The following is a 57,671-nucleotide window of genomic DNA, read 5'->3' as shown; positions in this document are numbered from 1 at the left end:
CGCAGAGGGTTTGAAAGCCGTGTGCGAAGCCTTTTGGAATGTAGAGCTGGCGGCCGTTCGCAGACGAGAGCTCAAATTTCTGCCAGCGACAAAAGGTCGATGAACCCCGTCTGACGTCGACTATGACGTCGAGAATGGCACCCTTCGTACAGCGCACGAGTTTTGCTTCACGATGAGGATCGCGCTGGTAGTGCATTCCACGCAGCGTTCCCTTGCGCGCTGAGTACGAAATACTGTGCTGCGGATAGCCGATTTCAAGTCCGTGGGCTGCAAACGCCTCGACACAGAACGTGCGAGCAAAGAACCCACGTTGGTCATGCACCGGCTCGAGTTGAACTAGGTAGGCGCCCGCAAGATTTGTGGAACGAAATTCCATCGTCTAGTTCCGGGAATTCTCGGAGCTCTCGGTTCGCGTTTGTTCGGGCATTCCGCCTATTCCGATAAAGTCGTCCTAGTACGATTTTAAATGCGGACGAATTTCTATATTTGTGACCTCTGCCGTGCGCGGCAGGAGCAACGAGTTTAGTACGACCTCAGCTATATCCTCTGCTTGAAGTAGAAGCTCCGGCTGATAGCGCCGGTCTTCATTTTTGTAGAGCGCCTTCATTCTTGGGGTCGCGGTGCGCCCCGGATAGATGCTGAGCACTCGGATCCCGTCGACATTGATCTCCTGGCGCAGACTATCAGTGATCGCCTTCAACGCGTGCTGAGTTGCCGCGAACGCTCCGCTATTGGCCTTGGGGTGAAGTCCCTGGGATGAATTAACAAACACAATCTGGCCTTGTCGAGCTTTGAGAAGCGGTAGTAGCTCCTGTGTAAGCAGGAATGGCATTCGGACATTCGTCCGATAGAGCAAGTCGAGTTGTTGCACCGGTGTTCTCTCAACGCTTCCGGTCGCGAGGGCTCCAGCGCAGTGGACCAAGACGTCGAGTGCCCCAAATTCGTTCCTGAGGTGTTGACCCAGTTCCTTGACGGCGCCATCGGCACTCAGATCTGCCTCATGCACCAACACCGTCGGAGCGGTCGCACGGGCAACATCGGCAACAGCCTCTAACCGCGCCAGATCTCGACCAATCAGACATACAGAGCTGCCTTGAGAAGCGATCGCGGTGGCTATCGCCCTGCCGATTCCGGAACTGGCGCCGGTGATCGCTGCTTTCCATTCGCTACTCATCGTCGGATCGTCCGGCCGTTGGGAAACTCAAACAAGCCAAACAGGGCAAGCTTCGGCTGGAGGGCCGATCGCAAGGGCGCTCGGCTTCGGCTGGCAGAGTGGAATATCCATGACCTGCTGTCGCTACGAAGCCTGTGCACTCTCTTCGCGCGTGGGCTTGGGCACATAGAGCAGCTCTCCGCCGCTCTCGGTGCCATCGTCATAGAGCGAAATGACCTCCTCGGGTATTCCCGAGAGGTCCGAGCAACGGAGATAGTCGCGCATGACGGTGCCGCTGCAACCCGAATCGATGTTCGGCGCGCCGTGCTTTGCGGCAGCGTCGTCGAGATGAACGGTCCGGAAGTCGATACTGAAGCGAGTGACGCCCGACGTGTTGGGCACGCTTGAGTGCATTTGCGCAGCGGAGAACTGTATCAGGCCGCCTACAGGGCAAATGAGTCGCAGCTGCGGATCCAGCTCGAGCGGTTCAGTAGCGCGCGGCAGCGGGCGTGGGTCACTCTTGATCAGCTTTGCGACGCTTTCTCCGCGATGCAGTTTGTTCCACACATAGTAATTGTATTCGGAGGAGCTGTTTTTCACCGGCTGGCTCCAATAGCGCGGGTGGAAGGCCATCGCGTTGTCCGATTCGATCTCATAGATCGGCAGCCACCAATTGATCTGGGAGGCTGGGGCTGAGTACCAAGTATCGCGGTGGGGGTGCCAAGCGAATGCGATACCCGTGGTGAGATAGTTATCGCTCGTCGAACTGCGCATTCTGGGCACATCGAAAAAGGTCTTCTCTGGATCGCACCCAAAGTCCTCCAAGATCCGTCTCAGGTAACGCTTCGATTCAGGATGATGAATGAACTCTGGCTTCAACTTGCCCAGAAGGTCGGCGTAACGTTCGACCTCCATGGCCTTCTGCGCCGTCCTGGGGTCAACGCCGCCGAACGCATCTTCGACCATCGACCTCGCGAAGTTGACGAGATCTAGAACGGTTTGCCGTGTCGAGTAGACAAACAGCTGTCCATCGTACAGTCGTTGACGGCGGATATCGTCCGAAACGTTCAGGTCATAGAAGACTGTGTTGTTCATGAGAGTCACTCGGTCGTAGTTGCGGCGGAGTTAATTTATTTAATGGTAGGACGATCGCAAATATAGATCCAGTTAAAAAGTAATGTTTCGATAATAGTGAGCGGCTGGCGTTGGCGGTGGTGGAGTTCCCGGAATTTCTTTAATTTTATCACGGGATCGATGCGATTTCAATCAATTTGGCGAAGCTAAAAATATTTGTTTGATTTAAATTTGTATTGATCCTAAATAGAGACTGCCGCGATTACCAGGATCTAATGCGGGGTGAGCGGCTCAACGACGTGATTCTCACCGCGAACCGGACAGAGCTATGCACGCCAAACTGAAGGAAGGCGAAATCGGGGGCAATGGAGCGCCCAGGTTTGGTTGTTGCCGGCTATGCGGCGCACCGCTTGCAACGACTTTCGTGGACCTCGGCATGTCGCCGCTCTGCGAAAGCTTCTTGCCGGTCGGCGCGATCGACAAGATGGAGCCTTACTTTCCGCTCCACGCGCTGGCTTGCGGGGAATGCTTTCTCGTGCAGCTCCGGGAGTATGTGCAGCCGGAGCACATCTTCAGCGAGTACGCATATTTCTCGTCATATTCCACGTCATGGGTCGAGCACGCGCGCCGCTACTGCGAAGCGGTCACGGCGCGGTTCGGGCTCGGACCCGGCAGCCAGGTATTCGAGCTTGCGAGCAACGACGGATATCTTCTTCAGCATTTCCTGCCGCTCGGCGTGCCCGTTGTTGGAATCGAGCCAGCGGCCAATGTTGCTGAGGCAGCTCGCCGCAAGAGCATTCCGACCCTTATCGAATTTTTCGGATCGACGTTGGCTGATCGCCTCGTCTCGCAAGGCTGCCGCGCCGATCTCATCATCGGAAACAACGTCCTGGCGCAGGTCCCGGATCTCAACGATTTTGCGGCTGGAACGGCCCGTCTGCTTGCCCCGGAAGGGGTCATCACACTGGAGTTTCCGCACCTTGAACGGCTCATTGCGGAGAACCAGTTCGATACGATCTATCATGAGCATTTCTCGTATTTCTCATTGCTCACGATTGACTACCTCGCGCGACGGCACCAGCTGAAGCTATTTGACGTTGAGCAACTCGCCACGCATGGCGGATCGCTGCGCGTATATCTGTGCCATGCCGATGCCAGCCACAAGCCGTCTGTACGTGTGGACGCGCTTCTGGCTCATGAACGCGAGCTTGGATTTGAGAAGATCGAGAGCTACTCGCGGTTCGCTGAAAAGGTTCATCGCACCAAGCGCCAGCTCTTGTCATTCCTGATTGAGTGCAAACAGAACGGCGCTAAAATATGCGGCTATGGCGCACCCGGCAAAGGTAATACTCTGCTCAACTACTGCGCCATTGGCACAGACTTTCTCGATTTCACCGTTGATCGCAATCCATACAAGCACGGGCGGTATACGCCCGGGATGCACATCCCCATTCATCCGGTATCCGCGATCGACGAATTTCGACCGGATTTTCTGTTAATTTTGCCGTGGAATTTGAAGCGAGAGATCGTCGAACAAATGCACCATGTCGGCTCGTGGGGATGCAAGATGGTTGTGCCCATACCCGACGTGGAGGTGATTGACCCCAGGGACTTCGCACCATGAAAGTCGTTCTGTTCTGCGGCGGGCTTGGCACGCGCATTCGCGAATACTCAGACAGCATTCCGAAGCCAATGGTGCCGATCGGTCAGCAGCCGATCCTGTGGCACGTCATGCAATACTATAGCCAGTATGGGCATCAGGACTTTATTCTTTGCCTTGGATACAAAGCGAACGTAGTCAAGGATTATTTCCTCAACTACAAGCAGACCGCGAACAGTGACTGTATGGTCTCGAATTTCGGCAAGAAGATTGAGATACTGGGAGAGCGACCGCCCGATTGGCGCGTCTCGCTTATGGACACCGGAATGTGGCGCAACATCGGGCAGCGCTTGATGGCGGTCCGTCACTTGGTCGAGGACGAGGAGATGTTCCTGGCCAACTACAGCGACGGTCTGACAGACGCGTACTTGCCCGATATGATCGATCGCTTCAGGAAGAGCGGCAAGATCGCGTCCTTCATTGCGATCCATCCGCCTATTAGCTTCCATCTTGCTGAATTTGACGAACAAGGCGGCGTACGGCGGATGCGGGCCAGTCAGGAATCCGACATATGGATTAACGGTGGATATTTTATCTTTCGCAACGAGATATTCGACTACATTCGGGATGGCGAGGAGCTCGTGGTTGAACCTTTCAAACGCTTGATCGAAAGCGGGCAATTGATGGCCGTCAAGCATGAAGGATTCTGGCGTGCGATGGATACGCTGAGAGACAGGCAGGTGTTGGAGGAAATGGTCGAACGCGGTCACATGCCGTGGCGGCTTGACGTCGGCGCTCGGGTCGCAGCAGTACCATGATCGGATCTCGGCTCGTTGCACCGGGGGATCATTTGTCGGTGCTTTGCCTGGGCGCCCATTCGGATGACATCGAAATTGGCGCGGGAGCGACACTGTTGAGCTTACTGGAACGCGGCGTTCGCCTCGATGTGCACTGGTGTGTTCTTAGCGCAGTAGGCGAGCGTGAGCGCGAAGCGAGGGAATCTGCCGCAGACTTCCTGTCCGAAGCGGCCAGCGCTAAAATCGAAATGATGAAGTTTCGAGATGGCTTCTTTCCGGAGCAGGGCGAGCAGATCAAATGCTGGTTCGAGACATTAAGAGAGCGTGTTGGGCCAGACCTTATCCTCACGCATCGACGGGAGGATGCTCATCAGGATCACCGACAGGTATCTCGCCTGACGTGGAATACCTTCCGAGATCACCTCATCCTTGAATACGAAATACCGAAGTGGGACGGAGATGTTGGACAGCCGAATTGCTACGCGCCAGTCTCGGCCCGAGCATTGCAACGGAAGATCGATCTCATGGTTTCACACTTTGGAAGTCAACGGTCCAAACAATGGTTCGATCCGGAAGTCTTTCGTGGGTTGGCGCGGCTCCGGGGAATGGAATGTCGGGCGCCGGAGAAGTATGCGGAGGCATTTGTTGCCCGGAAGCTCACTATGGTCTGATCAGGGGACCATCTTTACCGAGGTATACGGACGGAATTTACGTCGCAGGTGTCCTCTCTGATTCGCGGAGGAGCACATTTTGATGAGCCATATTCGCAAGTAAGTAGAGCGCGCGTCTTCCCAATTCAACGTGCTGAGTAACCGCAATGAAGGACTTGAAGGAGCGGGCAGTTCGCGGAGGCTTCGCAAAGCTTTGTGGGCAGGCTGCCAATTTCGCTCTTCGTCTTGCGTCAATTGCCATTCTGAGCCGCCTGCTCAATCCCGAAGACTTCGGTTTGCTCGCGATGGCTACTGTTGTCACCGGCGTGTATGGATTGTTCACCTCTGCCGGCCTTTCGTCAGCTACGGTTCAGAGGGACACCATCACCAACGCGCAAGTTTCGACCTTGTTCTGGATCAACATAGCCGTTGGGGCAGTACTTGCACTCGCGTGCGTCGTGACTGCCCCGGTTCTTGTCGCGTTTTTTCATGAGCCTCGGCTCTTTTGGGTGACTGTCGCAATATCGGCTGGATTTATCTTGAACGCGGCGGGCGTGCAGCACTTTGCACTGCTTCAGCGGCAACTGCGGTACATCGCTCTCGCAGTTATCGAAACGGTAGCCCAGGTGGCTAGCAGCGCGGTTGCGATCGCAATGGCGCTCGCCGGCTTCGGTTACTGGGCACTCGTGGCCATGGCTATTGTTTCGCCCGCTGTTACGACGGCGTGCATGTGGTTGACGACATCGTGGATCCCGGGGCTACCCCGCTTAAAGGTAGGGACCGGCGCCATGCTGCGCTTCGGTGGAACCCTGACCTTGAATGGCCTGGTCATCTATGTCGCCTATAATCTCGAAAAGGTTTTGCTCGGGCGCTTCTGGGGCGCAGACGCCCTCGGGCTATATGGAAGGGCGTACCAACTCGTTACTATTCCCACTGAGAATCTTAACTGGGCGATTGGCGGAGTTGCGTTTTCAGCGCTCTCGCGTCTCCAGCACGACCCCGTTCGTTTGAAGAACTATTTTCTGAAGGGCTATTCTCTGGTCGTCTCCGCGACCATTCCAACCACCATCTTCTGCGCTCTATTTAGTGATGATATTGTGCTAGTGGTGCTTGGACCCAAGTGGGTAGAGGCAGCGGTTATCTTTCGACTGCTGTCCCCGACAGTTCTGATATTTGGGATGATCAATCCTCTTTCGTGGCTGCTTCTGTCCAGCGGACTGCAGGGCCGTAGCTTGGCGGTCGCTCTGGTCATTGCTCCACTGGTCATTTCCGCTTACCTGATTGGATTGCCCTACGGCCCGAACGGAGTGGCTCTGGCGTATTCGACGGCAATGACGCTGTGGCTTGTTCCTCATGTTCTGTGGTGTCTTCACGGTACGCCGGTATCTCCGTGGGATTTGTTTCTAGCAGTAAGGCGTTCGTTTCTCTCAGGCATCGTGGCTGCGGCTGCGGCATTCATTGTCCTCTTGTATTTTGGACAACAAGGGCATTCACTCTTGAGGCTTACGTTGGGCGGTTGTGTCATGGCCGGCGTATATTGCTATATGATTTTGCATGTCATGGGACAGAGAGCGTTTTACCTAGATCTACTTGCGGTCATGAGAAACCCGTCCCTTGATCGAAAGGCTGAGTATTAAGGTAGGCCGTGGCGGGGTCCACCTTGCTTGATCAGACTTCGCTTGACGCGGCGAAGCCAGGTGATGATTGATTTTGGAAAGACAATGATTGCCATCGGCCAGGCCAATCTGAAGACATCCACTATTGCGATATGGCTAAAGCCGCGGCGAAAACGCCAAATCGTTCGAAGCACTTCGGCCAACGTGCCGCCGTTGTCTCGGAAACGCGACAAGATTAAAGCATTGCGACGGGCGAAACAGCGTCTGGCATGTTGTTGTAGCCGACGGCGCTCCAGCAGCTCAGGAACGGAATGGTTGGCGTAATTGGAGATCAAATCGGCCGCGTTCCAACCGTCCCGCATCAGCTGCTCGATACCCAGCCTGGAGCTGTCACTGTCGCTGTGAAAGCTGAACGTGGCGCAGGATTCGTTGACCAATCCAGCCTTGCCCATCAACAAAAGGGGAGCCCATGCTGCCACATCGCCGGCATGGGGCAAGTCGATCCGAAAGCCTCCGATTGCGCGGAGATGAGCAGTTTGGAGCATGATGCTGGACATTGCGATGTCTATCTGATCCTTCAAATACTCCATTAGAATATCCGAGCCATTCCAGATCCCTGTTCCAAGCCGTAAGCTGGTTTGTCCAGGCCGTGTCCGAGCGAGTACCGCGGAGCGCACATCGCTCAATGCGATAACGACTGAAATTTGCGGATGCCTTAAGATTAGGGCAACACAACGTTCCAGCATCCAGGGCGCCAGTCTGTCGTCATCAGAAACAAAGACTATATAGTCGCCTTTTGCCTCGGCTAAACAGGCGTTCCAATTTGGAAGAAGACCGATATTAGTCTTTTGCCTGACCACACGCATTCTAGGATCGTTGAATTGGTTCAGCACCTCCGGTGTGTTGTCAGTTGACGCGTTGTCCGATATGACCACTTCGAAGTGTGAATACGTTTGCGATAATGCCGAAACAACGCAATCTCCAAGCCACCAAGCCCTGTTAAATGTTGGAATCGCTATTGTAACCAGCGGACCTCTTTCGAACTCTGGCACGGTATTTGAGAATGCCATTTCGACACCATGCTCCACTTATCCTGCGCGGTAGGCTGTCGGTTGGATTTGTCCGTTCTGCCGGGATGAGCGATCGGGGCGGCAATACATCGTTGAAGGATTACGGCTCAAGCCCGCCGTGATCCACCGACGTCATCGTTGGCGTCGTCAGTCGCTCCTTCGCCTCGTCTACCTTGGCATCGCGTTTCATATCAACCGAGGGAGGGTCGGAAACTCTCTCCAACCAAGCTTCGCGCCACCAGGAATAAATGCTTCTCGGGCAAAACATTCGGCAATTGCTGTAATGCGAGCGACAATAGACTCCCTCCAAGATGACGGCAGGGAACTTCATTGTTGACATCGTTCCCGTCGTCTCATTTATAAATTTCGTCACCCGGGTGCGGACCCGATAAACTTTTCCGCAATACGGAACCATTTCAGCGTCGAAGTACATCCCGCGATTCTTGTATCCATTGAGAGTTGCGAGAATCTCCCAGTACGGTTTAATTCGAACCAATTCGCCGGGCTGCAGATTTAGATCCGCGAGCGGAGTAGGCTGACCGGGTGCAAGGGTTCCTCTATGTCGCGGGTAGGGTACGCCGCCCACGAAGGCCTGAAACTTGTCATAAAGCCAACGCGCAGGAATACCCAGCCGCCCCCTCTTCGCGAGCGTTAGATGGTAGTAGCTGAGATACCCGAAACCGCGGCATATCTCGCCCAAGCTCGCGTTCCCCGAAGTGTAGTCTTCGATGTATTGCCTGATGTCCCACCATGAAAGAGGGGTCGTGAACAGGGGCATTTGCGTCGCCTGGCACATGTACCTTGTATCAGCGTCTTGTTGGCCGCGGACGTACGTGGCCCGCCGGATATCATCCTCCGAGCAGCCGTTCCCGTTCGTCTGTGCTTGACGCTCAAGCCTTTTTCCATCGGTCGGCACCTCAATGGAAGTGGCTCTTTCCTCCACAGGCCTGAGCCAAGCCTCCTTCCAGAAGATCAGACACGCGGCCTGACAATCGCCGTATGCCTTGCCATTGCAACGCGTTTCGAGGTGCACCGCGTTGGCAAGCCGCCGACTTGCGATTTCAACATTAACCGTGTCGCAAGCCTTGTGCGCGCGCTTGTAGACTTTGAAGCGACGTCCGCAATAGTCAAACATCTGCGGCATGAAGGGGAGGCCTTCCAAGCGGCCGTCCTGGTCAAGCGACCGAAGAATCTCCTCCTTACTTCGGACCTCGACCCAATCCCCTACTTGCACTGTTCACACCTCTCGCGGTCCAGCGTTGCGCCATGACATTGGGTCCAATGGTCCGCCAAGGCAGCTCGCGCCCTGCGAATACTCGAAAGCTCAATCGCTGGACCTTCAAATTCAACAAAAGTCTTTTTAATCTGATGCCCTAAATTAATATCAAAATAATGATTTTTCAACAGTTAAATCAAATAATGGCGTGCCCCAGGGCATATTTGTTTTTCCTGCCAGTGCGGCGGCCTTTGTAGCTTGTGTGCCGGCCAAAATCTCCTCGACTCGGCTCGCCCGAACCAAATTCCTGGCAGTCCTTTATTATGCTTTGAGAATTCTGGGACATCACCAGCCTGTGCGGCCGATACCGCAATACTCCTTGCGTACGCACGCCGACGCCTCTCCTTGGCCGGGTCGATCCAAAACTGGCGTTCCTGATGGAGTGGCTGGATCAACTCCCGCGTGGGCGAGCCAGCGTCCTCCGATCCTCAACTTGTCTTTCGGTGCGGCGATCGCAAGGGGGCGCCGGCGACCGTCCGGCTTGGGAACATACACCCGCCGGGATAACAATGCCCGATATGCTCCCCGGTTTGCCATCTTGACTCATGCCTCCATCAATTCGGCATCCCTAGAGCAAGCCGCTGAGGGGTGCTCACCGGCAGCATACGATGCGCCGTATGCATTGCTGGACCACATCCCCTGCTGCTTCCCAAGATGCCGAGGACACGCTGGCGGAGGCGGAAACCGCCAGCGCCGCAAAATCCTTGGTGGCAACCACGTCGTCGAGAGCAGCGGCCAGAGCGTGGGGAGTCGGGGGGGCGTACCGCACAAAGGGATTATCGAGAACGGCTCGGTTATGCTCGGCATCATTGACTACGGGGATGCAACCCGCTGCCAACATTTCATGGGGAACAAGGGATACATTCGTCATCGACAGGCTCAATCCGGCAAAGCAGCGATTGTAGATGCGGTTCAGATCCTTGGGTGACATCAGGCCGTGGTCGACGTAGCTGAACGGCAGCTTACCAATCCGTTTACCGTAAAAATGTATTGTGAGCTCAGGATGACGCTCAGCGAAGAGCTTGAGCGCTATTATTCCAAGCTCGAAAGCCCGTCGCGGCGTTTCCGGCCTCGCGTAGAAAACTATCCCGTCTCGAGGACGCTCTTTTTCTAAAAGATGGTAGTGCTCAGTGTCGCAGCCGAAATCGAACGACTCCACAGCCATCCCGTACTCGTTGCTCAGTTTCTTTGCGAGAAAGCGACCCGCAGTGATCGCGTGGAAGTTCATGCGATAAGTGTTTTCCGCGAGCACGCTACACCCCCCAACAGGGTAAAACCACGGCTCAAAATCCTGTATGAGATAGAATCGGATACCCCGACACACATCGCTGTACACGCAATACGCGGTTTCCCAGGCAGTAGCAACGACCGCATGGGCGTCAGCCATGCCCTCTCTAACGTCGTGCACCTCGCCTGCGAATCCAGGAAAGACCTCCCGAACTCTGGAGGCATAATAGGTGGCGTCACCGCCGTAAACGTCGTAGAGATAAATGCGACAAATGTGTCCAGACCGCTCCAAGTGCTCTATAAGGCGAAACATCGTTGTGTGGCCACCAGAACCCGCCGCAGGAGGTACGATGACCCAGTTGACGATGAGGCGCTCGTCTCTTTCCATGCGGAGCGGCACCCACGTCCGTGGCACGGTTAGGTCACAAGCGAGTACGTCGGACGGCCGCACGGGAAGAGGCGTCACTGGCGGCGCGAGCCGGTTCGCCAGGGCGCGCCGCAACCGATCCAGAATCGGTTGAGCGCCATCCTCGCGCCAGATCCGGTGAACTTGGCGATAGCGGCGACCAATCTCCATACGGGCACGCCTAAGTGTCGCAGGAGTAAGTTTAGCGTCCGTTGCTGCGTGCGGCATCTCGACCGCTCCTTCCTTCTGTCATATCCGATCTCCGGCCCGGTGCGATCTTGCGAGAATACGTTTCGTCCCCACGGTGCGAAGACAGACGATCGAGGGCGTAACCATCGGCGAGCAAACGTAGGAATGCACACTTCGGTCGGCCGCTTGCACCGACAGCTCGCCCGACAGATCTCGGTAGGCCTCCTCGACCGAGCTGGCATCGCAGATAGCGCTCAACAATGTCATCTTAAGGTTGGCCACGAAGGTTCGGCATCCTCAGCCGCATGACTGTCTCGGCTACGGCTCGCGATCGTAGTGCCCCAATCCACGCGTAGCCAATTGAAGTCTGGTGCTCGCGGGTTTCGAACTGGGAAGCACATCTTTCCTGTCGCGACCTTGATCGCGGGCGTGCCAATGCAAGCCGTACTCCAGTCGAGAGCAGTCAAGGACGGACGCGAAGAGCTGGCATAATGGCTCACTGAATGTATCCTGGCCGTTTCATGGGAAACATTTGCCTAGGTTGCCGATCACCGCGCGACGAGGGGGCACCGCAATCCGTATCCGCAGTTGCGCAAAGCAAAAGGGCCATCATCTGGATACGGGATGGGGTCTTTTCCGTTATCCCATGCGATATTGTTGCGGATGGCCGCGGGCGCCATATTCTGCTGCAAGATATATCCGTATTCCCCTTTCTCAAGGTAGTTGTTCTCGACCACGACGTTGGTGATAGTGCCGGGTAGGTTGGCCTTTTGGACCAATTGGATTGTGTACGCCGGGTCACCATACAGCAGGTTGTCTCTGATGATGACATCGTTGACGGAACCAAAGTCGTTATCGAGAAAGACCTCTGCCGTGCCGCCGTAACCGGAGGGTATGGAAATCGTATTGTGCTCGATTACCACATGGTCTTGGCCACCTAGGGCGGTGATGCCGTCATAGTGCGGCTGGATAGAGTCGTAAAATAAGTCGTGGATATAGTTGCCACTGACGGTGCTCGCGCCGTCCGTTAATTGGATGCCAATACAGGTATGCGAAATGTCGTTGCCGGAGAACGTTCCGTTGCCGAGAATGCCCGAGTTGGTTTGGTCGCCTCCGATGATTTTGCAGTTTTGAACCGTAAGGTTGGGCGATTGTTCGCCATGGACACCAAACCAATCATTAGTCTGGATGACGCAGTTACGGACCGTTACGTTCGCAGCATCGACGGTGAGTTGGCCGTTAATGATCACGTTCTCGATCACTGCGCCCGGCGTCGTGATGGTCATTGGACCGTTGTAGTTCGTCAGGGTAGCGCCAGCCGGGACACCCGCCGTATCCGCGGTAGGCAGGCCGAAGCGAGTTGGATCGACGTCGATCGGGGTAGTCATTGGCAGGTTGGGCGGCACGATCGGCCCGCGGAGATTTCGTGGAGGATGGTCGCCGATGCCCGAATTCCCAACAGAAACGGTAAGGCGAATGGTTGAACTTCCTTTTACTCTGTTGATTGTGCCCGAGAGCGCGATAGTGAAAGAATCCTCTCCTTCATAGCCCGACTTGGCCGTGTAGGTGAAACCCGGACCCTCTATTGTAACTTGTCCGGTCCGAGGCAGAGAGACCAACTCCAGACTTTCAATTATGACATTGTTGTACCGGAGACCACGAATGCAACTCTGACCAGTGCCAATCTTCATTGACCAGTTCACGATCTCCGCTGTCAGGCCGTAGCGCGGTCCATTAACAACGCACCCAATGGCGTGTGCTGCTGGTGTGCTCATCAACAAGAGCGCAATCAAAACTAACGCTGTCGTCATGGCGGATGTCCGCTGCTTAGAAATCCTTGAGTCATGCAGCCTCACTTGTTCCTCGAAGGTGCGCAGTGCACGATAAACTGACGTGCGGCCATGTTGATGTTAAATCTTCGTCGCACGAGGAGCGCTGAAGCGAAAGGACGCCAAACCGGCATCGGCCCGGTCGAGGTGGCGCGGGCGAGGGTCCGCGAGCGCGGGGCGTCCAGCGGGGGCAGCGGATCTCGGCGATCCTGCCGTTATGGGCACGGCCGACCTGAACGTGTACGCGTGGGCCGATGGCGTCTTCCTGCAGGCTCGCATGGAAGACCAGGGCGAGTGCATGCTGGTGCTGATCGGCGCGACGCCGGAAGGCACGAAGGAACTGATCGGCTTTCAAGTCGGCGTGAGTGAGAGCGCGCAGAGCTGGCGCGAACTCTTGATCGACGTCAAGCAGCGCGGGTTGCAGATCGTGTCGGAAATTGCCGACGGCGACGGCGCGCTCGGCTTCTGGAAGGCGCTCGACGAGGTCTTTCCCGGCACACGGCACCAGCGATGCTCGGTGCACAAGAAAGTGAGCGTCCTGGACAAGGTGCGGACCAGCATGAAGAAGGATCTGCGCGAGGTCTATTGGGCGCCGAACCGGGCGTCCGCCGAAGCGGAGATCGACGTCTTTGCCGAAAAATACCGCGCCAAATACGGTCAGGCGGACGCATGTCTGGTCAGGGATCGCGACGCGCTGATGGTCTTCTACGACTTTCCTGCCGAGCATTGGGATCACCTGCGCACCACCAATCCCATCGAGAGTGTGTTCGCCACCATGCGAAATCGGACGACGCGCACCAAGGGTTGGTTGTCGCCGACCGCCGCCAAGCTGATGGTGTTCAGTCTGGTCATCGCTGCATCAAAGACCTGGCGGCGGCTCTGCCGAATCGCAGATGTCATTCAACGACGGCATCGAGGTCATCCAGGTGCCGGCAAACCACGCCGTCTGATCACCTTGTCACCAAAATCCAGCATAGCTCATAACCAATCTTGCAGGAAGGTGTCGATTGCTCATTAAATTTAGAGCACTGCCGGCTCTTAATTTATATAGTGACATGCTCGGTGGGTGATAATGTGGCCACAGCCGGTATTGAGCGAAGTTTACCCCAAAAATCTTTTTCCGGGCGACCTAGGCAGGAACGGAGTAGTAGATGGGCATTGAAGTGGGGGTCTACGCCAGGTCACGGCGTTACCGAGATCTGGAGGGAACGATTCCCGGTGCTCCGCGGCGGCAAGCCATCAGTGCGGATCGGCCCGGCAAGAAGACGTTGCCGTGGCCCGTTCGTCTTTTCTTGGCCTCCTTGGTCGTCCCCTGGGTTGGGACAATCGGTTCTGTCTCGCTGTACACCTCCCGGGTGATCCTACTCGCGATGGTCCTTCCCTGCCTGGCCAAGTGGATGCGCGGCGCGTCAGGACGGATACGGACCTCCGACATAGCCCTGCTGCTGTTCTGCCTCTGGAGCGTAGTGAGCCTGGTCGTGGTCCATGGCCCGGAATTTGCCGTGAAGCCGGCCGGCATCCTGTTTGTTGAAACGATGGGCGCCTATCTTGTAGCCAGATGCTACATCAGGGACGCCGACGACTTCTTCAATATGGCACGCATGCTGTTCAGGGTCGTGGCGTTTCTCTTTCCGTTCGCGCTCTTAGAGGCACTGACCGGGCGCAATGTTCTCCTGGAGCTTTTCGCCGCCATTCTTCCGTCCTTTCCGAATGCCGGCAACGATATGCGTGCAGGTCTTTGGCGAGCCCAGGTTGTTTTCGAGCATTCGATCCTGTTCGGCATCTGCGCCGCTAGCGCCCTCGCCGTGACCCATCTGGTCCTCGGCCACCGCATTCCGCTGTTTCAGCGGTGGCTGAAGACTGGGCTCGTTGGAGGAACGGCATTGCTGTCATTGTCGTCGGCCCCAATCGCGGCCATCGCCGTGCAGGCGGCGTTGATGATGTGGAGCGCACTCTTTAGGAAGAACCGGTACTGCTGGAAAATTCTCTGGTGCGTGGCCTTGGCAGCTTATCTCGCCGTCCTATTCGGCTCCAATCAGAGCCCGATCCAGTTCTACATTTCAAAGTTTACCTTCGAGCCGGCTACAGGCTGGCATCGCCTACTGATTTGGGAGTACGGCTCTGCTTCGGTCCTGAATCAACCGCTTTTTGGCATCGGATTTGAAGACTGGGCGCGATCTAGCTGGATGCCGCCAAGTGTCGACATGTTTTGGCTCCTAACTACTATGAGGTTCGGCATCCCGGGTGGCCTTCTGATGGTATTGTCCTTCTTCGCGGTGTTTCTCGGCGTGAGCTTCAGGAAGGGACTGGATGAGCGGCTGGTCGCCTATCGAACTGCTTATCTGATTATGATGATTGCATTCTTCCTAGTGGGCTGGACAGTCCACTATTATGGAACGGCTTATCTCTGGTTCATATTTCTTCTTGGCAGCGGGGTATGGCTGCTGGATGTGGGGATCGACGATGGTGGGAAGCGTCAAGGAAACCATGGCGCGGTTGATTGAGATCTGAGAGTCTCCGGCTGAAGTGGACCCCGAAAATCGGACCGGTTGACTAATGGATTTTGCGCCGTTCCCCTCGCAACAGGCGGAGCGGAGAATGACGCAGAGGACGAGACGGAAGATTGGCCCGGCGCTGAAGGCGAAGATCGCGCTTGAGGCGTTGGCGAGCATAAGCGGGACCACGCGGGCGAGATTGAAAAGCTGCACGCCAAGATCGGCCAGTTGATCGTGGAGCGGGGTTTCTAGCGAAGAGGTCCGGACGATGAGGCTCCCCGGACCGCCGTGCGCTCGTTGACCGCGGCCAGAGTGAACTGTCGGTTCGCCGGCAGTGTCAGTTGCTCGGAATTGCCCGCTCCGGCATCTATCGGCTGCGACCTGCTGCGAATGGCGATGACGATCCGGCGTTGTTGCGGCGGATCAACGAGTGCTGCGGGCCGAGGGGCACGCGGTCAACCGCAAGCGCGATTGCGGCGCTCGGGCCGAAACCGCGCACCACGAAGCCGGCGCCGGGGCACAAGGTTTTCCCTTGTCTGTTGCGCGGTCTTGCGATCGAGCGGCCGAACCAGGTCTGGTGCGCTGACCACCTATATCCCGATGGGCCGCGGCTTCCTCTATCTCGTGGTGATCATGGACTTGGCGAGCCGGGCGGTACTGGGGTTGCGGCTGTCGGCTGTCGAACATCATGGACGTCACGTTCTGCCTTGACGCGCTCGAGGGGGCGCTGCCCGCTTCGGCACCCGCAGATCTACAGATCTTCAACATCGACCGGGGTAGCCAGTGGCCTTCACCGGCATCCTGGCGGACGATGGCATTCGCATCTCGATGGACGGTCGTGGCCGTTGGATGGACAATGCGCTCATCAGGTCATCAGTAAGCGCTTAGCCATGACCCTATTGAAGCTGGCTTGACGTTTTGCGGAATCGCCACGGCATGAGGTCATCGATCCTGCTGTGGGGATGGCCGTCGATGATCGCCTCGAGTGTTTCAGCGATGTAGGCAACCGGGTTGACGCTGTTGAGCTTGCAGGTGGCGACGATCGACGCCAGCATGGCCCAGTTTTCGGCCCCGATTTCATGGCCCGCGAAGAGCGCATTTTTTCTGGTTAGGCAGACCGGCCGGATGGCGTTCTCGACCGGGTTGGTGTCGAGTTCGAGACGCCCGTCTTCGAGGAAGCGGGTCAGCCCCTGCCAGTGATTGAGCGCATAGCGGATGTCCTCGGCGAGCGTTGAGCCGCTGGAGATCATAGAAAGCTGCTTCTCAAACCACGGTTTTAAAGCCGCGATGAGGGGCAGCGAGTGCTCCTTGCGCGTGGCCAACCGGACGTCCGGCGACGAGCCGCGCACCATGGCTTCGATGGCGTAAAGCTGCGCGATGTGTCGAACGGCGGCCTCGGCGATCGGAGACTTGCTGTTGCGCACCAATTTGACGAAGCGCCGGCGCAAATGGCTCCAGCAATGCACGAGCGTCCACGGCCCTTGCGGTCGAACGACCTCGGTCAGCCGGTCATAACCGTCATAGGCATCGCATTGCAGGTAGCGTCCGCCAAAACCGTCGAGGAACTGCTCAGCAAAGGCACCGCTGCGACCAGGGGCATATCGGAACAGCACGATCGGCGGACTTGGCCCGCTGTGGCCGCGGTCGTCTGAGGCGATCGCCCAGAAGTAGCCTTTCTTCGTTTGGCCGCGCCCCGGATCGAGTACCGGCGCCCTGGTCTCATCCATGAACAGCCGATCCGCCATAGCCAGGTGGTGGCGCATGTGGTCCGCGATGGGCTGAAGATGGAAGCAGGCGCGGCCAGACCAGTTGCCCAGTGTCGCCCGATCAAGCCGGATCCCCTGGCGCGCATAGATCTCGGCCTGACGGTAAAATGGCGTGTGGTCGCCAAATTTGGAGACGATCACGTGCGCGATGGCCGCTTCGGTCGGCAGCCCGCCGGGCACGACGTGCTCCGGTGCGTGCGCCTGCACGACGGGGCCCGAGCAGCGGCGACAGATATATTTCGGGCGGCGCGTGACCAACACCCTCCATTGCGCCGGGATCACGTCCAGGCGTTTGCTGACGTCCTCGCCGATCTTCGCCATGGCGCCGCAACCGCACGGACAGAGCGTGCTTGCGGGCTCGATGATCCGTTCCACCTGCGGCAAATGGGCAGGCAAGCAGCCGCGATTGCGATGAGGACCTTGATCCGGCACGTTCCGCGATCGGCCGTTGATCACAGCCTCGGCTCTCTCCTGCGCCGCGTCCAAGATGCCTTGCGCGATCTCCACGTCTTCCAGCGGTAAGTGATACTGATCTGGCCGCAGCTTCTCGGACTTCGAGCCGAACTTCTCGCGGCGCAATTCGCCGAGAATGATCTCTAGCCGACGCCGCGCTTCCTCCGACGCCGCCAGCGCCCCCTGATGCTCGCTCAAGGCCGCCTGCGTTTGCGCCAAAAGCGCCTTGAGGCGTTCGTTTTCGTCGCGCAGCGCCGCGATGCTCATGTGCTATTTCGAGCACATCGGCGCCACACGTGCCACGCTCAAAATAGCGGCCGAGTCATTCTGCCGCAGTTATCCAGCGACCTGCGGCCGCCGCGCTTCTTCCGGGCGGACCAACCTCCAATCCAGCCCCTCGAACAAGGCCGCGAACATCGCCGGCGACATCCGCATCACGCCGTCCGCGATCGTTGGCCAAACGAACTTGCAACCTTCGAGGCGCTTGTGAACCAACACCAGGCCCGTTCGGTCCCACACCAAAATCTTGATTCGGTCCGCTCGTTTCGATCGGAACACGAAGGCTGCGCCGCTGAACGGGTCAAGACGAAGCATCTCCTGCACCTTCACCGCAAGCCCATCGTGGCCACAGCGGAAGTCGATCGGCCGCGTTGCAACGTAAATCTTCAGATCAGCACCGGCCGCAATCATCGTGATGCTCGCAGCACGCGGATCACCCGGGACAGCTGCTCGGCATCAATGGCCGTATCCGTCCGCAGCACGATATCACCAATCGCGATCTCAAGCTTGATGGCCGGAGCCTGACGCTCTTCCAACGCACCTCCCACCACCAGCGGCGCGAATGTCGGCTGGGACGCTTCGCACGCCGGCAGCAGGCCTCGCTGTCGAAAGCGCCGTCGCCAATCGTAGATCTGCCAGCGCGTCGCTCCGTGCTTGCGCGCCACCTCGGCCACCTGGGCACCGGGCAACAGACTCTCGGCGACGATCCGAGCTCTCTCAGCTTCCGAGCGCACGCGCCGCCCCGACGGTCCTTCCAGAACTTCCAACCGGCTCAGCGACCCTGGGCCGTCTAAATGGACGTCCTTTTTGCTGTCCAATCCCATCTCAAACCTCCGTCCAACCCGGAGGCTTCTTCGCACAGCTATTCCGATCCCGAAGCAAGGGTTCCGGCTAAGCGCTTACGGTCATCAAGCGACTATGGCGCTCGTTCAAGCATGAGAATATCTACCTTAAAGGCTCCGCCGAGGGCCGCGACGCCCATGCCGGCGCCGCTTCGTGGCTCGCGTTTTTACAACGCCGTGCGTCCCCACCAAGCCCTGGCCAATCGCACGGCGATGGAGGTGTGGCACGAAGGCATGGCCGCTACTCTGGCGGTGGACATGACGCTGCGCTTGGACAACGCTGCCGCGTTGACCACATGCCCACAGCCGCAACAGCTACAGCAGACAGTACCCTTCGCGGCGTGATATCAGGAGATCAGGGCGGCCGACAATCCACCTAAAGAGATTGGACCCCGTGGCTCACGGATGGGGTCCACTTCACCATTCTTTGCGCAACATAGGGGCGCGCCACATCGACGCTTCAGCTGAAGAATTACTTTCACTCATAATAATCCGTCCCGTCTCGATAAATGTTCGAATGGTGACGATTAGGTGTGGCGATGCTTCTGCACTTAACCGTTCGGTTTTGTTCAACATCTCAAGATGATCAAGCTTGTCAAATAGCTCCTGTTCATTGAAAGCAGCCAGAATACGGCCTTGCTCAGCGAAGCGCTTTGCGGTTGCGACCTGATGGTCATTCCGGTGCTCGCCTAAATTCTTTAGGCGAGGCATGACAATAATCTGCTTTCCCAGCTCGAGCGCAGTAATGATTGAACCCATGCCGGCATGAGCTATCACAAAACTTGCTAACTCTACGCGCTTCCTGAACTCGGTAGGACTCATAAACGGTTCGGCGCGAAGGTGTGTGGGGCAGTAACTTGACAGGCCAGTCTGCGCGAACACATCCGTTTTTCCGCGTAGGCCTGCCCACTCGTCAACCGTCCGGATCAAACGGTCAAATCGTCCTTGCGTGCCGACTGTAACAAAAATCATAGCACGGAGCCAACGTAGTGGGGACCTTTCGGGCGTGCCAAGTGGGGCCACTGAGTCAGCCAAAGGTCGGCGTAACGACTAATTTTAGACCCGGAAATTGAAAGCTTCTCGACGTTCGCGATGCTGTCCAGCCATATCGTGCGTGCCCCAATCAGTCGCGCAAGTCGTAATGCAAAGTAGCCCGGAGCGGCGCCTGTTGAGATGACAACGTCAGGCATCTCGGCCCAGATGATCCGAGTCAACTGCGCGGCGGTTTTCGCTAGACCGAGTTTGCTAGAAAGGTTGGAATCATTGACCGTCCAAAATCTACAATCCTTAACTTGCGATCGGTATGATTCATGCGTTGTGACGAATGTCACTTCGCAGGTGTCAAATGCGGCGCTGACGCGGAGCAATTGGATCCAATGGCCTCCGCCCGAAGAAACTGCCAGGAGCTTATGACGCTTTCCGCGCGGAGCGATGTTTCGGAGTAAAGCGCTTGAAGCGGCGAATTCGCGCATTTTCCTAACCGCCGTATAATGGCTAGGCTGATTATGTTTAAATATTAAAAATAAATCAATCTAATATTTTATTAAATGGTGATCATGGAACGTGAGCCAGCCTGGATTTGGCATTTTTTAGGCTGGAACGGTGCGCCGGCGCCCCACTATTTTAGGTGCGTCTCGAACGGCCGGGATGGCTTACTCAAAGCGATCCATATCCGTCGCATTTGGCTTCTGTACGCCTACGGACAATTGTAGCATTGCCACGTAGAAACCTAAAAGCGAGTTTTGAGTACGATTGCGTCTGCGCCGCAGGGGCGGCGCGGCTGCGTTTATCAAGACACCAGCTGATAGACGAGCTCGGCCATGCCGCGGTGCAGATTGCCGCAACCGCAGAAGGCAAGCCAGGAAAGGATCAGAACGCGGACGTATTTAGCTTCATGGCCGCGGGCCCTGCGCGTGGCAGGTGGCAATTGTCCGATCTTAAGCCAGTATCCGTCTTCTATTTCCGATTCCACGCTGCCGAGAGCTTTAAACCGTCGGCCCGGAGTAGCACTCCGATCATGCGGCCACTGCGATAGAGCCTGATCGCGGTCAGACAGAGAAATGCCAAGATGCGCTCCCGGGGACCTGAGACACGGGGCGAGAAGAGCAGTGTCCGAAATTCAACAACTGGAGATCCGGCAACTGCGATCGCCCTGCCGAACCAACGGAGCGCACCAAGGCGTCGGGACCGGATGCGCTCATAGTCATGAGCGATGTGCCTGTCCCATTTCCTTGTCAGCTCGGCGAAGGTCTTCCGAGCGGGATGAAACACGATCATCTCCGGTACATACCGTATCGCATAGCCTGCCGCGCAGGCGCGCAGCCCCCAATCGCGGTCCTCGGCAATCTCGATCCCCGCAAAGGATCCGATCTCGGTGACGACCGCCGGTAACATTGCGAGATTGGCAGTTACCGAAAACCCTTCTGCGATGTGTTCGCTGTTGCGGTAGGAATAGATGCTTTCATATGGTTCGAGAAATGTAGGCCGCGACGGATTTTCATAACTGACCTGAACATCGCCACCGATGATCCGAGTACGTCGGTCGGCGAAGGCGGCCTCGATCGCAGCGAGCCAACCCGGATCGGCCCGGCAATCAGCATCGGTAAATGCTAGGATGTCACCGCGCGCCTCCCGGATCCCGCGGTTGCGAGCCGGCCCCGGGCCCGGAATGGATTCTGAGACGATTCGGACATCAGGCCAAGCAGAACAAACCGTGCTGGGCAACCTCGCCGACCCGTTATCGACGACGATGACCTCGACCTTGCTAGTGATGGCATGCTGGGCGTGCAGGGCTTCCAAACAAAGCGTGAGGTAGGCTTCCTGGTTGAGATGCGGAATGATGACTGAAATCAGCATTGGCGGTCCAATCAAAAGAACTCGCGCAGGAACGTTTCCAGCGCGAACAGAGCCCAGAGCGTCTTGTCGTGATTCTGCTGTCCTTTTGCATGCTCGTCCAGATAGAGCCTGACCGTCCCGCGATCGAGATAGTGACCGCTAATGCTATCCGACCCGAGCAGGAGTTCGCGCGCCGGATCGCGCAACGGGCCGCGAAACCATTCCGTCACCGGCATTCTGAAACCGTTCTTTCGCCGGGTTAAAACCGATTTCGACAGGCGCGGGCCCAAAGCCTCGCGTACAATCCGTTTAGTAACACCCCACTTGATGCGTTGGCTGTCCGGCAAGGTGCTGGCGAACTCCGCGAGCCGAACGTCCATGAACGGTGCGCGCGCCTCGATTGAGGCAGCCATTGTCATCATGTCCATCCGCTCGAGCAGGTTGTCAGGCAGCCAGGACGTCTGATCGAAATGCAGGACACGGCGCAAGGGTGTACTTCCCGCCGCCGCACTGAAGGGGCGCGCATCGGGCTGGCGGAAGACCGCGGGACCGGTCCACAGAGTCTTGCGTTCTGCCGCGGTGAGCGCGCCGAACCAGGAGATCATTCGCTCATCGAACCGGGGGGTGCTCATTGCTCGTGCGGCAATTCTCAATCTCCGGCCCACCGCAGGAGCCGGAGATGTCGCTGCGAGTAGAGCATGCCCCGCGAGCGACAGCAGTCCCGGTCCGGCAAGGCGGCCAAGATGCCCCTCCACAAGGTGCTTCGGATAGCCACCGAACATCTCGTCAGAACCCTCACCCGACAGGATGACCTTCACGTGTTTCGCAGCCTCCACCGACATCATGTAGATCGGCAGATCGGCGGTCTCCGCGATTGGCGCGGCACGATGACGGCTGAGCACCGGTAGCAGCGCGGTCAGGTCATTCGGCACGAGTTCCAGCGATGTATGGGTCGTGCCGATCCGACGCGCGGTTTCGGTGGCGGAACTCAGTTCAGAAGCTGGATCATCCCGGAAACCGACCGAAAAGGTTCTTATTTCGGGGGCGCCGAGATGGGCCAGCGTCGCTACGATCGCCGTAGAGTCGAGCCCGCCCGACAGGAACGCCCCGAGCGGCACATCGGCTCTCAGGCGCAGCTTCACCGCCTCATCGAAAACGGCAAGGAACCCGGCGACCGGGTCATCGGGTGCTGTATGGTGTAGCGCTGTCTCTTCCGGAGCGGTCCAGTAGCGCCGCGTTGTCATCTCTCCGTTCCGCCATACAAGATAGCTTCCCGGTGGCAGCTTGCGGATATTACGAAAGAAAGTAAATGGGCCCGGGGCGTAACGCCAGCAGAGGTATTGGTAAAGCGTGTCGATGTCGAGTTCGGCACGCACTTCCGGATGGGTAAGCAAGGCAGCTATTTCGGAGCCGAACACCAGCACCCGTCCGGAAACCGTCTGCCGCTCGGCGAGGAACAGCGGCTTTTTGCCGAACTGATCCCGGGCCAGCACAACGGTCCGCGTGACGTCGTCATGCAGCACAAACGCGAACATGCCCCTGAACCGGGGCAGACACTCGGCGCCCCATGTGCGCCAGGCTTCGAGGATAACCTCGGTATCCGAGCAGGAGGTGAATCGCGCGCCCCGCTCCAGAAGCTCCTCTCGGATCTCGATGTAGTTGTATATTTCGCCATTGAACACGACGGTGAAGCGCCCATCGTGGCTGGTCATTGGCTGGCTACCACCTGAAATATCGATGATCGCAAGGCGACGGTGACCCATAGCGGCCACTGCTCCTCCGGAAAGGGGGAGCGTCACCTGCCCTTCACCATCCGGCCCGCGATGCCGAATGGCGTTCGTCATGATTCGAAGGCATCCAGGGTCTGCTGGCGGTCCTATCCATCCCGCAATGCCACACAAAAGCTGCTCCTCGGATTACCTTGCAACAAATGGCGCGACGCCGACACATAATTCGTTGAATAAATGGCTTTAAATATTTTGTTCGGAATTAATAATGATCAGGATATTAGGACAGTCAAGATATGTAGTATATATAATTCTCATCGATTCCGAGTGGTGTTGCTCTCGGTGGCCGCCGGTCGGCAGAGCAGGGATGGTTGTGCATGGTAGACGCGGCTGGCAAATTTGAGATGCGGGATGCAATTTATCGAGGCGCTGAGCCGGACATTTCGATTGTCATCGTGAGCTACAACACACGCGTCATGACGCTAGAATGTATTCGTTCTGTTTTAGCGCAAACAACGACAGTACTCTACGAAATCATCGTTTTCGATAACGCTTCAACAGATGGATCTCCAGAAGCAATTCGCGCAAACTTCCCTCAAGTCGAGCTCATTGCCTCGCAAGAAAATCTTGGGTTTGCGGGCGCGAACAACATGGCCGCGATGCGGGCGCGCGGTCGCCGGTTTCTCCTGCTCAACCCGGACACCCTGATCTTGAATCACGCAATCGATCGTCTGAACGAGTTCGCCGATGCGAATCCGCGCTTCGGGATCTGGGGCGGGCGCACCGTGCTGTCTGACGGCAGCTTGAACCCTGGCTCGTGTTGGGGAGATGCTACATTATGGAGCATCTTCTGTTTGGCTACTGGTCTGACCAACTTGAAGCGCAACAGCGCAGTTTTCAACCCCGAAGGATACGGTGGTTGGAAGCGTGACAGCATTCGCGCCGTCGATATTGTCACGGGCTGCTTTCTTCTCATAGACCGCGAACTTTGGGAGCAACTTGACGGCTTTGATCCTGATTTTTTTATGTACGGCGAAGAAGCGGACTTGTGCCGCCGGGCGCGCAAGCTTGGTGCATGCCCGACCATCACGCCTGCAGCTACCATCATTCACTACGGCGGGTCTTCTGAGCCCGATCAAGCAGAATATCGCATCAAGGTCTTTGCTGGCCGGATCACGCTGCTGCGGCGTCACCATTCTGCTGCAACGATTCTCGCAGGCAAGATCCTGTACATGATGCTTCCCGTCCTGCGTTTGCTTGCGTACGGAACGGCCGGCGTGGTCTCGGGCAGAAATGATTTCCGCGAAAAGGCGCGAATTTGGCGCCATTTCTGGCAACATCGTCAACGCTGGGTGAACGGGTGGAGCGACGTCGGCGTGAGGAGCGCACGCGGCAATCTGCGCAACAACGTGTCAAATGAGACAGGTGCTGCTGAACATCCGTCAGAGGACGCGCTATCCCGCTCGCGCCACCAGGGGTAGCTACTGATGCGGCGGGAAGTTACTATTGTGGTCTATCATCACATCGCGGAGCACGAACCGCCCCCGAGTCCGGGACCACCCTCGCTGCTAAGAAGCCGATTTGTTGCCCGGTCGCGTCGTTCGGCTCGGGACGAAACAATTGCCGCCATCGCAGCAGCAATGAGCGCGAAATGCCATATGGCCGCGCCGTCGCCGCGACCTGGCGCGGCGCTTGTAAGCTCTCTAAAGCGGGATGGGGTTTGGTTGAATCGATTTGGGATTCCCAAATCAGTGTGTTTCTGATTCACCATGCTGGCTGGATAGGAGGCCAGCATGGATGGGCAAACCTTATTCTCTGGATCTCCGCAAGCGTGTTGTGGCCGCGATCGAGGGCGGGATGTCGCGCAATCGGGCCGCCAAGCAGTTTGGGGTGGCGATCAGCACTGCCATCGGCTGGATGCAACGGGTCGAGGAGACCGGCAGCGTTGAGCCTGGCCAGATGGGTGGTCACAAGCCGAAGGCGGTTTCGGGAGACCACGCAGTCTGACTGTCGCAGCGGATCAAGGACGGCGATTTCACTATACGTGGCCTCGTTGCCGAGCTTGCCGGTCGCGGCCTGAAGGTCGACTACCACTCGGTGTGGGACTTCGTGCATGCCGAGAAGCTCAGCTTCAAAAAAAGCGTGGCGGCTGGCGAACGCGATCGTCCCGAGGTCGCGCGGCGGCGAGCCCAGTGGACAAAGTATCAAGGTCGCGTCGAGGCTGAGCGGCTGGTCTTCATCGACGCGACCTGGACCAGAACCGATATGGCCCCCTTGCGGGGATGGGCGCCGCGGGGGTGCAGACTTCCCGCCAAGGTTCCTCACAGCCGCTGGAAGACCATGACCTTCCTGGCGGCCCTCCGCCATGACCGGATCGATGCGCCATGGTTCATCGAGGGACCAATCGATGGCGTGAGCTTTCGCACCTATGTCGAGAAGGTTCTTCTGCCCGTCCTTCGACCCGGCGACATCGTCGTCTTGGATAACCTCGGCAGCCATAGGAGCAAAGCAGTGCGCCAGCTCATCCGTTCGGTCGGTGCCAAACAATTCTTCCTGCCAAAATACTCGGCCCGACCTGAACCCGATCGAACAGGTCTTTGCCAAGCTCAAACATCTGCTCCGAAAAGCTGCCTCACGAACCGTCGACGCGGTCTGCGCCGCAATCGGCCAGGCACTTGACGCCTTCACTCCCGAGGAATGCGCCAACTACCTCAAAAACTCAGGCTATCAAACCTAATGCCATCACGCTTTAGGACGATGTTAAGCTTCTCATCCTCAGCTTAACGTCGCCGGTACGCATACGACGAAGACCGCCTGATTGACGCATGCGCGCGGGCACAGTGAGCTCTATGATCGGTTGGGTGATGGTCAGGCGGCCTGCTGACCGGCGGGCTTATCGGCCTGGCGCAGGAGCTTCCATTCCCAGGGCAGCTCGTGCATGCGCGACGCGGGAAGATCGGCGATCCGGGCGAGGACCTCGGCGAGCCAGGCCTTGGGATCGACGTCGTTGAGGCGACAGGTCGTGATCATCGTCAGCATGATGGCGGCACGCTCGGCGCCACGCTGGCTACCAGCGAAGGTCCAGTTGCGCCTTCCCAAGGCGATGCCTCTCAATGCGCGCTCAGCGCAATTGTTGGTCAAGCAGATCCTGCCATCATCGAGGAAGCGGCCGAAGTCGTCCCAGCGCCTGACGTCCGTTTTTGTGAAATTAACGCGCTCAAAACGCCGGATCGAGTTCAACCGGCGTGGTCAAATATGCCTGACGCAGCACCGGGTTGTTATTGTCCACAACGTATCGGCGCGAAGCGCTTGGCCACGCAAGCAACAGTATTCTTCAATACAATCTGTTGTTGGCACCACTGGCGCTAGAGCCGCCCCAATTTCGCCTGCCGATTTTGATCGGAGATCTTCAACTGAGTAGTTCAGGATCGACTGGCAATAAATCTGCGGGGACCGGCACGTTCAAAATGGTTGCGCAACACTCATCGCATTAACGCTTTGGCGCTGCGGCTGCAGTAGTCAGAAGGCCGCATAATCCGGCCCCCGTCTTACGGTGGTCGTACTTCTGGCGCTTGCGTTCTCGCCACGTCATTAGGCCCGAAACAAGGCCAGCCACGAGTAGCAAGGTAAAGCCGATCACCGTAACTAACGTTCCTTCATGCAGCCCTCGCTACTAGTTCCAATGCGTTCGGGTACTCGACATTGGTATTCTTCGGGTTGACAGGCGATCCCGCCAGATCCTCGAACTTATATCCCATGCCTGTTAGATCGGCGTAAAGTCGATCGAGTTCACCGTTCTTGTAGAAATAGGGTGCGACCTCGAACAGCAGGATCGGCTTGTCTCGCTTTAGGATTTCCATTGCGCCAGTAAACACGGTAGGCTCGAAACCGTCCGTATCGCTTTTGATGAAATCAACCCTCGGCAAATGCTTCAGAGCGGTATCGAGCCGGACCATAGGCACCTTCTGCACTGCCGCGGTCGGCGCGCCATCAAGGCGGTAGCCGCGCGGGAACTGTATTTCCACCTCAGCGATATCAGTGGCTCCCGCTGCTGCTCGCATCGTCTCTACCCAAGGGAAATCATTGAGTCTAAGATTCCGCTGGAGCCTGTCATAGGTCCAGTCTGACCCCTCCAGGGCAACAACCTTGCCGTCCCTGCCTACGCGGGCGGCCAGATGCAAGGCTTGCCAGCCGATATTTGCCCCAACATCGACAGCAATCATTCCGGGCTTGACTAGCCGCTTGATGGCCGCGATCGTCTTCGGTTCATGTCCGACGCCGCACAAAATCTTAAAATCGATGCTGTGAGAGGTAAGCAATCCTATCCGAAAGTCCGGAAATGTCTTGATGGTTTCAAATTCGGGGAGGTTAGCAGCAATCTTGCGCGCAACGGATCTAACAAAACTCATGGAGGACTCCTATTTGGTTACAACCTTTGGGCGGTCAACGTAGGCGGCGCTCACCAAGGCCACTCCCCGTGCCTCCGTCATTACGAGCCGACGGGTCAGCGCATACTCCGTCCCATCACAGGCTCCATAAAACATTCCAAAACTGAAGTCGGGCAGCTTCGGATTGCTTCATTTCTTCGCTCCTCACAACAACTAAGAGAGTCGTGTGCTTGGATTCGCTCAGATAGGCGCGATAAGCCGATCGAATACCGTCCGCGAGCGAGGTCCGCGCACGCCAGCCCAGACTGGCCAGCCGGCTGACATCGAGCAGTTTAAGCGGCGTGCCGTCGGACCGCGAGCGATCGAAACTGATCTCGCCGTTGTATCCGACGGTTGCGGCAACTACGCGCGCGAACTCGGCAATGGTGCTATCCTCCCCGGTGCCAATATTGACCAGCTCATCACTGGAATAGGTCTTCATCAGGTGGACGCAGGCGTCGGCGAGATCGTCGACATAAAGGAATTCCCGCCGGGGCGTACCAGTACCCCACACCGCAACGTTCCTTGCGCCCGAAACCTTCGCTTCCAGGAAGCGGCGGATCAGCGCGGCGACGACGTGGCTATATTCGGGGTGATAGTTGTCGCCAGGTCCATAGAGATTGGTCGGCATCACATTTATGAAATCGGAGCCATACTGGTTGCGATAGGCTTCAATCATCTTGATGCCGGCGATCTTCGCAATCACATAGGGCTCGTTGGTGGGCTCCAGCGGCCCCGTCAAGATGGAATCCTCGCGCAACGGTTGCGACGCCAGCTTGGGATAGATGCAAGAGGAACCAAGAAACATCAGTTTCTCGGTGTTATTGACGTGGGCTGAGTGAGTGACATTCGCCGCAATCACTAGATTTTCGTACACTTTAGCGCGCAGCGTGTTGCTGGCGATGATGCCGCCGACCTTTGCCGCGGCCAGAAGTACGACTTGCGGGCATTTGGCGGCGAACCACTTGTTCACCGCGGCCTGATCGCGCAGATCGACCTCGCTGCGCGTCACTGTGAGCAGTTCGACGAGCCTGCGCACCAACGCGCCGCCCACCATCCCGCGATGCCCAGCAACGAAGACCGACTTGCCTTTCACTTCAAACGGGGCGCTTGCCATTGGCAATCTCCCGCCGGGCTATCGCAAGATCACCGGCGACCATCTCCTTAATGAGTTGCGCGAAGGTTGTCTTTGGCTTCCAGCCGAGCTTTTCGCGCGCCTTGCTCGCGTCGCCGACCAGGAGATCCACTTCGGTGGGTCGAAAATACGTGGAATCGATGCGAACGACGGTCTTGCCGGATTTCGAATCGACACCGGTTTCATTAAGGCCCTTGCCGCGCCATTCGATCTTGCGGCCGACTTCCGCGAATGCAAGTTCGACGAATTCGCGCACCGAGCGGGTCTCGCCTGTCGCCAATACGAAATCGTCCGGCGCATCCACCTGCAAGATCCGGTACATGCCCTCGACATAATCCCGGGCGTGACCCCAGTCGCGTTTCGCCGCAAGGTTTCCGAGATAGAGGATTTCTTCCAGACCGGTCTCGATGCGAGCGACGCCGCGGGTAATCTTGCGCGTCACGAAGGTCTCACCGCGGACCGGGCTTTCATGATTGAACAGGATGCCGTTGGAGGCGAACATGCCGTACGCTTCGCGGTAGTTGACCGTGATCCAATAGCCGTAGAGCTTGGCGACCCCATACGGCGAGCGCGGATAAAATGGCGTCGTCTCCTTTTGCGGGACCTCTTGAACCAAACCGTACAGCTCCGAAGTGGACGCTTGATAGAATCGGGTTTCCTTTTCCGTGCCGAGAATTCGGATCGCTTCCAAAAGCCGCAACACACCGATGGCATCGGCATTCGCGGTGTATTCCGGGCTCTCAAAACTGACGCCGACGTGGCTTTGGGCTGCGAGATTGTAAACCTCGGTCGGTTGAATTTGCTGCATCAGCCGGATCAGGTTAGTCGAGTCCGTCATATCGCCGTAGTGCAGCCGGAACCGCACATTGCCGGCGTGCGGGTCTTCATATAGATGATCGACGCGCGCGGTGTTGAACGAGGACGACCGCCGCTTGATGCCGTGCACGCTATAACCGAGGCCGAGCAGATATTCAGCGAGATAGGCACCGTCCTGACCGGTGGCGCCGGTAATCAGCGCAACGCGCCGTTTCGAGTCGTGTAGCGACATGTCCTCTCCAACGCCCCGTCAGTCGCCATCCTTGCCTTCGCCCGGACTAATCGAGTGCGCAAGAGGCCTTCCGCTTGCAGCGCAGGTATAGCATCCGATTTCAGCGAAGTCTAACGCCAACCGTTTGGAAATCAGGCCTTTAGGCCTCCGGGTTGAAGCCCAGCGGAATCGATTTCGGATGACGCTGGAGTTCGGATGGACAAAATTGCTTTTGGTCTGAGCCTCCTGCTCCAGCGATGGGGTCCCGATGCGAACTGAAGCGATCGCCGCGGGGGCGCCGTAAGCCATCGACAGTGACATCGGCGCCAGCGCGTTATGTGGCCCGCTGCGGAGTGTGTAATACCTCAGGCGTAACGCTGGAACAGAAGCTTGGCGCGAATCTTCGGATTGTACCGGTCGACGTCGATCTGGCGGCACTCGGGAATGCCACCCATCAGCGCGCCAGTTCTCGAAAAGGTAGAGCGGGCGGCGTGGACCAGCCGGTCGCATTGCGCGAGAGTCCACATGTCCGTGAGAGCATTCTTCGCTTCCTCAATAACGCCTGATGAATGGAGGAACAGTGCCTCGCCCGATTCCGGCAGCAGCTTGGGGTGCAACACGATGCGCGAAAACTCTTTGCGCAACTGGCGCTCGACATGCAGATTGTCGGTGGCGAGAAAGATGGAAGCCTCGGGCACTGACCGAAGCTGCCTCCGAATAGCGTTACGGATAGGATCGAGCGGCGTCTTGAGATCGGTGTAACGGACATGGACGCCGATGATCGGCCGCGGAAGGCCCGCGAGAAGAGCCTCAGCGCGAATCTTCACATCCGCGACCGGCTGGAAATAGGTGCGCAGATAACGGCTCAACGTTTCGCTTTGTGTCTCTCGGGCGAAGCGGCTGTCCCGCGCCAGGTGACGTCTCAAACGCGCAAGCTTGGGCAGATAGGACCAGAAGACGGCGACCGGAGTGTCAAAGTCCAGCTTCCCGAGGCTCGCAGCGGTCCTGCGATAGATGAACGGATCCGAGTGGTGCCCGGGAAAAAATACCTCGACGAAGTGGTTGGGGTGCAGCCTGACCTTGCCGCTCCAGACGGCTGGGTGGACGTCCTCCGCCATATCGTAGGCGGAACAATCGGTGGCCAGACGGGATTCGAAAAGCAGCGGATAGGAATTCACTCCCTCAGGGGCATATGTGCCGTCCCGCCAATCGATGAAGGGCGTGCGATGCGTCAGGTCGGCGAGCACGAGCCCGGTCACAGCCGAGAGGATACGGTTGCCGAGCCCGGCCTTAGCCTTGATAATCAGCACGCGGTCTGTAACCTTCTGATGCACAGCTCGTGTACTCCTCTTTAGGCTGCTGGCGTTGCTCTTTGATGCTGCCAGATTAAACATTTAGTCACATCGTATTTTGGCTACCAAATCCGCCGAGCGTTCGAGGTCTGATCTCCCCGAGCCTCCTCACGTCTCATTTTCAGATCAGCGTCGCACTCTCAAGTACGGGCTCGCGTTTCAGCCTATCGGCCACACCAATCGGCCACGCCACACACATACGACTGGGCCACTCGCTCCGGGCAGATCGCAACGAGGACCGGAGCTACAACCAAGATCAGTGGGCTATCTAGTGTTTAGGCTTTCGAAAGAGTCGTGGGATCTGCCAGACGATTGGCGGAAGAAAAGGCTTGAGGTTGTCGAGGAGTTTGCGCCTTCTGATTTCGTTGGGACGCATCCTGAATATTGTCGTGTGTCTTTCAGATCTCTCCTCTTCCGGACGGCCGTTTGTATAATAGTACATTGCAATGGATTTTCGATACCGTCCCTTGGGGCTCGTCAACGGGTCCGGATGCCCATGATACGCACTGTCGGTCGTTGTGAACACGACGACACGATTTGCAATAGGCAGGTATTCCTTCACTTTCACCTTGACGTCCCTATCCCACAATTCGAGCGCGCCGCCCCATTCTTTCTTCCAGTCGTAGTTAAGGTAGAGCAACAGGTTCAAGCGACGATCAAGCCTCAGCTTTTCGTGAGTGTTAAAGTCCGCGTGAACGCCAAGGCGGCCTCCGCGCGGAATCATGTGTAGGCCTCCGCCGAAAAGGTGTGGATCGGGGATCAAGCCATCGATGCCCGTAAGCCGTTCGAGAAACTCGACGAACACACGTGAGTTCAAAGCGTTGACAAAGTGCTGAATGGAGGGCGGGAAGGCCTCCAGCCGGTCGAGCCCAAGCTTTTGCTCCTCGTACGTGCCGGCATCGAGGAAGGTGCGGTTCCACGATGCGTCGAACTCGCCGGGATAATCCGAAACAAGATTTCGAATTATGCTATCATCGAAGAAATCGTCGATCCCAATATGGGGGAAGGGCTGATTCTCCTGGTATTGCTTGGCCCATGCAGCAACATTCTGCATCTTTCCGAGCGGAAGAACCGACTTCATGTCTGGATACTGAGGACGTAGGGACAGCAGCGAAGCTTCAGCAGCCATTCTTTCCTCCCAAATGGCATGTATTAAATTCCAGTTAAATTACTATATCGCTTCCGATATTGTTGTCGATTATTAAGTTTAAATATGGTCACTAAATACCGATGCCGGCCACTTTTGTTCGGCGCGAGGGTGCTCTGGTCCCGACGACGGACTGCTGCTGCCAATATTGCTGTTTTTGGTTGCTAGAATAAAAAAACTGTGCAACAATTAAATACATGTCTCACTAACTATATTATTTAATGATGTAAAGCTATTCCTCGTTCCGACCCAGAGACGGGAAGCGCATCTCATCCCGAACTGAAGTGGACCCTGAAAATCGGAGTGGTTGGATTTCAGGCCGTTCCGTCGCAAAAAGACGGAATGACGCAGATGACGAGACGGAAGATCAATGCGGCGCTAAAGGCGAAGATGCGCTCCGGGAACAAGCGACAGCGATCTCGCCCGGCTCTATCAGGTACATCCGAACCAGATCTATGCGTGGAAGAAGCAGCTCCTGGATCAGGCTGCGCGCGCTTCGAAAGCGCAGCGGCGATGCCGGGGTGGACCGCGTGCGCGAGGTCGAGAAGCTGCACGCCAAGATCGAGCAGTTCATCATCGAGCGGGATTTTTTAGCGAAGAGGTCCGGAAAATGAGCGCACCCCGGACCGCCGAACGCTCGTTGACCGTGGTGGCGAGTTGTCGATGCGCCGGCAATGCGCGTTACTCGGCGTGGCGCGCTCCGGCGTGCATCGACCGCCGCCGGCCGCCAACGATGATGACGATCTGCCGCTGCAGCGGCGGATCGACGAGTTGTTCACCGCCTGGCCGTTCCTCGGTTCGCGGCGGATGACCGCGTTGCTGCGGGCGGAGGGCCATCCGGTCAATCGCAAGCGGGTGCGGCGGCTGATGCGCAAGATGGGGATTGCGGCGCTCGGACCGAAGCCACGGACGACCAAGCCGGCGCCCCGACACAAGATATTCCCCTATCTCTTGCGCGGACTTACCATCGAGCGGCCGAACCAGGTCCGGGTGCGCGGACATCGTGTACATTCCGATCCGGCGCGGCTTCCTCTATCTCGTCGCGGTCATGGACTGGGCGAGCCGAGCGGTGCTGGCGTGGCGGCTGTCGAACACGATGGACACCTCGTTCTGCGTCGCGGCACTGCAGGAGGCGCTGGCGCGTTCTGGCAGGCCGGAAATCTTCAACACCGACCAGGGCAGCCGGTTCATCTCGATGGATAGTCGCGGCCGCTGGATGGACAACGTGTTCATCGAGCGGCTATGGCGCTCGCTCAAGTACGATGACATCTACCTCAAAGGCTACGCCGACGGTCGCGAGGCTCACGCCAGCATCGCTTTGTGGGTTGCGTTTGCCACGCGCCCGCACCAAGCCCTGGGCGGCCGCACGTCGATGGCGATTTTGCGCGAAGGCGTGACGGCTGTGGACATGACGCTTAGCTTGGACAAACTATCGCGTTGCCCACATGCCCACAGCCGCAACAAAGGAGCAGCAGCAGACAGTGCGGTTCGCCGCGTGATATCAGGAAGTCGGAGCGGTCCAGAATCCAACTAACAAACCGGTCGCCGTGGTCCCACCCATGGGGGACCAGCTCGTGCGGGAATAGAGGAGGAAACAACAAATCAGAACTCGAGCAAACGAGAGGCGAAAATCACCGACGAAGAAAGATGGGCCTCGAGCAGAAAACGCGACGAATAATAGTTTCAGAAATAGTTCCGTTCCTAAGAGCGAGCCGCGGTTGAGCGAATTGGCTGCACTGCCCGTTGCAGAAAGCCAACTCATTGTGCTGCGAGAGTGGGGGCGATCAAGTATGCAGTGCGCCGGCCGACATGAGCCAGCGTCAACATCATTGCTCTCCGCCCGCGAGTTGCGTCTCTTCACGTGGCCCCCTCGGATTGCACTGCGTGATCCTTCATTAATTGGTCGGTCGGAGTCGGCGTGCGATGGCTTCGCGGGTCGCTTCAGTTATTAAATTCGGAATTTAAATTATGTGCTGCCATGTCGAGTTATCAGATCTATCGATGAGATAAAACTAAACATAATCCGAAAAGCAACTTTTGCGGTCCCTTTATGCTGCGCAGGCGAGTGCCGCAAGCGTCAAGATGATCAGCTTACTAAGCCGCATAAATCTCGGTACGGCAATGTTGCAGCAAGAGCTTTGTTCGTCGAGTATAACGTAACGCCGCGATCGCGCGCTGCTCGTGCGCAATTGGCGCTTCGCACAATCCCGCAAGCATAAATATCTCTGAGGTTTAGTGGAGCAACGCATTTTTCGACGATGTCAAGCACACGATCGAAGAGAACGAAAATGACCCCAGCTAAGCCCATGTCTGGTCCCAAATAAGCCATCCCTGTCCGACCAATAGCGGACACACCTGCTTGAGGCCGTTTGCATGAGCAGGACAAACTTGCGCTGATGTGAAAAGGACGGCGGATCCAAGGGGCCGCCACACAATAGGGAAAAATCTACATGACTGGTACCATTGATCCTGCACTCTTCGGGATGCCGGACGCGACGACGACCGGCCCACAGGCTGGCGTGACGCTCACCCCCTACACGGGGCCGATGACCATCACGACGCCGGGTACGGTGATCGAGGGTAAGATCATTACCGGCGAGATTACCATCGCCGCTGCTAACGTTACCATCAGCAACTGCGTGATTCAGTCTAATAGTCCATCCGGCACCATTGCCTCGGGCGGTGTCATCAACTGCGAACAACTGCCCAGCACTACGATCAAGAACTGCACGATCATCGGCGACCCCGGCACCGGCAGCGGCATCCTTGGCTCCGGAACGTTTACCAACAACGACATTTCGCATGTCGCTCTTGGCATCCAGTTGACGGACGGCGCGAGCACCATCACTGGCAACTATATCCACGACTTGGGCCCCTCTAATACGAACCAGCCGGAAGGGACCCACTGGGACGGCATCACCCTCCTAGGTGGCCAAAACCATGTGTTGATCGAGCACAATACGATTTTTCTACCCCCCAATTCCGGCGGCACGGGAGAGATCTTTCTCGATAACGACTTTGGTTCCGTCAACGATGTCACCATCAGAGGCAACCTGCTGAATGGTGACCCGGCGTACACAATGCAAATTGTCGAGAAGGCCGGGCTGCCCGGCACTATCACCAACGTCGTGATCGAGAACAACTTCATGGGGAAGGGGGAATACGGCTATATCTTGCAGCAGAAAGGCACGTCCTACGGCAACGACGCCGTCCCCGTGACCACTAGCGGCAATGTCCAATGGGACAACCACACCGATCCGATTCCTTACCCAAGCTCGGTGCCTAGCTCGCCGACCGCGCCTTCCGCACCGACAGCGCCTTCCGCTCCAACGATCGCTTCGTTTTCGGACGATACGGGAAAGGCTGGCGACGGCGTCACCAACGACAGTACCGTTGAGCTTAAGGGCACAGCAGCTGCCGGAAGCACTGTCAAGATTTACGATGGTACGACCCAGATCGGTTCGACGACGGCGACTTCGACCGGGAGCTGGGATTACATCACCCAGGTCCTGACCGACGCGAAGCACACGCTGACGGCGACCGCGACCAACTCGTCGGGCCAGACCAGCGTGGCGTCGGCTGCGGTGGCTGTCACCGTCGACACCAAGGCGCCGGCTGCACCGACGATCGTGAGCGACACCGTCAACTCTGCCAATCAGGTGGTGGCGACGGGGACTGCCGAGGCGAACAGCGCGATCAAGGTGTATGACGGAACGACGCAGGTCGGAACGGCGACGACCAACTCGAGCGGCGCGTGGAGCGTCACGACCTCTGCCTTGTTGTCCGGTTCGCACGTTCTGACGGCGAAGGCGACTGACGTTGCGGGCAATGTCAGCGTTGCCTCGACGCCCGTGGATCCAGTCATCGGTTCTGGAACGTCGGGCTCCACCGGCTCGGGCAGGTCCGGTTCAGGCACCTCCGGTTCAGGCACCTCCGGGACGGGCACCTCCGGCTCAGGTACCTCCGACTCAAGCACGTCGGGCACGGGCACCACAGCGCCAGCCGCGCCGAAGATCGCGTCTTTTTCGACAGACAGCGGTGTTGCCGGTGATCACATCACCAACGACAAGACGCTGACCCTGGAGGGGACTGCGGCTGGCAACAGCACGGTCAAACTGTTCGACGGCACGACTCAGCTCGGATCGGTGACGGCGGACGCGAACGGAGCGTGGCACTACTCGACTGCTGCGCTGGCTGACGGCAAGCACAGCTTCAGTGCGACGGACACGGTCTCTGGCGTCACCAGCAAGGCATCGGCTGCGCTGGAGCTGACGGTGGACACCGTTGCTCCCGACGCTCCGGTCCTGTTGAGTGATGCAACGACCCACAATCGTGCAACGGTGACCGGAACGGCCGAGGCGGGCAGCACGATCAAGGTCTACGAGGGTATGACCCTACTAGGTACAGGGACGGCGGCCGCTGACGGAAACTTCAGCGTGACGACGTCCAACCTCAAGCACGGGTCTCACACGTTCGTGGCCGCCGCCAGCGATGCTGCCGGCAACACCAGCGCTTTGTCACAGCCGATCGATCCGCCAATTGGCTCGCACGGCCCCAAGGAGAGCACCTCGACGGTGGACTTCACCAACGTGCGCTCGCACTGGGATCATACGGCGACGATCAAGGGCACTGCCGACCCGGGCAGCCAAGTCAAGCTGTTTGATGGCACGACTTCGGTCGGTTCGGTCACGGCGGGCGATGAGGGCAAGTGGAGCTTCCACACCGCCGATCTGTCGGGCAAGACCCACGCCTTTACCGCGGAGCAGGTCGACACGACCGGCCACGTGGTCGGAACGAGCTCGGGCGAAGCGATCATCGGCTCGGGCCGCAGCAATACGCTGACCGGCACCACGGGCAATGACATCATGGTCGGCAAGAGGGGGGCGGATACGTTTGAGTTTGCGTCGAACTTCGGCCACGATGTCATCAAGGACTTCGCCGCTCGCGGACCTGCTCACGACACGATCGAGTTCAGCAAAGGCGTGTTCGACAGTTTTGCGAGCGTTCTCTCCCACGCGGCCCAGTCAGGCCACGACGTCGTCATTGCGACTGGGAACGACACGCTCACGCTAAAGAACGCGCAGCTCGACAAGCTGAACAGCCATGACTTCCATTTCGCGTAGTCACGAGTTCAGCGAGAGGGTGTAGCCACCACTCTACGGTGCAGATAACGGAAGGCGGGGGATGGTCCCCCGCCTTCTTTTTATTCTGGCTGCCTCTATTGATCTACGCGTGAGCTGCAGCGCTCGCGGGATACAACGCCCGGACAGGTCGATACGCGTGACTTTAGCCGTTCGACGCTTCGCGCGATGGTCATTCTCGGACCGACGAGCAACCGAGCGCGTCGTGTCGCTACACTTTCTTCGCACCGATCGTCTTGTTCGGCTCTCATCGCGCTAAGAAGATCTCGAATGCGTATAGATGAATATAATTAAATGGGATGTGAGAGTCGGCCTCGTACTCAGATGGGCTCGCCGGGCCTTTCAGCAAACGATTTCTGTGGGCTACGGCCATGCCGCAACAGAAGCGTATTGAGACTCGCCGTCTGGCATGACATCAGAGAAATGCGCGACGATTTAATCGAAGGAAAACCGCGCGATTATTGCAGTACCGTGAGTTGACGTGCTGGTTAAAAATACCTCAGCCCGGCCCCCATCTTGTCCCAAAAAAGCCCATGGCGACCGGCACGTGAGGCCAAGCTGATTAACCATGAGGTGGTGGATACAGATCGCCACGACATCGCGCTCTGCGAACAACTTCCTCGTGGAGTACGTGTCGAAGAGGCTGGGAGAGCAGATTAAATGGCGGGATGCCATCATGTCACGCTGGTACCGGCAGGCGACACGCTCAAGTTGGCCAAGCTCGGTGTGCAAAATCGATCTGACTTCTACTTCGCGTAACAGTAGCTCGATTACAGGAAATCAAACTTAGGACTGCCTTGGGGATCTTCTTGGGGATCATCACATCAGGCACGTTTCAAGGGCGGGAGTCATGACAAACTTTGAACGGTGGGGGGTAATCCCTCTGCCAGCAAGCCGTTATCGGATCCAACTTTCGCATTTGACGAGACTTGGGGCTGTCGCACGACAGTGGGCGGAAGACGCTGAACTGCGGACGCAAGGGCCAATCGCCTGGGCAAAGCGCCTCGTCGACGTCTTGCGGCGACGACTGTTCTCCGGTCTCCCGCGGCCGGCTAGCGACTATGATGAGCCGCAGTCGGAGCTGTCGGCTTTCCTGCGGTCCTGCCGCCGGATATTCTGGGCTCTCGCGGCCTTCAGCGGGATGAGCAATCTGCTCATGCTCACCGGCTCGTTTTTCATGCTGCAAGTCTACGATCGGGTGCTACCCGGGCGCAGCATACCGACGCTGGTCGCCTTGATGGTTCTGGCCACGGTGCTTTACCTGTTTCAGGGCGGGCTCGACCTCGTCAGGAGCAGGATCAGCGCTCGGGTCGGCCGATATTTCGATGAAAAGCTCGGCGTTCGCATATTCGACGCGCTCGTTCGCCTGCCCTTGAAGACCAGAGCCGATGGCGACGGCCTGCAGCCAGTGCGGGACCTTGATCAGGTCCGCAGCTTTCTGTCGAGCGGAGGGCCGACGGCGCTGTTCGACCTGCCCTGGATGCCGATCTATCTCGGCGTCTGCTTCCTCTTTCACTTCTGGATTGGCGTCACTGCGCTGGCCGGCGCGCTGGTGCTGGTCGGAATTACGATGGTCACGGAAAGACGCACGCGAGGCCCGGCAAAGGCGAGCTCGCGTCTCGCCGTTTCGCGAACCGCACTGGCGCTCGAGGGGCGGCGAAATGCCGAAGTTCTGCAGGCCATGGGAATGCGGCAGCAGGCGGCCTTGCGTTGGCAGGATGTGAACGCGAAGTATCTCGCGGCCCATGAGCGGGCCAGCGATGTCGCAAACGGGCTCGGTGGTGCCTCCAAGATCTTTCGAGCGATCCTGCAATCGTTGGTTCTTGCCGTTGGCGCGGTCCTCGTCATCAACCAGGAATCGACGGCCGGCATCATCATTGCTGGATCGATCCTCACCGCGCGGGCACTGGCGCCCGTCGAAATGGCCATTGCGAACTGGAAGGGATTCGTCGCTGCGCGGCAATCGGGCCAACGGCTCGATCACTTACTGAAGCTTCTACCTCACGAGGAGGAACGGTTGGCACTGCCTCCTCCTGCTGAAACTCTCGCGGTCGAGCATCTCTATATCGGCGCACCAAACTCGGAGAGGCCCACTCTCAGTGAGGTATCGTTCCAGCTGCGGAGCGGCCAGGCGGTTGGAATCATCGGGCCGAGCGGATCTGGCAAATCGACGCTGGCACGCGCGCTGGTCGGAGTGTGGCCGTGCATGCGAGGCAGGATCCGGCTCGACAACGCCGCGCTCGATCACTGGTCTTCGGACGCCCTGGGCAAGCACATCGGTTATCTTCCCCAGGATGTCGAACTGTTCGACGGTAGCATTGCAATGAACATCGCACGGTTTGACCCTCAGGCAACCGCTGCCTCTGTGCTGGAAGCCTCGCATGCCGCGGGTGCGCACGATCTCATCCTTTCCCTGCCTGACGGCTACAGCACGAAGATCGGCGAGGGTGGACTGGCCCTGTCCGCCGGGCAGCGGCAGCGCATCGGTCTCGCGCGCGCCTTTTACGGCAAGCCGTTCCTGGTCGTACTTGATGAGCCCTCTTCCAATCTCGACGCGGAGGGCGAGGAAGCGCTGACCGAGGCGATCCTGAACGTGCGCCGCCGCGGTGGGATTGTCGTCGTCGTCGCGCATCGACCGAAAGCGCTTGAGGGTGTGGACCATGTCTTGTGCCTTGGGGAGGGCAGGGTTCAGTCCTTCGGCAAGAGAGAGGAGGTTCTCAGGAAGGTGTTGCGAAATCCGGTGCCGCTCAAGGTCGTCGCGGAAGCTCAAGGAGGGGGCCGATGAGCGGTCAGGTAGCGCCGGCACTGCAATCCATCCAGCGTTACATGATCGTCGGAATGATCATGCTCGCTCTGGTGACCTTTGGGGTCGGCGGCTGGGCGACAACGACTCAATTGTCGGGCGCGGTGATCGCCCAAGGCGTGGTCGTGGTGGATTCGAGTGTCAAGAAGGTTCAGCATGCCACTGGCGGGATCGTGGGAGAGTTGCGCGTGCGGCAAGGCGATCGGGTCAATGCGGGAGACGTTTTGATCCGCCTCGACGAGACTCAGACGCTTGCGAATGCGACCATCGTTACCAACAGCATCGATGAGCTGCTCGCGCGGCAGGCTCGTCTCGAGGCCGAGCGCGATGGCGCCGAGGAGCTTAAGTTTCCCAAGCTGCTGCTCGACCGGGCCAAGGAGAACAACTCCGAGGCGAGCCGAGTAGTCACCGCTGAGCGGAAGCTGTTTGACCTGCGTCGTCAGGCGAGGAGCGGCCAAAAGGCACAGCTGCAGGAGAAAAGCGCGCAGCTGGAAAACGAGATCAAGGGCTATACGGGGCAGACCGAAGCCAAGCAGAAGGAGGTCGATTTTATTCGCCAGGAGCTGGAAGGCGTGCGCAGCCTTTGGCAAAAAAATCTGGTGCCGATCACGCGGCTCAATTCCCTGGAGCGCGACGCGGCCCGCCTGGAAGGCGAGCGCAGTCAGTTGGCTGGCATGATCGCTCAGTCGAAGGGCAAGATCTCAGAAATCGGACTCCAGATCATTCAGATCGACCAGGACCTGCGGACGGAGGTCGGCAAGGATCTGATCGAGACGCGCTCGAAACTCTCCGAACTGGGCGAGCGCAAAACTGCGGCGGTCGATCAATTAAATCGGGTCGATATCAGGGCACCGCAATCCGGCCGCGTCCACGAGCTCAGCGTCCACACGGTCGGGGGGGTGATCTCTCCCGGCGAGCAAATCATGCTGATCGTACCTGACGCGGATTCGCTCGCAATCGAGGTCAAGATCGCACCGCGCGATATCGACCAGGTCTATGTGGGGCAGACCGCGACAATGCGCTTTGCAGCGTTCAACCAGAAGACCACGCCCGAAATCGATGGGGAAGTCAGCATGGTCTCGGCAGACATTACGCAGGACCAGCGTGCCGGCACGAGTTACTATACGGGCCGCGTCTTGTTGAAGCCCGAAGAGTTGGCGAAGCTCGGCTCGGCCAAGCTACTGCCCGGCATGCCGGTAGAGGTCTTCATTAAGACCGCCGGTCGGACAGCGCTGTCCTATCTGCTCAAGCCACTGCACGATCAAGCGGAGCGTGCATTCAAGGAGCGCTGATACTTAATCAGTCCGTTCGTGAACGGGGCGTGGGCGGGCCGCAGCTGGACTGTTCGCGGCGGCCGTTGCGCGGCTCAAGCGGTCGCCTAGTCCCGTTTGCGCTGACGGCGCTTCATCATCCAATACGCGCCATAGGCAACCGCGGCGAACGATAGCCCTGCGCCTGCAAGAGGCCCAGGTGCGCCCTGGGCTGTTCCCTGGCCGACATACGTGTAGCTTTGATCAGGAGGAAAGAACAGCGTGGCCGTGAAATAGACGCCGGCCGGCACCGCTGCGGCCATTGCAAGGAAAATAGCGAGGGCCCATGCAGGAATGGTCATTTTCTTGTCCTCTCGAATGCGCTGCGATTGGCTAGATTAATAAACGACGTTTATTAATCTAATGAAAATATAACTAGAATTTAAATATCGCGTCAATATCAATCTTAAGTCGATGCCCTCTCAGGTGTGGCTGGCGACAAAATGACGCCGGTCAAGAAGAACCGATGCCGCGCTGCGACTGCCGAGAGTTTCCGAGAACAGGTCGCGCCGGGTCAGGTGAGACGATCTTGAAGTTCGGTCCAGGGGAGCCGTTCTGCATTGCAAGATATGCTCTCCGCCACGTCGATAACGGGAGTGATCTGCTTAATCAATCCAAGCTCGCGAAGAAATCTGGACCACAGATAATGCAACACCGTCAAGGCGATCGGTTGCTGGGTGTACACTTTAGCGCGAAATACGACGAACGAGCGATCCAGGCCTGTCGCAAGATGTCGAACGAGATTGCGGTTCGATCCGTCGGGAGTGAGCTTTGCGACCTGCAATTGGCATGACGCTCTGGTCGCTCGAATGATCGGCGTGTCCGTTGCTATCTCGTCGGTCACCACGACGTTGAAGTGATTCCGTTCGAGAAATCTGACCAGATCCTCCCTTAAATAGCTTGGATTCTCGAATGGTACCGCAATCTTCCATCCAATGGCCAGGAAAAGCGCGGTCGCGATGCACCATCTAAATGCGTTGGGAGAGCTCACGCCTCACCCCCAGCATGCAGAAGCCGACCATAAGGCTCAAAATGGTTGTGTTCGCGACTGCATCACCCCAGGAACTATGGAGCATGGCGTAGTGCCATTGGCTCAATCCCATAAAGCTTATACGGGTAACATTCACCGCTACAACGGAGAAGCAGGCCATCAGAGACCAGAATAGGTCGTAAACAGATTTCTTGTGGCTGACCAACTGGCTCAGCGTAACCCAGCACAGAAATGCGAGTGAGACGTTTGCAAGCGAAGAACACGCTGGCAGAATGACCAGAACGCCGGAACCATCGGCAAACTCGACGATGTCTCCAGTCCGGCGGGTGCGCAGTAGCCAAGCCACAAGCGATGCGTCGATTCGCAATATTAACTCGGCACAAAAATGAAAGAGCAATCGGCTCCAAAGCATGGGAATGGTGACGGCCAGCATTATCAAGGCGCCGCGCCGCGACGAAAAGACATTGGCGGTATTGATGATGTAGAGGCTGAGCGCAGTTACCGCCAGCCAACTAACGGGACCGATCGGTAGGATGACGAGCAGGACAAAGGCTGCTCCTAGGGCGAGTTCTGAAGGACGAATCCCAATCGTTCGATCCTGAAGAACGAGAGAAACTCCCGCGGCACACGATATCCAGACAACTACACTGATCTCAAAGCTATCGAGAAGCGCCTCTACCCATCCATGCCGGTGGATCGATTGAATGATACGTGATGCGAGGCCACTCGCACAACCGATAGCGAATAGTCCCGCGAAGAATTCACCGCGCGTTAGGTCCTTCGCCAGTAGCGGTACGAAACCACGAACATTCGGTTCTTCTAAAGCAGTCACAATGTAATGCCTCGTGCGGGTTCAACTTACCCGTGAAAGCCTCGGACGACAACAGGAGTGTAGTTTGACAACCGTCCAGAGTATCGCCGCCTGGGCGGCGAGATTAGCGGTTCTGTCGCGGCGGCGGTGGGGCATGAGTCGCACGCCGGTACCTCGATGCGTCAATTCGACGACTTGGCCGGGGATTGACTTGGACACGACCTGGGTGCGTTGCCGATCAGGCTCATCGTCGCACTGAATGATGCAGCGCGACGGCGCTGCCGCGTAGCTCGGGTGCCGCCATCTTTCAAGGCAGGACGGGCTTCGTACCCTGGTTCAAAGGCTTGACCGTGCGCTTCTGATATGACTGACCGTGCCTCCAGGGCTTGATGTACTGATCCTGACGAGACCGACCCATGTGCTTGTCAACCGCGACAAATTCGATGTGGGTGCGCGGACCGATCGCGGAGAAACTGCGGGCCGCTCGAAGAGCCGTCTGTTCATCGCGTCTATTCGCTTGACGTGCAAAGACATTGCTGTGACGAAGACAAGCAGGGCGGCTTCCGCCCCCCAACTGTTGCCGAAAACGCTGTTCAGAAAAGCTCTCGAACGCTCCCACCAACAATTCAATTGGCGCGCACCGGGGTACTTATTCAGCCGGAGGGCCGGCTAAGACGCGTTGATTGTTAGCAGCGGTTCGCGAAGGCTGCGCCAACAGCCGTGACACCCGACTAGCTCACTGCTTTAAAAGTCGCGACCTGCATCACCCATGCTGCGGAGCCCGCGAGAGATGCGGTGGCACTGTAACTCCCCGCCGCGGTCACAAATCGGTCTTGAGCAATATCAAGATCGGGCGACGTGATAACGCGCGTGGTAAAACCACTGCCAGCCGCGGTGAATCCGCCGAACGTTGTTCCAGCACCGAAGATCAGTTCGTGGGCGGTGGAGGTCGTAACCGTGCCGCTGTTTGCCGTATTACTTGTACCTGCCGCCGAGGCCCCAACATCGAACGGATTTGTGAGAACGAGACCACTATATTCCAGAGCGCGAATGTCTACATACTGAGTCGCGGTATTGAAGTTCACAGTCACGGTGTTCGCGCCGGCGGCGGCCTGCTTGATATTCGGGGCATAGTAGATGGCCTGGCTGATACCGTTGCCTCGCGCGGTTGGGACGGCGATCTGATAGACATTGCCGGCCGAGTCCGTGACGGACGTAATATTCGATGTGGCATTATTCCATCCGATCACGAGGATGTTAGTATTCCCTGCCGTCTGCGCATTCGTGTAGGCGACTGATACCTGGGTTTGGTTGGTTTGTGGCGTTGCGTAATTCACCTGGACGAATGCAAATGGCGCTGGCGCCGTGACCGCATTGTACGTGGCCGTGTAAGTGGCACCGCCAACTGGAACAACAATAGTGTGGTCCTGAGTGCCGCCATCCGACCAAGAGGCGAAGTTGTAATTGGTCGTTCCGATGGTTGTATTTCGCGCTTCAATCTCGTGATTGAAGCCGATCAGCGTGTCGTACGTGAATGGCGTCGCGTGCGCGATGCCGTCGAGATACAGTGTGACTCCGGCGGGTGTCGTGTTGAAATTGAGATTGACCTTATCGGGGAAGATGGTGACGGATTGGCTGGATTGCAGCCCGCTGGAATCCGTGACCGTCAGTGTGATCCGATATCGCGTGAATCCACTGAAGTCATGACCGCTGGTCGGAATCGTGAACGTGCCGCTGGTCACGCCGGTGATTGGAGTGCCCGGATGAACGTGGCTTTCGTGGAGAAAATCAATATTCCAAGTATAGGCACTGGCGGGAAGTGTGCCGTCTTCGGCATCACTCGCGGTCCCGCTGAACGTGATGACATCGCCCGCCCTGAAGATTGCGCCGCTGGTCGGTGCAAGGATGCTTACGACCGGACTGTTGCCAACGCTGATTGCGATCGGCGTCGAAAGCGTCGAATTGACGCCGTCGGACACCGTGAGCCGAGCCTGATACGGCCCGGCGACTGTATATGTATGCGATGGGTTGGCTTGCGTTGATGTGACGCCGTCGCCAAAGCTCCAGGAATAAGTTAGAGGCTGTCCTTCCGGATCGGATGAACCGTTACTGGAGAAGTTAACGGTGAGCGGGGTTGGCCCTTTGACGGGATTGGCCGAGGCTGAGACAACCGGCGGAAGGTTGCCGTCGACAAAGCTGATGCGGTGGATCTTGCTGACGCCGTAAGTGCTTGGTCCGACGTTCTGATCAGAAAAGCCAATATCGACGTAGTACAGGGCGCCTTCGGGACCTTGGACGATCTTTACGATATCGCCATATGGTCCGTCGAGGCTTCCATCGAGCGGCTCGAAATTGAAGACGCCGGTAACGTTGCCGTTGGCGTCGAACGTCATCCGCTTGATCCAATTCTGGACGTAGTCAGCAAAGAAGAAATTGCCTTCATACGCAGCAGGGAATTGAGCTCCGTGATAGACGATGCCGGCCGTGATGGCCGCATCGCGAGGCGTTCCATTCACAATGTGTGTATAGTAGTAGATCGGCGCCGTATAAGCTGGATTGCCGTTGGGAGCCTCGACAATGGGCCAACCGTAATTGGCGCCCCGTGCGCCGAGATTCAACTCCTCGATCGCCGTTGTCCAATCGTTACCTCCGACGTCGCCGATCAGGAGTCGGCCGGTCGGTGCATCGTAGAAGGCCCTATAAGGGTTGCGCAGACCGAGCGCCCAAATGGCATCGTAGTGGGGCCCTGCGCCGTCGTAGAAGGGGTTGTCCGTTGGGACAGTGCCGTCCGGATTGATACGCAGGATCTTGCCCCGTGAACTATTGAGATCTTGTGCGGCGGTAGCGTCAAGATCATCGCCGGTTGTGAAGTATATCTTTCCATCGTTGCCAAAGGTGATTGCACCACCGTGGTGGTCGGCACCACTAACCTGCGTGTCTTCGTAGAGAACCAACTCGCTGCCGGAGACGATGCCCGTCATGGTCGCGTTGATCGTGAACCGCGAGAGCCGATCATGGTTCGGCGAGCCGAGTGTATAGCTCACGTATAGGTAGTGATTAGTGGCGAAATTCGGATCAATCGCAATATCATAGAGTCCCTGCTCCACGCCATTCCTGCCGAGGTTGGTGATTTGCAGGAAAGGAGTTGATTCGATCTGGGTATACGGCGGCAACACGAGGCGTATCGTTCCCCCAAGCTCTCCGACGAGCATCTTTCCGTCGGGCAGGAACACCATGGTGGTCGGCAGGTCGAACCCGGTCGCGAGGATTTCATTCTGAAAGTGGCTGACGTTGGCCACGTTGACCGACACCGGAGCGGAGAACCCGACGCTGCCTGTGACGTCGCGAGCGCTTACGGAAAGCATGTGCATGCCGTTTGTGACGGTCCTCGTATCCCATGTAAACCCATAGGGATTGGTCGTGTCCTCGGCGCTCGCCGCTACGCCATCGACGAAGAACTGTACTGCGGTAATCGCCACGTCGCTGTCTACGTGGGCGCTGACAGTGATAATGTTGCTGACTTGAGTACCCTCGGTCGGAGAGTCGATGTGAGGCACCGGTGCTGCGGCTGTTCCGACAGGCGTGGCCATATCGGCCTGGATCTGTGCCTGCGTCAGTACGTTATTGTAGATGCGTACGTCATCAATCGAACCCTTGTAGAATTGCGCTGGCGAGGCGTCGGCGCCGATGTTGACCGGATTGCCTCGAGCCACAATCGTCGCGCTCAGTGTCTGGGTACTGACGAGCGCGCCATTAACGTAGAATTGCACCTGAGCGCCATTGAAGATTACTGCGAGGTGGCTCCATTGATTAAGTGGAAGCTGGCCGCTCATGGCGGCTTGCTTGACCCCAGCTGCGGTTCCAACCTGAAAGCTCGGTACGGTACCCCCCGTGAGCTCCAACCCGTACTGGTAGTAGGGCGACGACATCGTCGTATTCCAAAACTTTCCGATTAAGATGGAGTCTCCGCCTGCAAGAGGCTGAGGATTGACCCACATCGACAACGTCAACGCATTGCCGGAAATGTTGGTGGACGCGGAGTTTGGAATAGTAATGTAGTCGTTCACTCCGTCGAAGCTCGCGGCCTTGCCGTGCTCGCTTTGGCTTGTTGCCCAAGTGACTCCGTTGTTGAGCGTCGCCGTATTCGCTTGGCCCGAAGAATCGTTCGCAATTGTTCCGCTGCCTTCATCGAATGAATAGGCCGCAACCAGACCTGCAACTTGGGTGTTGGACACCGTCACGCTGACGGGGGCAGAATCACCGGTATTGCCGGATGTGTCACGCGCGCGTGCAATTATGGAGTGGACACCGTTCGCCACCGTGGTCGTATCCCACCTCACGCTATAGGGTGAGATTGTATCTTCACCTCCGCCGACCACAACGTTATCGACCAAGAAGGTCACGCCAGCCACTCCAACATTATCGGATGCATTGGCACTGATTGTGATCGTACCCGAGACGGTTGCAGATCCCGTCGGCGCGGTGATCGTGGCGGTCGGCAATGTCGTGTCGGGCGTCAGCGTTGTGGCGCTGGCCGGCGCGGATTGTCCGGAGAGGTTCGCCGCCGCGTCCCTGGCCCGAACGGTGTAAGTGTAGGATGTGCCTGGCGACAGGCCGGTATCGCTGAACGTGGTTGTCGTCGGGGTGCCGACTTGCGCACCATTGCGGAAGACCTGATAGCCGGTGACCGCTACGTTGTCGGTCGAGGCGTTCCAGGAAAGATTGATCTGCGTTGTCGAAGCCGCGGCCACCACCAGGCCTGTAGGAGTCGATGGCGCCGTGGTGTCCTGGGTGGCCGTCGTCGTGAAGGTGGAGTTTGAGCCGATCCTTTCGTTCCCGGCGGCGTCGATCGAATGGACGCGGTAATTGTAAGTGGTGTTGGGAGCAAGGCCGGTTAGCGCAACGCTGTGTGCCGTCACCAGGGTCGCATCAAGCGTCGTCGACGATCCGTAACTGGTCGTCAGTCCATACTCCACTCGCGAAGTCGCGGCCTCATTGGTTGTCCACGTAACTCGTGCGGTGCTGCCGGTAATGTTCGTTGCTGTCTGCCCGGAGATCGTTGGTGCGGTCGTGTCAAGCACGATGGTATCGGTCGCCGCCGCCGACCAGTTGCCCGCGGCGTCCATGAATTGGACGTAGACCGTCTTGGTGCCCGTTGCGTTCGACAAGGTCCAGGCCTTGGTCGAAGCGAAGGCTTCCGCCGTCGAATACGAGCTCCCGTTATTGGAGAAGCGCATTTGCTTAACGGAGGTCACGGCATCGGCCGCGGTGAGCGTCAGTGTGACCGAGGTGCTCTTAGTCGCTGCGGCACCGCCGTTGATCGTCACCGTGCCGGTCGGCGCTTGATTGTCGACCGTAACGTTGACCGCCGTCGATGTGGTTATGTTGTTGGCGGCATCACGTGCCTGCGCGGTTAGCGCATGAGAGCCGTTCGATGCCGTGGTCGTGGTCCATGAGACACCGTACGGCGAGGTGGTATCCTCCGTGCCAATCAGAGTGTTGCCGTCGAGCAGGAACTTGACGCCGATAACGCCGATGTTGTCCGAAGCGCTCGCTGTAAGACTCACAGTGCCGGATACGATCGAGGCAGGAGGCGTGAGGGACACGGTCGGGGCGGTCGTGTCCGCCGTTGCGGCGAGAGGCGTTGCCATGTCGGTCTGGATCTGCGCCTGAGTGAGCGCGTGGTCGGCGATGCGCACGTCATCGATGCGGCCGGGGAATTCGTAGCCCGTGATGCCGGCCCGGCGGCCGACGTTCACACTGGCTGTCGAATTCTGCTGGGAATTCGTAACGGTGCCGACCAACTGACCGTTGTCGAGCGTGCCATTGACGTACACGTCCATGGTCTGGTTCACAGCGTCGTAGACGCCGGCGATGTGGTACCACGTGTTGAGTTGCAGCGGCGTCGCGCCATACCGGAACATCGGCTGGCCAGCACTGTTGGTGAGCTTGAATCCGATGGTGCGGGGACCGGTATCGGCGGTGATATCGAGCTGATATCCGGACTCGCTCGAGCTGCGCTTGGACACGACCGCGGCATCATCGGAGGGGAACGCACTGACGTAAACCCACGCGCCGATCGTCATGCTGCCCGTGAATTGCAGCGCAGTCGGATTGCCGAGATTGACGAAGTCATTCACGCCATCGAGTGCGACCGCATTCCCGTATCGTCCGGCTGTGAAGGTTGGACCGTTTGTGAGCGTGCCGACGATGCCGTGACCGGACGCATCCGCCGTCGTGGTGCCGGAGGCCTCGTTAAAGGCGTAACCGGCCGTGATACCGAGCGGATCTGCGGCCAGCAGAACGCGCGGTTCGAGAGGCTCGAAGATCAGCGGCGAATGGCTAGCATCGCGTTTGCCGTCGACGATCGTCTTGCGATCGCTCCTCGCGCTGCCGTGGACGATCCGTCGTGCCAGATGGCTGAAAAGGCCCCAGGAACCCGACATCGTTGTCTCCGAATGTCAGAACCGAAATCGCTGCTTGATAAATAAATTATTTAAGTTGCACTTTATTAATACCACAATGCTCCGCCCTCGCCACATGTTTATAATACAAATATAATAATAAAATTGTGTATGCTTCGAGTGGCTGAATTGCAGGGTAGTCCTTGGGGGCTGTTCCATAAACCGAACCCTCATTCAGTCCCGGCGAAACTGAGAATTCTGTTGACACGAAGATCTTCGGCGAGGGCGGTCCGTCTGGCTTGCCCGTGAAGGCGTTCGGCCACGTGCTGGCCATAGCTGCGTAATGCGCGTCCTAATGCTCCTTGAATTGGCTGTGTTCGTTTCGATCGTTTGCCTAGCAACCGAAGAAGCTTCGGGTTCATAAAGCGTCTGAAGAGCTCATCATCGAGCGCGACGATCGTTTCGTAGCTACCGGGATCACCCTGGCGGCCGGCGCGCCCAAAGAGTTGGCGGTCGATGCGGCGGGACTCGTGATATTCGGTCAGGATGACATGCAGGCCGCCTCGGCTCCTAACCGCAGGATGTAGTTGTATGTCGGTGCCGCGGCCGGCCATGTTGGTAGCGACGGTAATCCGGCCCGGTTGACCCGCGCCCGCAATGATCTCGGCCTCTGCATGGTCCTGTCGCGCGTTAAGAACCACGGATTCGAGTCCCGATCTGCCAAGCAACTGCGAAATTTGTTCAGAGGCTTCAACCGAGCGGGTCCCGACAAGCACGGCGCGACCTTTGCGAACGATGTCGTGAACTGAATCGATCACGGCGTCCCATTTGAGGTTGGCCGTCGGAAACAAGCGTGTGCCGGCATTCGTTCGTCGTAATGGCCGGTTTGTTGGGATGCGTACAACGCGGAGGCCATAGGTGCCGTACAGTTCCCCTGCCGGCTCGACCGCAGTCCCAGACATGCCACAAAGATGTATGTAGCGCCGAAAGAAGCGCTGATAGGTTATTTGCGCAAGGGTCGTGCGCCGCTCCGTGATGGTGCAATGTTCCTTGGCTTCGATGAGCTGATGAATGCCGCCTTCCCACGAGCGGTCGGGCATGATGCGTCCGGTATACTCGTCGACGATCTGTACCTTGTCATCAGCGACGATATACTGGACGTCGCGTCGGTAGAGATGAAGGGCGGCAAGTGCATGCTGCGCGAGTTCTTCGCGCGCGCGCCGGATTGCCCATAGCCCTGGTAGTCCTGCAGCGAGCTGAGCGATCCGGCTCTCGCCGCGGGTGGTCAGCCGCACCGACTTCTCGTTTGCGCGCACATGAAAGTCGTCGCCGGGAACCAGGCGTCGAGCGAGATCTAGAGCGGTCTCGTGCAGGCCCCCGGCGTTCTCGGGTCCTTCTTGCGTTCCGGAGAGGATCAATGGCACGCGGGCCTCATCGATCAGGACGCTGTCAGCCTCGTCTACGATCGCGAAATGCAGACCGCGCAAGAGCGGTGATTGATGGTGGCTAGCAAGTCTGCTGTTGAATATTGTGTCGAGAGAAAGCCGAGAACGGGCACGGCGGGAGCCGAGCGCGAGCCGATCGCGGAGATAGTCGAACACAAGCTCCTTGTTGGTGCAATAGGTGACGTCACTTGCATAGGCTCTTTGCCGCTCTTGCCGCGACTGCCCGTGCTCGACGAGCCCGACCGTGAGATCGAGCGCATTGTAGATAGGTGCGAGCTGCTCGGCGTCGCGGCGCGCGAGATAATCGTTGACCGTGATGACATGAACCGGACGTCCCATGAGTGCGGCGGTGATCGCCGGCAGCAGCGCCGTCAAGGTCTTGCCTTCACCGGTTTCCATTTCGGCGATTGCGCCTCCCATCATGGCGGCGCCGCCGAGCAATTGTACCGGAAAGAGACGCATCCCGACGTGACGACGCGCCGCCTCGCGCACCAGCGCAAACGAACGCGCCATTTGATGCGAGTAGGGGGGAGTTGACAGCAATAATGCGCGCAGCTCCTCCGCGGTTTCGCGCAAACGTCGGTTCGTCAGGACAGCGAACTGCGGTTCCAGATCACCGACCAACCGGACAAAGCGGCCGAGGCGGTCACGCGCGAGGGCCGGCTGCAGGAAGGGCAAGACTCGGCCCCAAGCGTCGAGCAGGGTAGCATCGAGTGCAATCTCTCGACGAGCGGCTTGCTCCGCATAGGGTGCGTCCACCGCCACCGATGTGAAACTGGCGAAGTTTCGTTTGCGCTTGAGCATACGGATGCCCTCAGACCTGCAGCTGAGACAGCAATAATTGTCGTAGACGGCGCCAGATCTGCTGGCCCGGCGGCTCCCAGTTGAAGTTGAAGCGGATGTAGGCGCGACCGCCGAACGCGGTGGCTGCCGGTGCATTTTCGGGCAGCACAAGATCAATTTGGAAGACGCGTTGCAGCGTCTTTACGCCTTCGGGATCGCCTGGATCGACGGAGAAAGCGCCGCCGCCGGCGCCGCCCAAAGCTCTGCTGGGGAGGACGTCACGGCCTGCCGGTATTTCGCGAATGGACTCAACGGGCAACGTCTCATCAGGGCGCTCTGCGAGTTTAACTTCGGCGCTCTGCAGCCGATGGCGAACGAGGTCGATGTCGTCCTGACGGATTGTTGCGCGCACGATGCGTGAACCGGGAGTAAGTACGTAGCCGATCTGTTGCCCTTCGCGCAGGAAGCGTCCCGGCAGATCCTCTGGTTTCATAACGGCAAAGGTGCCATCGCTGCGGCTGTGCACGATGAGGCGCTCGGCGCGATCGGTCGCGGTGGCGAGCTCGGCGCGTGCCTGACCCAATTCCATCGTGGTGATCTCCGCGCTCGCGCGATCGGTAAAACGCTCGGTGGCAAGCCTCGTCTCGAGTTCGGCGACGCGTGCGCGGAGAATTGAGAGTTCGGCCTGGAGTGTTGATTCCTCGCTTTCGACCAGCGCTTCTCCGGCTGTGACGTTCATGCCCGGTTGGACCAGAAGTGCGCGCGCGAAGCCGTCGGTTCTCGCGCGCACGATTGCATTCTCCGGCAACCAGACGACGCCTTCCGTCGTGGTGTAGGAAGGGACCGGAATTAGGAAAATCATCAACCCGGTGGCCAGGATCGTGCCGAAGGTCGCCGCCACGACGCGGGCGCGATTGCGGTGAAGGCTCGGGTTCGCGACCACGAACCACAGTGCCTTGCCGATCGGAAGCGCAACACCTGTTAGCAGGCTCCAGACCGCGATCGAGACGCCGAGGGCGAGATACTGCGAGGCGACGAACACGGCGATCGCGAGCATCACGACCTGGCGGTAAAGGAAAGCAGCCGGTGCGTAAAGAACGAACCAGATTCGTTCGCCAGTCGTGGCTACGAAATCCTTCGATCCATCCGCGCGAAACGCGTAGCGATTGACGAGGTAGGTCCAGTACCGGGTAGCACGCAGCGCCAGGTTCGGGATTTCCAGCAGATCCGCGAGAATGTAGTAGCCGTCATATCGCAGAAGTGGATTGCCGTTGTATACCAGGGTCGAGACTCCGGCCACGGCCAGCGCGTCGAATGCGAGCGCGCGGACAAGTCCAGCCTCCACGGTAAGCCATACGTAGAGCGCGAGCGCAGCGAAGAATACTTCGACAATCATTCCGGCCGCGCCGACAAGAGCGCGCCTCCACTTGCTGCGGAATGCCGATGCGGCAGAAGCGTCGACATAGGGCAACGGGGCGAACACCAGGATCATGATTCCAAATTCGGGTACTGTTCCCCCGAACGCTGTGACCGCAAATCCGTGTCCAAATTCATGCAACGTCTTGAGCAGGAGATACACCAGCGCGAGCGACAGAAGGTTGTCGGTGGCTAAGATTCGGTCGGAGGCGTCGGCTGTTAGTTCCTGCCAGTGTTGTGCCGCGAGTAGAGGCGCCGGCAACACCACCAGTAGCCACAGCACGGCACCCGGCAAACCGAATAACCATTCTGCAAGCGGCCGCGTACGCTCGAAAAACCTGATCGGATGCCAGAGCGGAATCCGCAGGGCCAGGGGGTAGAGCACGTTGCCGAGCCACCTGGATCGTTTGGCTTTCGCCGCACGCGCGACCAGCGCGCTTGCATCTGGAGTCACTTCGGTTTGTAACAGGTCGAAAGCGCTGAGTTCGGCCAACAATTGGATGGCGTCGGTCTGGCTCGGCGCCTCCTCTGCAAGAGCGGATCCGACCTCATGCCAGATCTGGTCAACCGTTCGCACGCCGTCCATCGCGGCCACGATCATGTAGCCGGCAGGCGACAAGCGGTGCATGCGGCCGGTCGCGTGATCCTGCACGACGTACCAAATGCAGCCCCGATACCGATGTCGGTAGACCGAGGTGTGGTCGCGAAGCTTCGGCCTGCGTTGCGCGACGCGATACCAGGACGAGCTTAGAAACGGGGCTGTGGTCATATCGCCCCTCTCACGGCAGGTACTTCCAAGTGGCGAGGCGCAGCCAATCGCTGACAGGATGCATCCAGATCCACGCAAGCGAGCGTCGTCCGGAATTGATCTTTGCAACGCCTTCCATCCCGGGACGCAATGCAAGGCCCGCTTCCGAGAGGCGGGCCTCGATCCGAAAAGCATTGCGTCCTTCCTCGGCGAGCGTAACCGGCGTGATCTTGCTCAGGGTCATTGGCACCGGTTCGCCGGGCCTGCCTGCGAGCGCGACGGTGCCGCTTTGCCCGACCGCCACGAAGCGAACGTCACGTTCGTCGACCTGAACGATCAAGCGATAGGAATTGAGTGGCGCCACCTCGAACAGCGTCTTTCCCTTCTCCACGGGGGAGCCGAGCATCTGGCTCAGGTCGCCGGAGACGACGACACCGTCGAATGGAGCGAGGATCCGGGTGCGGGCGAGCTTCTCTTCGGCGAGTGCCAACTGCGCCTCCGCCTGCCGGATCTGCGGTTCCAGCACCACGAGGCCGTTGCGATTGTGCTTGGCGAGCGCCTCGCGATCGCGCTGAAGCAGCTTGTCGAGTTCGGCTCGCCACTTCAACCGATCGAGCACGAAATCCCGGTCCTCAAGCTGGGCGAGAAGGTCGCCCTGCCGCACCGTGTCGCCAGCCCGTGCCGGGGCCGATCGAACAAATCCGTCGAACGGAGCCACGGCTGCGCGCTGCACTTCGGCCTCAAGCACCGATTTCGCGGTGACGCGGTGCTCGCCTTTCGCAAAGACCACGGTCAGCGCAAGCACCATGACACCGCCGACGCAGAGCTTGAGGGTCGGCCGCCGTGCGCCGAACAGTGCCGCGCATCCGTCACCGATACCGTCAACCACACGTCCGCCCAAGAGCCGGTTCGCCCGCAGCTGCAATCCAATCTGAGGTCCCAGCAGCGCCGCAATCCCTTCCACCAACTTCAGCGCGTCGTCCGTAAAGGGCTCGGCGCGGTGACGTTCGAAGGTGAGAGCGCCGGTCGGTTCTCCATGGGGGCCGACCAGTACAGCTGACATCGTCGACGAGCCGGACGCTTTTGCTTCCTCCGTCAGTGCCCGATGGGCGATGGTCACGACACGTCCCATCCTCGGCAATGGCGGATAAGCGACGCAGCCACGCTGCTCGATCGCCTCTTCCATTGCGTTCTCGATCGCATTGACGAGGCGGCTCTCGCGTTTGAAGCTGGCCGAGAACGAAACCGCGCGCAGGCGGATTGTGCCATTCCGACCGATAATGCCCAGCGATGCGCGCTCGCACCGCAGTCGGGTTGCCAGCTCATTGACCACCGCGATTGCCATACCGCTCAACCGCGGCTGCGCGTTCACTGTGACGAGGAGGTCGAGGCACGATGCGGCTCGCGTTACGTCAGACGAGAGATCCTTAGTGTGCCTGGCCCAGGGCAATGCCTCGAGCCAGCCCGCGCCCCAGCGCAATTGCTCAGCTACGACGGCCGGGGTGACCAGGGGCTTGGCGGCCGTCGTCGTCAATGCGATGGCCACAGCCGCAATCGGCTCGTTCGCAGTGCCCAGCGGCAGGGCGACTATCAGGGCCACAGGTTGCGCTGGCCTGGAATCAGGACCGACGCGACCGGGAGCAACGACCAAGCGGCGCTCTGCGTAGGCGGTTTCGGCCAGGCGTTTGAGATCGCTGGTGTCCACATCCCGAGGCGGCCACGTTACCGATAATGACGGCGCAGTTGAATCAACCCGCCGCATGAGCAACAGACCCGCTGACACGCCAGCAATACGGCTGCATTGCAGCGCCAACCAGGACGAAACAAATGTCGCTTCGTTTCCCGCGTTCAGCAATCCTTGCCAGTACGGCGACGTCGCCGTGTCTGTGGGCACCTTCCGCAATTGTGGGGCGGGGCCCCCGCTTGCTGTCAGGTCGGGCTCAGACATGTGCTGTCCAGAAAAAGCACCGACCAATGACTTGGTGGTGCTGTCGGAGGGGGGGCCGCCATCTTGCGCCAATCCATTGGTTATATTATTTTTCCATTTATACCATTTTAAGTTTATTAAATCCAATTAATATTATATGCAATAAGCCTGAAGGCGGAATTCGATGGGAACTCGCATGATGCGTCCGATTGAGGGAATTGTCGGCAGAGCTCGACGGATGAATTACATCGTGTTGTGCTTGTCGCTGCCTGTGGGGATCTTGCCTGCCTGTTCCGGTGCAAGGGCAGAGACCCCAGAAATCTCGGCGGGGGAGCGAGAATTCAATTGCGTGATCGAGCCGCAGCAAACCGTCAAGCTGGCGAGCCCGGCAGTCGGCATGATCGCGCGCCTTGATGTCGATCGCGGCGACATCGTTCGGCAGGGCCAAATCATTGGCAAGATCGAAGATGGAGTCGAGGCCGCAACGCTGGCGCTCGCGCGGGCCCGCGCGACCAATGATGCCCCCGTGAAGTCAGCCGAAGCCCGCGCGCAGTTCCTACGTCAAAAACATGAGCGTCTGAAAGAGCTTCACACAAGATCCGTCAGCCCACTCGCTTCACTCCAGGAAGCCGAAGCGGAGGTGCAGGTTGCCGAACAGCAGCTCAAGGAAGCGCAACTCAACAAGGAGCTTGCTCGCTTGGAAGTCGCGCACGCCGAAGAGGTTCTGAACCAACGCGCGCTGCGCAGCCCGATCGACGGCGTGGTGGTCGAGCGGCTTCTCGTTCCAGGTGAATATCGAAATGACCAGAGCCCAGTCCTCACCCTCGCACAGATTGATCCGCTGAGGGTCGAAGTGTTCGTGCCCACCGCATATTTTGGTCAAATCCGTGCCGACAGCAGAGCCAAGGTGCGACCGGAGCTGCCCATCGGGGGCGTCTATACTGCCTCTGTCACCGTTGTCGACCGCGTCCTCGATGCTGCCAGCGGAACGTTCGGGGTGCGTCTGGCCCTGCCGAACCCGCGTTTGGCGCTGCCTGGGGGAATTCGCTGCAAAGTCGCATTCGTATTGGAGGGTGAAAATCCGGCCCTGATGGCCGGTGACGCGCTATCATCATTTCAAAAATAGAGTGGGTCGATCATCGCGAGAGCCTGAATCGGTTGTTTCTGTGATGCCGAAGTGTGGTTCATTTAGTCTCTGAAAGAAAATTTCACTTGTATTAATTGTTTTATTTAATAGTGTAAATCGATGGCGGAAATTATTAAATTTGGAATTTAATATGACGCTGAGTTATATCGGAGACATCGAGTTCGTCGGCGAGGTCGAGTGGGATGGCAAGGCCATCGTGGTCGGGGTAGCGACCCCATTTGGGCACGTGTCGTGTAGAATCCCTCGCGAGACAATCCACGCGCTCCCGATCTATTCGGACGCCCTCGAACGCGAGATCCGTTTGGAGCGGCACCTGATTCTGGAGCGGCTCGCCCCCGCCCTACGCGCAAAAATTTCTATTTCGGGAACGGGC

At 58.2% G+C, this 57,671-nt stretch carries 38 protein-coding genes and 4 pseudogenes (2 of these 42 running past the window's edge); 15 read left to right on the top strand and 27 right to left on the bottom strand.

Features of this window, described 5'->3' with window-relative positions:
* The 3 genes from rfbC to LRP30_RS29300 all read right to left on the bottom strand — a co-directional run.
* Positions 1–376, bottom strand: the 5' portion of a protein-coding gene (gene rfbC, locus LRP30_RS29310; protein ID WP_249756985.1) for a dTDP-4-dehydrorhamnose 3,5-epimerase. The gene continues 155 nt to the left of window position 1, outside the view; 376 of the gene's 531 nt are visible here — the first part of the coding sequence; it begins with the start codon at positions 374–376; its stop codon lies off the left edge, out of view.
* Between the two features lie 75 nt (positions 377–451).
* Entirely contained in the window at positions 452–1,174 is a 723-nt protein-coding gene (locus tag LRP30_RS29305) for an SDR family NAD(P)-dependent oxidoreductase (RefSeq protein WP_249756984.1), read from the bottom strand.
* A gap of 123 nt (positions 1,175–1,297) precedes the next feature.
* The gene (locus tag LRP30_RS29300; RefSeq protein ID WP_249756983.1) at positions 1,298–2,248 is read right to left on the bottom strand and encodes a hypothetical protein; all 951 of its coding nucleotides are present in this window, start codon (positions 2,246–2,248) and stop codon (positions 1,298–1,300) included.
* A 307-nt stretch (positions 2,249–2,555) separates the two neighbouring features.
* Between LRP30_RS29300 and LRP30_RS29295 the strand changes: the two genes are divergently transcribed.
* From LRP30_RS29295 to LRP30_RS29280, 4 genes are all read left to right on the top strand, one after another.
* Complete coding sequence (locus LRP30_RS29295; RefSeq protein ID WP_249756982.1) at positions 2,556–3,851, top strand: class I SAM-dependent methyltransferase; 1,296 nt, start codon at positions 2,556–2,558, stop codon at positions 3,849–3,851.
* Positions 3,848–4,645 carry a glucose-1-phosphate cytidylyltransferase gene (locus tag LRP30_RS29290; RefSeq protein ID WP_249756981.1) on the top strand — a complete coding sequence of 266 codons (798 nt, stop codon included), beginning with the start codon at positions 3,848–3,850 and terminating at the stop codon, positions 4,643–4,645. Before LRP30_RS29295 ends, LRP30_RS29290 begins: the two co-directional genes overlap by 4 nt.
* Positions 4,642–5,295: a PIG-L deacetylase family protein gene (locus LRP30_RS29285; protein WP_249756980.1), complete on the top strand. Its 654-nt coding sequence runs from the start codon at positions 4,642–4,644 to the stop codon at positions 5,293–5,295. Before LRP30_RS29290 ends, LRP30_RS29285 begins: the two co-directional genes overlap by 4 nt.
* A gap of 146 nt (positions 5,296–5,441) precedes the next feature.
* The gene (locus LRP30_RS29280) at positions 5,442–6,911 is read left to right on the top strand and encodes a lipopolysaccharide biosynthesis protein (RefSeq protein ID WP_249756979.1); all 1,470 of its coding nucleotides are present in this window, start codon (positions 5,442–5,444) and stop codon (positions 6,909–6,911) included.
* Here LRP30_RS29280 and LRP30_RS29275 read toward each other — a convergent pair.
* From LRP30_RS29275 to LRP30_RS29260, 4 genes are all read right to left on the bottom strand, one after another.
* Entirely contained in the window at positions 6,908–7,960 is a 1,053-nt protein-coding gene (locus LRP30_RS29275) for a glycosyltransferase family A protein (RefSeq protein ID WP_249756978.1), read from the bottom strand. The genes LRP30_RS29280 and LRP30_RS29275 overlap by 4 nt on opposite strands.
* 100 nt (positions 7,961–8,060) lie before the next feature.
* The gene (locus LRP30_RS29270) at positions 8,061–9,122 is read right to left on the bottom strand and encodes a hypothetical protein (protein WP_249756977.1); all 1,062 of its coding nucleotides are present in this window, start codon (positions 9,120–9,122) and stop codon (positions 8,061–8,063) included.
* A gap of 706 nt (positions 9,123–9,828) precedes the next feature.
* Positions 9,829–10,851, bottom strand: coding sequence for a glycosyltransferase family 1 protein (locus LRP30_RS29265; protein WP_249756976.1), 1,023 nt, complete (start codon positions 10,849–10,851; stop codon positions 9,829–9,831).
* Between the two features lie 755 nt (positions 10,852–11,606).
* Positions 11,607–12,869, bottom strand: coding sequence for a right-handed parallel beta-helix repeat-containing protein (locus LRP30_RS29260; RefSeq protein ID WP_249756975.1), 1,263 nt, complete (start codon positions 12,867–12,869; stop codon positions 11,607–11,609).
* A 256-nt stretch (positions 12,870–13,125) separates the two neighbouring features.
* Here LRP30_RS29260 and LRP30_RS29255 point away from each other — a divergent pair.
* Together LRP30_RS29255 and LRP30_RS29250 are read left to right on the top strand one after the other, a co-directional pair.
* A pseudogene (locus LRP30_RS29255) lies at positions 13,126–13,837 on the top strand (IS256 family transposase); the annotation flags it as partial.
* A 201-nt stretch (positions 13,838–14,038) separates the two neighbouring features.
* Entirely contained in the window at positions 14,039–15,391 is a 1,353-nt protein-coding gene (locus LRP30_RS29250) for an O-antigen ligase family protein (RefSeq protein WP_249756974.1), read from the top strand.
* 887 nt (positions 15,392–16,278) lie between these two features.
* On the opposite strand, the gene LRP30_RS29245 is transcribed toward LRP30_RS29250, so the two are convergent.
* From LRP30_RS29245 to LRP30_RS29235, 3 genes are all read right to left on the bottom strand, one after another.
* Positions 16,279–17,868 (bottom strand): IS66 family transposase, encoded by a 1,590-nt coding sequence (locus LRP30_RS29245; RefSeq protein ID WP_249756789.1) that lies wholly within the window; start codon positions 17,866–17,868, stop codon positions 16,279–16,281.
* 69 nt (positions 17,869–17,937) lie between these two features.
* Positions 17,938–18,210, bottom strand: a complete 273-nt coding sequence (gene tnpB / locus LRP30_RS29240) for an IS66 family insertion sequence element accessory protein TnpB (protein WP_249756788.1) — start codon at positions 18,208–18,210, stop codon at positions 17,938–17,940.
* A 77-nt stretch (positions 18,211–18,287) separates the two neighbouring features.
* Positions 18,288–18,704, bottom strand: coding sequence for a transposase (locus tag LRP30_RS29235; RefSeq protein WP_249756787.1), 417 nt, complete (start codon positions 18,702–18,704; stop codon positions 18,288–18,290).
* Between the two features lie 156 nt (positions 18,705–18,860).
* On the opposite strand from LRP30_RS29235, the gene LRP30_RS29230 reads away from it, so the two are divergent.
* On the top strand, positions 18,861–19,067 hold the full coding sequence (locus LRP30_RS29230; RefSeq protein ID WP_249756973.1) for a transposase: 207 nt from the start codon (positions 18,861–18,863) through the stop codon (positions 19,065–19,067).
* A gap of 72 nt (positions 19,068–19,139) precedes the next feature.
* Here LRP30_RS29230 and LRP30_RS29225 read toward each other — a convergent pair whose 3' ends face one another.
* The 4 genes from LRP30_RS29225 to asnB form a co-directional block, all read right to left on the bottom strand.
* Complete coding sequence (locus LRP30_RS29225) at positions 19,140–19,694, bottom strand: glycosyltransferase (protein WP_249756972.1); 555 nt, start codon at positions 19,692–19,694, stop codon at positions 19,140–19,142.
* The gene (locus LRP30_RS29220) at positions 19,691–20,194 is read right to left on the bottom strand and encodes a UDP-N-acetylglucosamine transferase subunit ALG14 (protein ID WP_249756971.1); all 504 of its coding nucleotides are present in this window, start codon (positions 20,192–20,194) and stop codon (positions 19,691–19,693) included. The genes LRP30_RS29225 and LRP30_RS29220 overlap by 4 nt, the downstream gene beginning before the upstream one ends.
* 484 nt (positions 20,195–20,678) lie before the next feature.
* Positions 20,679–21,578 (bottom strand): glycosyltransferase, encoded by a 900-nt coding sequence (locus tag LRP30_RS29215; protein ID WP_249756970.1) that lies wholly within the window; start codon positions 21,576–21,578, stop codon positions 20,679–20,681.
* An 11-nt stretch (positions 21,579–21,589) separates the two neighbouring features.
* A complete protein-coding gene (gene asnB, locus LRP30_RS29210) occupies positions 21,590–23,401 on the bottom strand; it encodes an asparagine synthase (glutamine-hydrolyzing) (RefSeq protein WP_249756969.1) in 1,812 nt (603 codons plus the stop codon).
* Positions 23,402–23,661: 260 nt separating this feature from the next.
* Here asnB and LRP30_RS29205 point away from each other — a divergent pair, with 260 nt between their 5' ends.
* Both LRP30_RS29205 and LRP30_RS29200 read left to right on the top strand, forming a co-directional pair.
* Positions 23,662–24,765, top strand: coding sequence for a glycosyltransferase family 2 protein (locus LRP30_RS29205; protein WP_249756968.1), 1,104 nt, complete (start codon positions 23,662–23,664; stop codon positions 24,763–24,765).
* 316 nt (positions 24,766–25,081) lie between these two features.
* Positions 25,082–26,021: pseudogene (locus tag LRP30_RS29200) on the top strand (IS630 family transposase).
* Positions 26,022–26,152: 131 nt separating this feature from the next.
* On the opposite strand, the pseudogene LRP30_RS29195 reads toward LRP30_RS29200, so the two are convergent.
* From LRP30_RS29195 to LRP30_RS29170, 6 genes and pseudogenes are all read right to left on the bottom strand, one after another.
* Positions 26,153–26,476: pseudogene (locus tag LRP30_RS29195) on the bottom strand (transposase); the annotation flags it as partial.
* A gap of 464 nt (positions 26,477–26,940) precedes the next feature.
* A complete protein-coding gene (locus LRP30_RS29190; protein ID WP_249756967.1) occupies positions 26,941–27,693 on the bottom strand; it encodes an FkbM family methyltransferase in 753 nt (250 codons plus the stop codon).
* A gap of 115 nt (positions 27,694–27,808) precedes the next feature.
* A complete protein-coding gene (locus LRP30_RS29185; protein WP_276017359.1) occupies positions 27,809–28,828 on the bottom strand; it encodes a GDP-L-fucose synthase in 1,020 nt (339 codons plus the stop codon).
* The gene (gmd, locus tag LRP30_RS29180) at positions 28,809–29,894 is read right to left on the bottom strand and encodes a GDP-mannose 4,6-dehydratase (RefSeq protein WP_249756966.1); all 1,086 of its coding nucleotides are present in this window, start codon (positions 29,892–29,894) and stop codon (positions 28,809–28,811) included. The genes LRP30_RS29185 and gmd overlap by 20 nt, the downstream gene beginning before the upstream one ends.
* Before the next feature lie 344 nt (positions 29,895–30,238).
* Entirely contained in the window at positions 30,239–31,183 is a 945-nt protein-coding gene (locus tag LRP30_RS29175; protein ID WP_249756965.1) for a nodulation protein NodZ, read from the bottom strand.
* A 310-nt stretch (positions 31,184–31,493) separates the two neighbouring features.
* Entirely contained in the window at positions 31,494–32,354 is an 861-nt protein-coding gene (locus LRP30_RS29170) for a 2OG-Fe(II) oxygenase (protein WP_249756964.1), read from the bottom strand.
* A gap of 369 nt (positions 32,355–32,723) precedes the next feature.
* Here LRP30_RS29170 and LRP30_RS29165 point away from each other — a divergent pair.
* The 4 genes and pseudogenes from LRP30_RS29165 to LRP30_RS29150 form a co-directional block, all read left to right on the top strand.
* Positions 32,724–33,741 (top strand): annotated as a pseudogene (locus LRP30_RS29165) (IS3 family transposase); the annotation flags it as partial.
* A 1,081-nt stretch (positions 33,742–34,822) separates the two neighbouring features.
* Positions 34,823–37,495, top strand: a complete 2,673-nt coding sequence (locus LRP30_RS29160) for an Ig-like domain-containing protein (RefSeq protein ID WP_249756963.1) — start codon at positions 34,823–34,825, stop codon at positions 37,493–37,495.
* Positions 37,496–38,363: 868 nt separating this feature from the next.
* Positions 38,364–40,298, top strand: a complete 1,935-nt coding sequence (locus LRP30_RS29155) for a type I secretion system permease/ATPase (protein WP_249756962.1) — start codon at positions 38,364–38,366, stop codon at positions 40,296–40,298.
* Entirely contained in the window at positions 40,295–41,608 is a 1,314-nt protein-coding gene (locus tag LRP30_RS29150) for an HlyD family type I secretion periplasmic adaptor subunit (protein ID WP_249756961.1), read from the top strand. Before LRP30_RS29155 ends, LRP30_RS29150 begins: the two co-directional genes overlap by 4 nt.
* Before the next feature lie 86 nt (positions 41,609–41,694).
* Here LRP30_RS29150 and LRP30_RS29145 read toward each other — a convergent pair whose 3' ends face one another.
* The 7 genes from LRP30_RS29145 to LRP30_RS29115 all read right to left on the bottom strand — a co-directional run bounded on the left by LRP30_RS29145 (position 41,695) and on the right by LRP30_RS29115 (position 56,172).
* Positions 41,695–41,928, bottom strand: a complete 234-nt coding sequence (locus LRP30_RS29145; RefSeq protein ID WP_249756960.1) for a hypothetical protein — start codon at positions 41,926–41,928, stop codon at positions 41,695–41,697.
* A gap of 212 nt (positions 41,929–42,140) precedes the next feature.
* Positions 42,141–42,617: a hypothetical protein gene (locus LRP30_RS29140; RefSeq protein ID WP_249756959.1), complete on the bottom strand. Its 477-nt coding sequence runs from the start codon at positions 42,615–42,617 to the stop codon at positions 42,141–42,143.
* Positions 42,595–43,449: a hypothetical protein gene (locus tag LRP30_RS29135; protein WP_249756958.1), complete on the bottom strand. Its 855-nt coding sequence runs from the start codon at positions 43,447–43,449 to the stop codon at positions 42,595–42,597. Before LRP30_RS29135 ends, LRP30_RS29140 begins: the two co-directional genes overlap by 23 nt.
* Positions 43,450–44,159: 710 nt before the next feature.
* Positions 44,160–49,874, bottom strand: a complete 5,715-nt coding sequence (locus LRP30_RS29130) for a LamG-like jellyroll fold domain-containing protein (RefSeq protein ID WP_249756957.1) — start codon at positions 49,872–49,874, stop codon at positions 44,160–44,162.
* Between the two features lie 188 nt (positions 49,875–50,062).
* A complete protein-coding gene (locus tag LRP30_RS29125; protein WP_249756956.1) occupies positions 50,063–52,081 on the bottom strand; it encodes a DEAD/DEAH box helicase in 2,019 nt (672 codons plus the stop codon).
* 10 nt (positions 52,082–52,091) lie between these two features.
* Positions 52,092–54,245 carry a peptidase M50 gene (locus LRP30_RS29120; protein WP_249756955.1) on the bottom strand — a complete coding sequence of 718 codons (2,154 nt, stop codon included), beginning with the start codon at positions 54,243–54,245 and terminating at the stop codon, positions 52,092–52,094.
* Positions 54,246–54,255: 10 nt separating this feature from the next.
* Complete coding sequence (locus LRP30_RS29115; RefSeq protein ID WP_249756954.1) at positions 54,256–56,172, bottom strand: HlyD family efflux transporter periplasmic adaptor subunit; 1,917 nt, start codon at positions 56,170–56,172, stop codon at positions 54,256–54,258.
* A 217-nt stretch (positions 56,173–56,389) separates the two neighbouring features.
* Here LRP30_RS29115 and LRP30_RS29110 point away from each other — a divergent pair, with 217 nt between their 5' ends.
* Complete coding sequence (locus tag LRP30_RS29110; protein ID WP_249756953.1) at positions 56,390–57,277, top strand: efflux RND transporter periplasmic adaptor subunit; 888 nt, start codon at positions 56,390–56,392, stop codon at positions 57,275–57,277.
* A gap of 151 nt (positions 57,278–57,428) precedes the next feature.
* Positions 57,429–57,671: the 5' portion of a hypothetical protein gene (locus tag LRP30_RS29105; protein WP_128945258.1), read on the top strand. Its footprint extends 129 nt past the window's final position; only the first 243 of its 372 coding nucleotides appear in the window; the start codon lies at positions 57,429–57,431; the stop codon falls past the right edge of the window.

Source organism: Bradyrhizobium sp. C-145 (genome assembly GCF_023375135.1).
In the GTDB taxonomy this organism is placed as follows: domain Bacteria; phylum Pseudomonadota; class Alphaproteobacteria; order Rhizobiales; family Xanthobacteraceae; genus Bradyrhizobium; species Bradyrhizobium zhanjiangense.
Note: the sequence above shows the minus strand (reverse complement) of the source record. Positions and strands in the feature narration are given on the sequence as shown.

Excerpts from the sequence above, each read along its gene's own strand:
- LRP30_RS29120 (WP_249756955.1), bottom strand. The coding sequence starts at position 54,245 with ATGACCACAGCCCCGTTTCTAAGCTCGTCCTGGTATCGCGTCGCGCAA.
- LRP30_RS29190 (WP_249756967.1), bottom strand. The coding sequence starts at position 27,693 with ATGAGTTTTGTTAGATCCGTTGCGCGCAAGATTGCTGCTAACCTCCCC.
- LRP30_RS29265 (WP_249756976.1), bottom strand. The coding sequence starts at position 10,851 with ATGGAAAGAGACGAGCGCCTCATCGTCAACTGGGTCATCGTACCTCCT.
- LRP30_RS29245 (WP_249756789.1), bottom strand. The coding sequence starts at position 17,868 with ATGAGCATCGCGGCGCTGCGCGACGAAAACGAACGCCTCAAGGCGCTT.
- LRP30_RS29160 (WP_249756963.1), top strand. The coding sequence starts at position 34,823 with ATGACTGGTACCATTGATCCTGCACTCTTCGGGATGCCGGACGCGACG.
- LRP30_RS29230 (WP_249756973.1), top strand. The coding sequence starts at position 18,861 with ATGCCGGCGCCGCTTCGTGGCTCGCGTTTTTACAACGCCGTGCGTCCC.
- LRP30_RS29260 (WP_249756975.1), bottom strand. The coding sequence starts at position 12,869 with ATGACGACAGCGTTAGTTTTGATTGCGCTCTTGTTGATGAGCACACCA.
- LRP30_RS29145 (WP_249756960.1), bottom strand. The coding sequence starts at position 41,928 with ATGACCATTCCTGCATGGGCCCTCGCTATTTTCCTTGCAATGGCCGCA.
- LRP30_RS29150 (WP_249756961.1), top strand. The coding sequence starts at position 40,295 with ATGAGCGGTCAGGTAGCGCCGGCACTGCAATCCATCCAGCGTTACATG.
- LRP30_RS29290 (WP_249756981.1), top strand. The coding sequence starts at position 3,848 with ATGAAAGTCGTTCTGTTCTGCGGCGGGCTTGGCACGCGCATTCGCGAA.
- LRP30_RS29185 (WP_276017359.1), bottom strand. The coding sequence starts at position 28,828 with ATGGCAAGCGCCCCGTTTGAAGTGAAAGGCAAGTCGGTCTTCGTTGCT.
- LRP30_RS29220 (WP_249756971.1), bottom strand. The coding sequence starts at position 20,194 with ATGCGCGAATTCGCCGCTTCAAGCGCTTTACTCCGAAACATCGCTCCG.
- LRP30_RS29225 (WP_249756972.1), bottom strand. The coding sequence starts at position 19,694 with ATGATTTTTGTTACAGTCGGCACGCAAGGACGATTTGACCGTTTGATC.
- LRP30_RS29305 (WP_249756984.1), bottom strand. The coding sequence starts at position 1,174 with ATGAGTAGCGAATGGAAAGCAGCGATCACCGGCGCCAGTTCCGGAATC.
- LRP30_RS29205 (WP_249756968.1), top strand. The coding sequence starts at position 23,662 with ATGGTAGACGCGGCTGGCAAATTTGAGATGCGGGATGCAATTTATCGA.
- LRP30_RS29110 (WP_249756953.1), top strand. The coding sequence starts at position 56,390 with ATGAATTACATCGTGTTGTGCTTGTCGCTGCCTGTGGGGATCTTGCCT.
- LRP30_RS29300 (WP_249756983.1), bottom strand. The coding sequence starts at position 2,248 with ATGAACAACACAGTCTTCTATGACCTGAACGTTTCGGACGATATCCGC.
- asnB (WP_249756969.1), bottom strand. The coding sequence starts at position 23,401 with ATGACGAACGCCATTCGGCATCGCGGGCCGGATGGTGAAGGGCAGGTG.
- LRP30_RS29155 (WP_249756962.1), top strand. The coding sequence starts at position 38,364 with ATGACAAACTTTGAACGGTGGGGGGTAATCCCTCTGCCAGCAAGCCGT.
- LRP30_RS29295 (WP_249756982.1), top strand. The coding sequence starts at position 2,556 with ATGCACGCCAAACTGAAGGAAGGCGAAATCGGGGGCAATGGAGCGCCC.
- LRP30_RS29250 (WP_249756974.1), top strand. The coding sequence starts at position 14,039 with ATGGGCATTGAAGTGGGGGTCTACGCCAGGTCACGGCGTTACCGAGAT.
- LRP30_RS29280 (WP_249756979.1), top strand. The coding sequence starts at position 5,442 with ATGAAGGACTTGAAGGAGCGGGCAGTTCGCGGAGGCTTCGCAAAGCTT.
- LRP30_RS29125 (WP_249756956.1), bottom strand. The coding sequence starts at position 52,081 with ATGCTCAAGCGCAAACGAAACTTCGCCAGTTTCACATCGGTGGCGGTG.
- LRP30_RS29170 (WP_249756964.1), bottom strand. The coding sequence starts at position 32,354 with ATGGCTGCTGAAGCTTCGCTGCTGTCCCTACGTCCTCAGTATCCAGAC.
- LRP30_RS29130 (WP_249756957.1), bottom strand. The coding sequence starts at position 49,874 with ATGTCGGGTTCCTGGGGCCTTTTCAGCCATCTGGCACGACGGATCGTC.
- gmd (WP_249756966.1), bottom strand. The coding sequence starts at position 29,894 with ATGTCGCTACACGACTCGAAACGGCGCGTTGCGCTGATTACCGGCGCC.
- LRP30_RS29275 (WP_249756978.1), bottom strand. The coding sequence starts at position 7,960 with ATGGCATTCTCAAATACCGTGCCAGAGTTCGAAAGAGGTCCGCTGGTT.
- LRP30_RS29235 (WP_249756787.1), bottom strand. The coding sequence starts at position 18,704 with ATGGGATTGGACAGCAAAAAGGACGTCCATTTAGACGGCCCAGGGTCG.
- LRP30_RS29285 (WP_249756980.1), top strand. The coding sequence starts at position 4,642 with ATGATCGGATCTCGGCTCGTTGCACCGGGGGATCATTTGTCGGTGCTT.
- LRP30_RS29115 (WP_249756954.1), bottom strand. The coding sequence starts at position 56,172 with ATGTCTGAGCCCGACCTGACAGCAAGCGGGGGCCCCGCCCCACAATTG.
- LRP30_RS29215 (WP_249756970.1), bottom strand. The coding sequence starts at position 21,578 with ATGCTGATTTCAGTCATCATTCCGCATCTCAACCAGGAAGCCTACCTC.